Below are 56697 nucleotides of genomic sequence, written 5' to 3' on the forward strand. Positions count from 1 at the left end.
ACACGCTGCCTTCGGGTACATCACGCCCCGCGAGACACGCCAGCGGCTCTCCAGAACGACCAAGCACTCGCAGCGTAGAAGAAGAGTGTCCAGGATCACGGGGAAACTTCACTCGGCGCGTCCATGTCCTTGGCGTCACCGCCCACCCGACCGGCACATGGGTCACCCAACTCGCCCGCAATCTGCTCATGGGCCTCGAGGACAGAGCCGGGCGCTTCCGGTTCCTCATCCGTGACCGAGACAGTAAGTTTACCGCCGCATTCGATGCCGTCTTGGCTGACAACGGCACAGCCGTCGTCCTGACTCCGCCGCAAAGTCCCCGGTCAAACGCGTTCGCCGAACGATGGATACGCACAGTCCGTACCGAGTGCACCGACCGACTCCTGATCACCGGTGAACGGCACCTGCGTACTGTCCTCAACCAGTACGCCGAGCATTACAACTCGGGGCGGACCGCAGCCTCGGCCTGCGTGCCCCTGACGACGACCCGAACGTCATTCCTCTTCCGGCTGCCATGGTCAGGCGCCGCCAGGTACTCGGCGGGCTGCTCAACGAGTACCGCACCACGTCACCCCGGTTGCCTCATCATCCGCAGGGAAAGCCCAGCTCAGCAGCCTGATCGGAATATTGACACCCTTCACGGGGCAGGTGGTGGTCCTCGATACGACGCCGTTGCTGGTCAAGGTGCTGGCGATGGCGGCGCCTCACCTGGCCCTGCCCGTCCCATTCTCCGAGGCCAGCGGTTCACCTGTCGCCCAGCAGACCGTCGTGGAGACCCTCCAGGAAGAAGGCGGTATAGCCACCGGTGCCGTCCTGGCCGAACATGCGGCAGCCATGTCCGGTTCAGGCTGCGTCGGGGACACCCGGAGTGTTGCAGGACAGCACACTGCTTGAGCGGGATGCGTCTCATGTTGATGGCGGCGACGGCTGCCATGCCGTCGCGGAACGCCTGCGCGGTGTCGGACGGTTGGACGGTAGTGGTCTGCGTGGTGGCGGTCATGACCGGGCCGGCTTCGTGAGGCGCGGGTCGAGGCCGTACTGCTCGTGGGCGCCGAGGTTCTCGCGCAGGGTAGGGCCTTCGTAGTCGTCGTGGAACAGGCTCCGTTCCTGCAGGATCGGGACGACCTGGTCGACGAAGGCATCGAAGCCGTCGTGGTAACCGTCGACGGCGATCGAGAAGCCGTCGCATGCCCCTGCCTCGAACCACTGCTGCATGTGGTCGGCCACGTCGGCGGCGGTGCCGGCGACCACCGGGTGGTAGTCGATGACGCCGTGGGCGAGTACATCACGCAGGATCCAGCCTTCCCGGGCCACTTCAAGGGCGCGGGCGGACCGCGGGTCGTGCGGGCTGGGTATGGCGTCGGCGAGCTGGTCCGCGGTCAGTGGCTTGTCGAGTTGGCCGGGGCCGAGCGGGAGGCCGATCATGGCGCCGAGGTAGCGAACGCGTTGGTTCAGGTCGACGACCTCGTCCAGGAAGCGGCGCCGTTCCAGGGCGGCCTGGCGGGAGGGAGCGATGGTCGGCATGAAGCCGACGAGCATTTTCACCTCGTCCGGGTCGCGTCCGGCGCGCTTGGCGGCGTCCCGTAGGGCCTGGCGTTGGGCCCGGGCGTCCTCGATGGTGTACGGGTTGGCGTAGACGCCGCTGGCGTAACGGCCCGCGAGTTCCAGGCCGTAACTGCCGCCGCCTGCCTGGAAGATGACCGGCTGGCCCTGCTCGGACGGGGGGATGGGCAGCGGGCCGCGGGAGGCGGCGTGCTTGCCCTGCAGGTTGACCGGCTGGATCTTGTCCATGTCGGCGAACCGCTTGCCGTCGACGTCGAGAAGCCAGGCGTCTTTCTCCCAGCTGCCCCACAGCCCCTGCACGATCTGTATGACCTCGTGGGCACGCTCGTACTTCTCCGCGCGCGGCGGGATCGTCGCGCCGAAGTTCGCCGCGGCGGCGGGGTCGGAGGTGGTCACCGCGTTCCAGCCGGCCCGGCCGTGGCTGATCACGTCCAGGGCCTTGAACTGGCGAGCGAGATTGTAGGGCTCGGTGAACGTGGTGGAGGCGGTGGTGACCAGGCCGATCCGCTCGGTTTCGCGCGCGAGGACGGTAAGGATCAGCAGCGGGTCGATCATGTGGTGCGGGGCATGGTGGTCGAGGTCGACGTCCAGGACCGGGGTGTCCGCGATGAACAGCAGCTGGATCTTGCCGCGCTCGGCAGCCTGCGCGTAACGCACGAACTGGTCCATGTCCGTGTAGCTGTTCAGGTTCGCACCCGGCAGCCGCCAGGCCCCGGGTGCGGCTCCGTATCCGCCGCTGAACTGCATGCCCAGGACCATCTGTCGGCTTGTCACGGTTACTTCTCCAGACCAGGCAATGGGAAACGGAGATACCCTCCGCTTACCTTCCCGAGAATACGGAGGCATCCTCCGAATTGTCAAAAGTGTGCGGGGCTGGGTCCGGGCCGGCCGAGTGACGGCCCGGACCCAGGCGCCGCATGGTTCTTGCGGGCGGAGGAACTACGGCATGTCGAGGACTCCCGGGGTGTCATGCAAGACCACGCTCCGCTGCAGCGGAACCCGCTCCGTGCGGAGCGTGTTCACCGGTGCCACCGGGTCAGCCATGCCGAAGGAGATGCCGAACAGCAGCTTGAGCTCCGCGGGGACACCCAGGAACTCGCGGACGGTGTCGGCGTAGACGCCGAGCACGGTCTGCGGGATGCCGGCCAGTCCCCGGGCCGCCAGCGAGAGCAGGAAGTTCTGCGCGTACATGCCGATGTCGCCGGCTGTCCGCACCCCGTCGCCGAGCGCCGGCATGAACAGGAAAGCGGCATGGGGGGCGCCGTAGAACTCCAAGTTCTCGCGGACCGCAGCCCTCCTGCCGTGCCGGTCCGAGCGCTCGACGCCCCGGGACCGGTAGACGCTCGCGCCCAGGGCTTTCGACCGCTCCAGGTAGATGCCCTCGCCGTAGCCATCGGTGAAATCCGGGGAGGTCCGTCCCTCCTCCTCTGCCCGGAGCAGCTCTTTGCCCAGGGCCTCCCGCGCCGCACCCGAGACGACGTGCACCGTCCATGGCTGGGTATTGCTGTTCGAGGGGGCCGTCTGTGCGTCTTCCAGCACGCCGCGGATGTCCGAAGGGGACAGGGCGGTGGGCAGGAATCGCCGGGGGGAGCGCCGGGAGCGTGCGATGTCGGTGAAGGGTGATGCGGTGCCGGGCAAGGCGGTTCCTCTCCATGGCGCGCAGTCGCCGCCCGGCGCAGTACAGCAGGCCACGCAAGGAGGCAGCCGGCGTAAGGCCCGGGTGCGGACGCACCCTCGCGGGTACCGGCAGGCTTGCGGATGCTCTCAGGCAGCGGTGTGCTGGGACTGCAGGCCGCAGCGCGGGGGACTGTGCGCTCTTCGTGTTCGTCTTGTTTGTTCGTTGCGTGCCGACGCTGCCGCCCTCGTGCCGTTGCGTGCACGAGAGCCCTGTCGGGTGACTTAGCGGTGGGCGGCGCGGTTCATCTCGACGATGTCGTCCAGGGTGGCCGTGGCCGGGCGGGTGGCGAGGCGTTCCGGCAAGCTGTCGCGGATGCGGGCGTCCTTGACGCGGTCGGCCGCGGCCAGGGCCGCCGGCAGCTCGTCGAGGGTCAACTCGGTGCAGTAGGCGGGGCTGTTCGGCTGCTGACGCCAGGAGTCGGCCAGCGGGCCAGCGTCGTAGGGGTCGAAGCCGGTGTCGTCCACAAGCTGCATCGCCACACGCCGCGCCTCCTCGGAGTCGCCGGCGACCGGAATGGCGAGGCGGCCGGGCGTTCCGGCTGGCACGCCCCGGGTCCGCTGGGTTTCGGCCAGGGCCGCGTTCCACGCCTTGACCACGGGGCGCCCCAACTGCTGCGCGTTCCACACGCTCTCGACCTCGCCATTGTCCACGGCCTCGATCTGCCCGCTCAGGAACGGATAGTAGTTCGAGGTGTCGATGACGACCGTGTCGGCGGGGACCGAGGCGAACAGACCGGCCAGCTCCCCCGCCACCCCGAAGGGGATGGCCAGGACGATGACGTCCCGGTCCTGGACGGCGTCGGCGAGGTCCGTGGCGCGGGCCCCGGATTCCAGCACCTCCGCCCGGACGGCCTCGGGGCCGCGGGCGTCGGCCACCTGGACGTCGTGACCGGCCGTGCTGAGCTTGGCGGCGAGGTTCCCGCCGATGGCGCCAGCGCCTATGACAGTAATTTTCATGATTTGTCCTTTGAGAGGTTGCACTGCCCCTGAGGGCAGCACGATGTGATGGCTGGGTGGTGGTGCCACCTGGTGTTGCGGGGCCGGGGCGGGGGCCTGACCGTCTACGCCTGGGTGTCCCGCTCGCGGTAGCCGCTCGCGATGAGTGTGCGCAGCCGGTCGAGTGACTCCTTCTCGGTGCCAGTGCCCTTGATCCAGGCAACGGAACAGGCCGCGAGGAACAGGTCGTGCCCGCGCACCGACGCGCGCACGCGCCCCGCGAGGTGCGCGGCTCGCACGTACTGATCGGTGGCGGAGATGAGGATGTCGCAGGGAATCGTCAGCGGATTGTCCGGCTCCTGCGCCCTGGCCGCGGCCATGAGCGGGTCCGGCAGCCCGCTGAAGGCGCTGAAGTAGTCCTCCATCGCCCGCAGCCACTGCTCCAGCGCCTCGGCGGGGTCGTCGAGCTGCTCGATGTCCGCCTGACGGGCCACCAGTTCCTGGGAGCGTGTCTGCAGCACAGCCGCCAGCAGCGCCTCCCGGGTGGGGAAGTGCCGGTACAGGGTGCCGGGCCCGACACCCGCCTCCTTGGCCACCGCCTCCAGGGAGGTGCCGACCCCGTGCTGCTGGAAGTGACGCTGCGCGGTCTCCAGGAGGGCGGCGCGGTTGCGCTGGACGTCCGCGCGGGGCTTGCGCCCCCGCAGTTCACCGGCGCTCATGCGCCCTCCTGCCTGTCCTGATCCTGCGGCCACATCAAAACGGATGCAGCCTCCGTATGCATTCGAGAGTAAAACGGAGGCGGCATCCGGTCAAATCGGCGGCCCGACCACGGAGCGCGGACAGCACAGGGGCCGCCCTGTCTGGCCGCAGTGCGCGGAGCAAGAGCCGTGCGGAGCCGGGTGGGCGCAGTGCCGCACATCCGGTCCCGACGACTTTCGACGTCCTGGACCGTGACCTGCTTGTTCGGCCACTCCTGAGCCGAGCCCCGACCCGTCTCCCGGCCCAGGATGTCAAGAGGTGAGCTGCTGGTGCCCTATGACGGAGAGCAGTTCGAGCTTGCTGTGGCTCTCCGTGCCGGGGCGAGTGGTCAGCACCACCAGGGTCTGGGCACGGTTCTCGGTGAACAGGACCTGAGCGTCGACATCGATGCGGCCGAGTTCGGGATGAAGGATGGTCTTGCAGTCGTCGTAGCTCTGTGCGACCTCCTGAAGTTCCCACATGCGGACGAACTCGGGGCTGTGTTCCTGGAGGTCGGCGAGGATCCGGGCGGCTCGGGGGGTGTCGCTGCCGGCTGTCAGCGCGGCCCGCAAGCGAGCCGCCTGGGCACGGCCGTGGCGTTCGTGGGTCTCCTCGGGAACCATCAAACGTTCGGCCGGGTCCATGAACCAGCGGTAGTAGCCGCTGCGGGCCAGACCGGTGTGACGGGTCTGGTCGCCAAGCAGCGCCACGGCCAAGGGGTTCATCGCGAGAGTGTCGAACAGATCGGTCTGCACCATGGCCGGGGAGTCGTCCAGGCGGTCCAGGACCCGCATCAGCGGCGGGCTGACATGTTCGGAGCGATGGAAGCGGGCCGGAGCGTTGTGGCCGATGAGGACGAAGAGATGATCGCGCTCGTCCAGGGACAGCCGCAGCGCCCGGGCCAGCGCCGTGGTGATCTGGACGGAAGGCTGCGGAGCACGCTGCTGTTCCAGCCGGGCGTAGTAGTCGGTGGACATGCCGGCGAGCTGCGCGACCTCCTCGCGGCGCAGTCCCTGGGTACGCCTGCGCGGCCCCTCGACCAGTCCGACGTCGCGGGGCCGCAGCGTCTCACGCCGGTGGCGCAGAAATTCCGCCAGTTCCTTCTTGTCCATGCCCCCATCCTCGCCGTATCCAGGCCGCCTATCCAGAGACCGCCAATCCATGGCTGAGCACTCCTCTCCCACCCGCGCCAAGCCGCCCATGAGTGAGGCCGATGACGAGGCCGCTCGCGGCAGGAAGACCCGATGGGCCCTTGACCTGCATAACCCGCTGGGAAATGCGCTGGCCGACGCTTTGGGAGCGGCCCCGGGCAAGGACGGAGCCGGGGCGCATCCCGTGCGACGAGCGTGGCGACGCCGAAGACGCTTCCTCACCGTTCCGCGTACGCCACTACAGGTCGGTCAGCTGCTGGCGATCATGGCGAGGACATCGTCGTAGGAGCCGGTGGCCACCGCGTCGCGGATGAACCTCGCGCGCTCGACAACAATCTCCTTCGCGTCGGGCTTCTCTCGCAGCAGGTCGAGCGCCTGGGTGAGGAAGTCGTCCAACGGCATGGCGTGGTCGTTGTCCTCCTGGCCCAGCAGGGTCGTGCGCACCCCCGGCGGGACCATCTCGATCACCTGGACACCGGCGTCAGCACCAGCGAGCTGGATGCGCAGGCTCTCGGAGAAGGAGTGCAGCGCGGCCTTGGTCGCGCTGTAGGTCGGTGTGCTCGCATACGGTACGAACGCCAGCGCGGACGTGACGTTCATGACGACCGCGTCGTCCTTGCCCGCGAGCAGGGGCAAGAAGGCGTACGTCATCCGGATTGTGCCGAGCAGATTGGTCGCGACGTGATCCTCGGCGACCGTGAGTTCGGCCGGGTCGAGGATGTTCTCGCGCAGCATGATGCCCGCGTTGTTGACCAGGACGTTCAGATCCGGGTGGCTCGCCGCCACGGTCTCACGGGCCCGGGCGATCGAGTCGGGGTCCGCGACATCGAGGACGAGCCGGTTGATGCCCGGGTGCTCGGCCGTGATCTCGTCGAGGAGTTCCTTGCGCCGGCCGGCGACGACCACCTTGTTGCCGGCCTCGTGCAGGCGCAGGGCCAGGCCGAGCCCGATGCCCGAGGTTCCGCCGGTGATCAGGATCGTGTTGCCGGTCATCTTCATGGGGGTCTTGCTCCTTCGGTACGGCGGGCCGGTGAGCGCCCGCAGCCTCGACCGTAGGGGCGCCCGCGCACGGGCGGGAGAGGACGGTTCATCCATGGATCGGCGGTCTCTGCCTGGTGGAGTGGACCCATCCAGCGGATCCGGTGTCGCTTCGGCGTCGCGTCATCCGAGGTTGGCCCTGGACGTGCCCACACTGACTTCCCCTTCTGACACCGGGAACTGAAAAGTCCAGCCGCTCTGGGGCCCAAGCCCGTCGGACGGCCGCACACGCCACATCCGCCAGGCCGATCCTGGTCGGACGTCGGTACGTCGCATTGCCTGCTCAAGTGACATAGCGGAGGGCTTCGCACCATGTCTGACCAGCGGGCGCCTTCGGGGATGTGGGGTGCCTGGTCAGAGACGATCCGCAAGGTGCGCCCCTTCCCCTGCTTTACCTCGGCGCTGAGACCTGGTCCCTGGGCGAAGCAGCCATGGAAGGAGGCTCGGATGTGCCCTGCATTGGGCCCAGGCACTCCGTCGAGAATCTCAGGGAAGGCGGCTGGCGAGGCGAGGGCGGTGACTGGACCGCCCGGCGCCTCCATCGTGGCCGTCAGCTGAAAGACCGCGTCACCTGCCGCGGGGCTTCGAGCCGGATGGTCATCGAAAAGGAGACGCTGGGCGTGCTCACGGGAAGGACCCTCGGGCCCTCATCTGTGCTGGCGCACGGCGGCCTGGAGGATGCCGCCGGTGGGTGAGATATATGCCGTCGAGGTGTGACTGCGCTCGACGGGCACGGCTACTTGCCCGCGCCGACCTTGGCGGTGTCCAACTCGCCCTGCGGCGGCGTGGTGGTGCGGGAATGCAGGACCTTGCGGGCCTGTTCGGTGTCGAAGTCGTTCTCCCACTTGCCGATCACGATGGTGGCGACGGCGTTGCCGAGGACGTTGATGAAGACGCGGCCCTCGTTGAGCATGCGGTCGATGCCGACGATCAGGGAGAGGGCGGCGAGCGGGATGTGGCCGACCGCGGTGACGGTGCTGGCGAGGACGATGAACGCGCCGCCCGCGATTCCGGCGGTGCCCTTGCTGGTGAGCATCATGACGCCCACCATGATCAGCTGCTGCTGCCAGGAAAGGTCGATGCCCATGGCCTGGGCCAGGAAGAGGGAGGCCATCGTGAGGTAGACCGCGGAGCCGTCCAGGTTGAAGGAGAACCCGGAGGGGATGACGATGCCGACCACGGGCCGGCCGATGCCGAGGATCTCCAGTTTGCGTACCAGCTGGGGCAGGACGGCCTCGCTGGAACAGGTGCTCAGGGCGACGAGCAGTTCGGCCTTGAGGAAGCGCATCAGGCCGAACAGGCTCAGGCGGCAGGCCCGCATGATGGCGCCGAGGACGACCAGGACGTAGACGACGCAGGTCGCGGTGAACAGGATGATGAGGTAGCCGAGCTGTTTGAGGCTCTCGGCGCCGTAGGTGGCGACCACGGTTGCCAGGGCGCCGAAGGTGCCCAAGGGCGCGAGCCGCATCACCCAGCCCACGATGCGGAAGACGACGTCCGACAGCGCCTTGATGCCGCGGGTCAGTGGTGCCCCTTCTTCGCCGGCCATGTTCAGGGCCACACCGAAGACGATCGAGACCATCAGCGCGGCCAGGATCGCATCACCAGTGATCGCGCCCAGCAGGGAGGCAGGGATGAGGGAGGAGACGAAGCCGGTGAAGGTGGCGTGCTCAGTGGCGTTCTTGGGCACGTCGTCGGCGTTCAGTGACGAGGGGTCGACGTGCAGGCCGGAGCCGGGCTGGAAGATGTTGGCGACGACCAGCCCGATCAGCATGGACACCAGGGACAGCACCAGGAAGTAGCCGATCGCCTTCACACCGATCCGGCCCGCCTTGCGCAGGTTGTCCATGGAGGCGATGCCGGTGGTGACCACGCAGAAGACGACCGGGATCACGATCATCTTGACCAGCGCGATGAACCAGTCGTTGAGCGGCTTCAGGTCCTCACCCAGCCCGGGCGCGAGGATGCCGACGGCGATGCCGAGGACGGCGGCCAGTACGACCTGGAACCACAGCTCCCGTATGAGACGGCTCAGCCGTGACCGCTGCGGGCGGCCGGCGGTGGTGGTGCTTGTCATCGTTGGTGCTCCCTTGCACGACGATCGTGTGTAGCCCTGTCCCGTGGGGGGTCGCGAGGGACGCGACGCGGCTCGCGCTCCCCCGATCTCGTGTGTGGCGCCCCTATCCGGCCCTATCCGGCGGCGCCGGCCGACGGCGCCCGCCCGGTGGCGGGCGCGTCCGCGGTGGGGTGGCGGTCAGCTGTGCAGGGCGCGCAGCACCTTGTGGAAGGCGGCCTTGCTCTCGAAGCCGATGCCGGGGGTGTCGGTCAGGCCGACGCGGCTCTTCTCGACGACGGCGTCGTCGGCGAAGCCTCCGGTGGGCTGGAACTCGCCCGGGTAGGACTCGTTGCCGCCGAGCTTGAGGGCGGCTGCGATGTGCAGGGAGAACTGGTGCCCGCCGTGCGGGATGCAGCGCCTCGATGACCAGCCGTGCTGGCGGAGCATGTCCTGGATGCGCAGGTACTCCACCAGACCGTAGGAGAGCGCGGGGTCGACCTGGATGGTGTCGCGGTCGGGGCGCAGGCCGCCGTAGCGGATCAGGTTGCGGGCGTCTTGGAGGGAGAAGAGGTTCTCGCCTGTCGCGATGGAGCCGGTGTAGTGCTCGGCGACGGTGGCGTTGAGGTGGTAGTCGAGCGGGTCTCCGATCTCCTCGTACCAGAACAGCCCGTAGGGCTCGATGGCCCGCCCGTACTCCAGGGCCGTGTTGAGGTCGAAGCGGCCGTTGACGTCGACGGCCAGCCGGGAGCCGTCGCCGTCCAGGACGTCGATGACGGCCTCGATACGGCGCAGGTCCTCTACCAGGTCGGCGCCGCCGATCTTCATCTTGACGACGTCGTAGCCCAGGTCGAGGAAGCCGCGCATCTCGTCCTGAAGGTCGGTGAGGGTCTTGCCTGGGGCGTAGTAGCCGCCGGCGGCGTAGACGAAGACGGAGTCGTCGGGCTGCCCGTCGCCGTAGCGCTCGGACAGATACCGGTACAGCGGCTTGCCCTCGATCTTGGAGGCCAGGTCGAACAGGGCCATGTCCACCACACCGACCGCGACCGAGCGCTCGCCGTGCCCGCCGGGCTTCTCGTTGTTCATCATCACGTCCCACGCCTTGGCGTGGTCCAGGCCGCCCTGCGCGTCGAGCAGGCTGTCGGGCTCGGCCTCGAGGAGGCGGGGCAGGATTCGGCGGCGCAGGATCTCTCCGGCGCTGTAGCGGCCGTTGGAGTTGAAGCCGTAGCCGACCACGGGTTTGCCGTCGACGATGACGTCGCTCTCGATCGCCACGATCGAACAGTCCATGGAGCTGAAGTCGATCCAGGCGTTGCGGATGGAGGAGCTGATCGGAACGACGCCCTCGTAGACGTTGGTGATCTTCACCGAGAAACCTCTCTAATATCTTATAAGATACGACGCCTGTTAGACTGAGCTGGTCCGCTGCGGGATGTCAAGGGGTGGGGAACCTCCGGAAGGGAACGGTCAGGGGACTATGGCAGGGCAGAACCTGTTCTTCAGCAAGAGCGACCTCGCCTACGCAGAACTCCGCGATCGGATCCTCTCCGGCACTCTCCCTGCCGGGTCACGGCTGGCCCAGTACGACCTCGCCGAGTCCCTCAACATGAGCATCACGCCCCTGCGCGAGGCCATCCGCCGCCTCAGCAGCGAGGGACTCGTCACCGTCGAGACCCACCGCGACGTCCGGGTCTCCGTCATGAACTCGAACGAAGCCCGCCAGCTCTTCGAGGTACGTCTGTCCCTGGACCCGACCGCCGCCGAACTTGCCGCCCAGCGACGGACCGACGACGACATCGCCACCATGCAGGCCGCCGTCAACAAGCTCCTCCCCGTCACCCGCCAATGGGGGGAGGAGGCACTCACGGCCCACCGCGCCTTCCACCAGGCGCTGTACCGGGCCTCCCACAACGACGTACTCATCCGTCTCCTGGACGACCTGTGGGACAAATCCGATCGCTACCGGCGCCTCGGCCTCGAACTCCCTCCCGGTGACGAACCACGTACCAGGGACCTACAGGAACACCTCCAACTTGTCTCCCTGATCGTGGACGGCCGTGCCGCCGAAGCCGCCCAGCTGATGCGAGGCCACATCACCCACAGCCTCACCGCCACCGCCATCAGCGCCCTCGAAGACCGCGAGGGCATTCGCGTGACGTGACGCGCGGCGACCGCCCAGTCGTGATGCGTAGAGGTCGGACTGATGAAAATGCGTGGGCTGGATCGTTTCCTGGCGCCTGGGTGACCGACAGCTCCAACCCTGTGGGTGCCGGAAAGCATGTCACCCGGGTTGGCCTGCTGGTTCGAGTTTGCCAGAGCTCGGGTGGCTGCAGGCTGTTCTGGGGCAACATGCGGGGCGTGGTGATACGGCTGATCTACCTGCTCGCCTGTCAGACGTTCCGGTGGCTTGTCCTCCTGGCCCGCTCGAGTGCGGCGAAAGATGTCGAGATCTTGATGCTCCGGCATCAGCTCGCCATCGTGCAGCGCAACCGGCTTCGGCCTCGGTTCTCCTGGAGCGACAGGGCTGTCATGGCAGCTCTGCTCCGGATCGTGAGCAAGGAACGGCGTACCCAGGTGGCCTTGCTGGTCACTCCGCGATCGGTTCTGCGCTGGCACGCACGGCTCATCGCTTGGAAATGGACCTACCCCTCCCGTCGTCCTGGGCGACCACCGAAACCAGAGGCGCTGCGGCAATTGGTCGTGCGTTTGGCGCGGGAGAACCCCGGATGGGGATACCGCCGCATCCAAGGAGAACTCCTCGGCCTGGGACGCAAAGTCGCCGCCTCGACCGTCTGGTCGATCCTGAAGGAGGCCGGGATCGACCTGTCGCCGCAGCGCACGGACCGCTCCTGGGCTACCTTCCTCAAGGCCCAGGCCTCCGCGATCGTGGCCACCGACCTCTTCCACATCGACACCGCCTACTTGCGGCGCTGGTTCGTGCTGTTCTTCATCGACCACGGCACCCGGCGGGTACACATCGCCGGCATCACCCGACACCCGACCGGCCAGTGGATCACTCAGCAGGCACGCAACTACCTTATGGACCTCGGCGACCGCGCGGGGTCGATCAGGTTCCTCATCCGGGACCGCGGCGCGTACTTCACCGACAGCTTCGACGCCGTCTTCCAAGCGGTCGGCGTGCGGGTCATCCCGACACTGCCCCAGGCGCCCCGGATGAACTCAATCGCAGAACGCTGGATCGGATCATGTCGCCGCGAGGCCACCGACCGCATCCTGATCACCGGACAGCGACATCTCCGCCTCGTCGTCAATGAGTACGCGGAGCACTACAACAGACACCGGCCACACCGATCCCTCGGCCAACGGCCACCAGACCCACTGATCACATTTGAAACGCGGCCAGCCAGCGCCTCCACATCGGTCTCCCGGAGTGATCGACTTGGTGGCCTCATCCGCGAATACAAGCAGGTCGCATAGGTTGACAGCGTTTCCGGCACCCACAGGGCTTCACGGACGCCGATGGTCATGCCTGACCAGCTCGCCTGAACGCCCAGGACCGGCACTAGTTGACGCGTCAATCACCGGCATATAACGTAGCTGACGCGTCAACCAAATGGTTTGGGGTCGCCGGCCCGGCCATCCCGTATCTGCCTCACTGCGGGGCATCGAGATGTCGGTGCACTGCCGAAGACCCGCGGACGCAAAGTTCCAGAAGGGGAATCTCGTGAGTACTGAGAACAAGGCCGGACTCGGCGCGCTGTTGACGCCCGAGGAGAGCGTGCTCGCCCTCATCGACCACCAGCCGTTCCAGGTCGCCAACCTGCACAGCCACGAACCGACGATGGCCATCAACAACGCCGTCGGGCTCGCCAAGGCCGCCAAGGTGTTCGAAGTTCCGACCATTCTGACAACCGTCCTGGAGGAGCGCGGCGGCCTTCTTCTCCAGGGGTTACAGGACGTGTTCCCGGAGCAGAAGCCGATCAACAGGACCTTCATCAACACTTGGCAGGACGAGCGTGTTGTGGACGCCATCAAGGCGACAGGACGCAAGAAGCTGATCATTGCAGGCCTCTGGACGGAGGTCTGTGTGGCCATGCCGGCGATACAGGCGGCGGGCGAGGGCTTCGAGGTCTTCGTCGTCACCGACGCGTCGGGCGGTGTCTCGAAGGAGTCCCACGACATGGCGGTGCAGCGCATGATCCAGGCGGGCGTGACCCCGATCACCTGGATCGCCGTGCTGGGCGAGTGGCAGCGCGACTGGGCCCGCGAGAAAACCGTGCAGGGTGCCGCCGAGGTCCTGGCGCAGCACGGCGGTGCCAGCGGTGTGGCCTTCGCCTGGGAGATGCAGCTCCTGGCCACGCCCACCGGAAACGAGGCCTGACATCGCCGCCGCCCCGGCACCGATTCGTATCGGGTACTGCCTGTCGTTAACCGGTTCCCTCGCGGACAACGGCCGGTCGGCCCGTCTGGCCCATGAAATCTGGCGTCAGGACGTCAACAGCCGGGGCGGCCTTCTCGGCCGCCCTGTGGAGTTCGTCCGGTACGACGACGAAGGGAATGCCGACAACGTTCCCAGGATCTACGAGCGACTGATCGACGAGCACGACGTGGATCTCGTCATCGGTGGATACGGCACCACGGATTCTGGATGAAAGCGCAGCTAGTCCTGCGCCCTTTCAGTCCTGGTGTGGGCGGAGAGGGAGGAAGCCCTCATTGTTGGCGGCCCCGCGCACCAGGACGTCCCTTCGGGCCGACGCAGGGCTGACCTCTCGTGATCCAGACAGTCGCGTCCCCCGCCTGGTCAGTCCGGCTGCTTCTCCATGTGGTCCAGGACGCGGTTGGAGAGCCGGCCGAGTGTGCTGAGCTGGTTCGGGGTCAGGGCATCGATGAAGAGGCGGCGCACGTGCTCGACGTGCTGGGGCGCGGCCTCTTCGATCGCCTTGTAGCCGGCCGGGGTGGCGACGATGAATGCTCCGCGTCCGTCGTCGGGGCATTCCTCCCTGGCCACGAGCCCGCGTTTCGCCATCCGTGTGACCTGGTGGGACATTCGGCTCTTCTCCCACTCCACGAGTTTGGCCAGATCCAAGAAGCGCATCCGCCCGCCGCCTCTTTCAGTGAGGCTGACGAGCACGATGTAGTCGGAGGCGGACATTCCGGAGTCGGCCTGGACGCGGCGGGACAGCCGTCCGATGAGCGTCTCCTGCATGCGGATGAAGCTGTCCCAGGCGGCCTTCTCTTCCTCGTTGAGCCAGCGTGGCGGTGCGTCCATGGGGGGTAGCCTAACAAAATCGTTGACAGCTCATCTACTCGCGGTGGCGGCGATGGTGTGGTCGCCCCGGACGACGGGAGGGGTAGGTCCACTTCCAGGCGATGAGTCGTGCGTGCCAGCGCAGGACTGACCGCGGAGAGGCCAGCAAGGCCACCTGGATACGCCGCCGTTTGCTCACGAGCCGCAGCAGGGCTCCCATGACGGCTCTGTCGCTCCAGGAGAATCGGGGCCGTGGCTGGGTTCGTCGCACGATGGCGAGCTGATGGCGGAGCATCAAGATCTCTATGTCTTTCGAGGGGCCCGAGCGGGCGAGCAGCGCAAGCCATCGGAACGTCTGGCAGGCGAGCAGATAGATCAGCCGTATCACCACGACCGGCATGCTGCCTCAGAACGGCTTGCGGTCCCTGAGGTCTGGCACAACTGAACCAACAGGTCGGTCAGGGTGAGACAATTCCCGGCACTCACAAGGCGCGGACCAGATGGGCCCGGCATCCTTCCGAGGCAGCCGGGGTCCCCGGCTGTGTGATGCGGCTGCCTCTGGGGTTCGGGGAAAGATCGCCGGGTGGGCGTCACCGCTTGTTCTGTCACGTCTACGGCCGTAAGCGACGTGCCATACGTCACCGAGTTTGTGCGGGTGTGACGTGTGGGGGGCGTGGGGCGCAGTTGGAGTGAGGCGGCTGGTTATCGGCGAGTCGGATCCGCAGGTTCTCCGTGTCTGTGGATCTCTTTCTCCGGTACGGGCGGAGAGCCCTGCCCGTACCAGAGTTCGCGCCGGTCCCGGACCGCAGTTGTGGTCCGGTCGCCTCACGCAAGAGATCACTGACGAAGGAAGCGTGCTTCATGAGCTACAACGCCCAGATCGAGACCCGCGAGATATCCGATGCCGACCTGGACGGCGTTGCCGCCGGCGCGGCCGGTCTGGCACTGCAGGGCGGTTACCCGGGTCACCTGGAGGGCATCGGCGGCGCCGAGCTGGCCGGCCACAGCGTCACCGTGGACGGTGCGGCGAACCTGCAGAGCGGCCAGGCGAGCCTCAACGTCAACGCCGTCTGATCAGCCGTAACGGCTGAGCATCCTCGATGCCTGAACCCCCTCGGCCGCACTGTCGCCGAGGGGGTTTCGTCCTACGCAGACCCCCGCGGGTGTGACTCGATCGCTGTGTAGGACAACGTCGGCGAGGTCCCCAGATCTGGGCCGGGGGGACATCGGGCAAGGAACACCACCACTGCGTGGTGGTCGACGAGCGGGGCGGACCGGGCGGCGTCTTGGGTGGGGAAGCCGCCGCGGCGGATGGTGGTGCGGTGGTGGTCGGGGGAGGGAAGGTCGACGGCGAAGGTCCAGCTGCTCCCGTGGTCACTGTCGGTGGTCAGTCGCAGGCAGTGGGTTCCGGGCTGGTGGCGGTGTGTGTCGCGGCAGCCGCAGCGGCGGTAGACGCGTCCACGGTCGGCGGAGAAGCGCATGGTGATCGCCTCCTGCGAGTGGTGCGAGGTGCCGACACCCCCCAGTCTCCGCCCAGGGATACACCGTGCGACCACCTCATGCCCTACAGGGGGCTGACCTGGAGATTCCCCTTGTCGTGGCGACAAGTGCGGTAGCGCGGCAGTTGGTGCGTGCGCGGATGATCAACGTTAATAGTGTGCCAAGCATGCTATCGGTGGGGACTGAATCAGGCTGACGACAGCTTCCTCGGGCGGATTCCGGAAGCGGCCAGGGTCGCCCGCTGCCCGTATGGTCGCGCGCACGCGCGCATGTGACACTCTGGCCGCATGACGTGGAACGGTGATGAGTACCAGTCCCGGTTCGACCGCATCGCCGCCGAAGGAGGGGACATCCACGGTGAGGCCGCGCTGGTCCGTTCCTTCCAGCCCACCACGGTCCTGGATGCGGGTTGCGGTACCGGGCGGGTGGCCATCGAGCTGGCTCGTCACGGGATCGACGTGGCGGGTGTGGACACCGATGAGTCGATGCTCGCCACTGCCCGGCGGCTGGCCCCGGAGATCCGCTGGTACTTGCAGGATCTGATCAACCTCGACCTGGGGTTGTCATTCGATGTTGTGGTGCTGGCGGGCAATGTCCCTCTGTTCACGCCACCGGGGACGGAACCGGCTCTGGTGGCTGGGGCGGCGGCTCATGTGCGTCCGGCTGGGCGTCTCGTCGCGGGTTTCGCCCTGGACCGCGGTTACACCCTGGACGACTACGACGCGCACTGCCGTGCGGTGGGGCTCACCATTGAAGCCAGGTACGCGACGTGGGCTCGCGACCCTTACACCGACGGGAAGTATGCCGTTTCCGTGCATAGCAAGCCCTGATGCCTTGTGCGTTGGGAAGCTCGTCGTTCCTGGCCAGGCGGCCTATCGGTACTGGTTGATCACGCCGCCGGGTATTCGGGTGCGTAGAACCCGGTGAGCGGACGGGGCGGCCATGGACGTCGGGTGCTCCTGGAGGAGGGGAGGGAGCTGTCCGCGAGCATGGTGTGCGCGATGCCTGGCGGTCCCGGCAGTACGTCGAGCTCGGCACGTTGCTCGAATGCCACGAGGTGATGAGCGGCCAGGAGGCGCTGACCTCGTGGCTGCGGAGGCATCCCGAGGACCTCCGGCTGCTGATGCGGGGCGCCCTGCGCTTCGCGCCCGCCGACGGGGCCCGGTCGTCCTGCGGAGACCGCTCTGCGCGCCATCGGCTACGGTTTCGACACCGAGGCGCGGGACTTCCTTGTCGACTGCTGCCGGTCCTCCCGCCACATCTGCCGGCGGCGGACTGCGATGCGTGTGCTCGGCGAGACCTGGGGCGGCGATCCCGCGGCGATGGCCGCGCTCCTGGAAAGCGCGGAACGCGGTTCGGACCCCGAGCTCCGGGTGGCCGCCCTCCGGTGGCTGACCGAGATCGCCCAGCGGGTTCCGGCGACGCGCACCAGTTCAGCGCCGGTGGTCCCGCCCGGTGCGTAGGCGAGGTAGTAGGCGATCTCCTCCGGGCGGGCCAGGCTGCGTCGGGCCAGTACCCATCGTTGACGGGTGGGCTGATCACCGTCGAAGTCGTCGATGGCGGGCAGCTGGGCGGCGGCCCAGTCATAGACGCGTGGCCCGTTCGCGCCGTTGCCGCAGGAATGGCGCTCCCAGACTTCTTCGGGTGCCCGGGCGATGGCGAAGTCAATGCGTCCCAGGGCGTGTACGTGCTGGGACTTCGGCACGGCCAGGACGTAGCCGACGCCGGCTTCCTCCAGCATGCGGCGGAAGCGCCGTTCCTGACCGTAGGCGGAATCCGCGGTCACCCAGGCGATCGGCAGCGGGGAGGCCAGGGCGCGGGCGACCATCGCCTTGGCCAGTTCGCCCTTGGTGGCGAACCCCCGCTCGTCGGGGACCTTCGCCGCCCGGCAGCGGCCCGGGTCGGATGTGCAGGACTTCGGCAGATACAGTTCCCGGTCCACCAGGGCCCGGCCCTTGGGTGAGGCATAGGCGGCGAAGACGCCTATCTGGCAGTTCTCGGTGCGTCCGGCGGTGCCGGAACACTGCCGCTGGACGGTCCGTCGGAGGTGCTGTTCCACCCATTCGTCTACGGCTCCCCGCACCCGCGTCCCGCGTCCGGGACGTTCCTCGGCCTTCGTGGCTGGCACGGCCGCGGCCACCTGCTGCGGGCCCTGATGGAAGGTGTGGTCCTCAATCACCGCTGGCACGTCGACGCGCTCTGCTCGAAGCTGCCGGTCACCGGGGCGGCGGCCCGGCTGACCGGCGGCGCCGCACACAGCGCGGTGTGGAGCCAGATGTTCGCCGACGCCCTACGGCGGCCGGTCGTGGTGACCGACGTGCAGGAGAGCGCCGCCCGGGGAGCGGAGCTGCTCGCCGCCACCGCCGTCGGACTGCTCGACGACGTGACGGACCCGCGTGCCACCCCCGCCGCGCTCAGGCGCCACGAACCCCGCCCCGACCGGGTCGCCGTGCTCGACGAGGCGTATGCGGTGTACCGGGAGGCGCTGGAGGCTCTCGGACCGATCTGGGCCCGTCTGGACGCGCCCGAGGCTCCGGAGTGAGCGCCGGACGAGCCGGCGACATGAGGGATCGACGGGCATCCAGGCACGGTCACTGCCGCTACACGGGTGTCGTCACGCCGTCGTAGTGGTACGGCGGCTGGGCGCCGGCGCGGGTGCAGGTGTCGGCCGCGATCTCCACGGCGTACGACAGCAGCCGGGCAAGCTCGCCGGCGCCAAGGTGGTCGACGCCCTCGCGGCTGAGTCGGCCGGTGCGGTGCAGATGGGCGAGCACTCCGGCGGTGAAGGCGTCGCCCGCTCCGACCGTGTCGACGACCTGGACCGCCGGGGCCGGCACATGGACGTGGGCGTCGCGGCCGGCGGCCCAGGCGCCCCGGGAGCCGAACGTGATCAGGACGAGTCCCGCCCCGGAGGCGAGCCAGCGTTCGGCCACCGCCTCGTACGGCTCACCGGGGTGGAGCCAGGCCAGGTCCTCGTCGCTCGCCTTCACCACGTCGGCGAGCGCCACCCACTCGGCGAACCGCCGGAGATAGGCGGCGCGGTCGGTGACCAGGCCCGGCCGCACGTTCGGGTCGAGGGACACCAGCCGCCGGCCCGCCTCCCGGCGAATCAGTCCGTCGGGCGTGGAGGCCAGGGGTTCGAGCAGCAGGCCCAGCGACCCGAGGTGCAGAGCCGTCCCCGCGGACAGCGCGCCGCCGTCCGGGAGAGCGGCGAGGTGTTCAGGGCGCAGGCCACGGTCGGCGGTGCCGTTCGCGTGGAAGGAGTAGGCGGCCGACCCGTCCTTGTGCAGATGCACGGCGGCGAGAGTAGTGGGGTCGGACGCAGGCAGCGCATGGGTGAGCCGGGTGCCGGAGGCCGCGAGGTGCGCGCATAGGAGATCGCCGAAGTGGTCGTCGGAGAGGCGCGCGAGCAGTGCCGTGGGGACTCGGAGTCGGCCGAGACCGGCGGCGACGTTGAGGCACGAGCCGCCCGGGCGTGGCTGGAACGCCGCGGCACCGTCGGCCGTGCGGGCGGGGGTGAGGTCCACCAGCGCGTCTCCGGCGACGACGACGGCAGGCTGGTCTGCGGGTTCCGGTCTGGCGCTCATGTGGGTTCCTCGGGGAACGGCGGCGGCAAGGTCGAGGGCTGGGGCTGGGGCTGTTCGGTGGAGTTCCGCCCCCCACCCAGAGACCGCTTGACGATAAATCTGAAGAGATTTTCTCGCAAGATGTGTTAACAATGGCGCGACCTCCTGCTAATAATTCGGCCATCGAAACGCGCCCGACTCCCCGCGGACGCATCTCCGCCCCTGCTCGACCCGCCGCGCCTCCGTCGAGGTCCCGGCGAACCCGTACGAGAGGTCCCCCGTCACATGGCATCGACCAGATATGCCCTCATAGCCGGCGCCGCCGCCACCGCCCTGCTCGCCACCGCCTGTTCCGGAGCCGGAGCGGGCGGGTCCTCGGGCGGAGGGAAGAGCATCAACGTCCTGATGGTCGGCAACCCGCAGATGGAGGACATCGCGAAGCTGACCAAGGACAACTTCACCAAGAACACCGGGATCAAGGTCAACTTCACGATCGTTCCCGAGAACGAGCTGCGCGACAAAGTCACCCAGGACATCGCCACCCAGGCCGGCCAGTACGACGTCGCCACCATCGGCGCCTACGAGGTGCCCATCTGGGAGAAGAACGGCTGGCTGCACGACCTGGGCTCCTACGCCGACAAGGACAAGAGCTTCGACAAGGCCGACCTGCTCAAGCCGACGGTCCAGTCGCTCACCGGCTCGGACGGCAAGCTCTACGCCCTGCCCTTCTACGGCGAGTCCTCGATGCTCATGTACAACAAGGCCGTCATGAAGGCGAAGGGCATCACGGTGCCCGAACGGCCGACCTGGCAGCAGATCGCCGACATCGCGGCCAAGGTCGACGGGGCCGAGCCCGGCATGAAGGGCATCTGCCTGCGCGGTCTGGCCGGCTGGGGGGAACTGGGTGCGCCGCTGACATCCATGGTCAACACCTTCGGCGGCACCTGGTTCACCAAGGACTGGAAGGCGCAGGTCAACAGCGGCGGCTTCAAGCAGGCCACGAAGTTCTACGTCGACCTGGTCCGCGAGCACGGTGAGGCCGGCGCCCCGCAGGCCGGGTTCACCGAGTGCCTGAACGCGCTGAGCCAGAAGAAGGTCGCCATGTGGTACGACGCGACCAGCGCGGCCGGGTCGCTGGAGGACCCCGCCTCCAGCAAGATCGCCGGCAACGTCGGCTACGCCTACGCACCGACCGTCAAGACGGACAGCAGCGGCTGGCTGTGGGCCTGGTCGTGGGCCATGCCCAAGACCACGAAGAACGCCGACGCCGCCTCGAAGTTCATGCTGTGGGCCTCCAGCAAGAAGTACGAGAACCTCGTCGGCGAGAAGCTCGGCTGGGCGCGTGTCCCGGCCGGCAAGCGGGCCAGCACGTACGAGATCCCTCAGTACAAGAAGGCCGCCGCCTCCTTCGGTGACATCACCCTGAAGTCCATCGAGGGAGCCGACCCGGCCAACCCGGGCGTCCAGCCCAGGCCGACGGTGGGCATCCAGTACGTGGCCATCCCCGAGTTCCAGGACCTGGGCACCAAGGTGACCCAGGAGATCTCCGCAGCGATCGCCGGCAAGACCAGCGTGGACAAGGCGCTCAACGACGGCCAGAAGCTGGCCGAGGACGTCGCCAAGACCTACCAGAAGTGACCTTCAGCGTCCGGTCGACCCCTGTTGTCGGCCGGGCGCCGCTTCCCCGACCCCGGCCTTCACCGGCAGAGGAACCATTCATGACCACGCTCACCGCACCCCCCAAGACACCACCCCCACCCGTCCGTACCCGGAAGTCCTCGGGCGCGGCGGCCAAGTGGAAGCGCCGCATCCCGCTGCTTCCCGCGCTGATCTTCACCATCGTCGTCACGCAGCTGCCCTTCGTGGCCACGTTGATCATCTCCACGTTCCAGTGGAACATCCTCAAGCCGGGCGAGAGGCACTTCGTCGGCCTGTCCAACTTCTCGTTCGCCTTCACCGACGAGCGGCTGCGCACGGCCGTGCTCAACACCGTCGTGCTCACCGCGTCGGTGGTGATCATCAGTGTGATCCTCGGACTCGGCCTGGCGATGCTCCTCGACCGCCGCTTCGCCGGCCGTGGGCTGGCGCGCACCTTGCTCATCGCCCCGTTTCTGGTGATGCCGGTCGCGGCGGCGCTGCTGTGGAAGCACGCCATCTACAACCCCGACTACGGACTGCTCAACGGCACCCTCAACGCCGTCTACAGGTTCTTCGGAGCGGACAACGGCCCCACGGTCGACTGGATCTCCTCCTACCCGATGCCCGCCGTCGTGGTGTCGCTGGTCTGGCAGTGGACCCCGTTCATGATGCTGATCCTCCTGGCCGGCCTGCAGGCGCAGCCCGGTGACGTCCTGGAGGCGGCCCGCATGGACGGCGCCTCCGCGCTGCAGACCTTCCGCCACATCACGCTGCCGCATCTGCGCCAGTACATCGAACTGGGCGTCCTGCTCGGCACGATCTACGTCGTGCAGACCTTCGACGCGGTCTTCACCATCACCCAGGGCGGCCCCGGTTCCCAGACCACCAACCTGCCCTACGAGATCTACCTGACCATGTTCCGCAAGTACGAGTACGGCGAGGCAGCCGCCGCCGGTGTCGTCGTCGTCCTCGGCGCGTTCGTCATCGCGACCTTCGCGCTGCGCACCATCGCGTCGCTGTTCCGCGAGGAGACATCCCGATGACCCATGCAGCATTCGCCGCGCCCGGGGCGAGGCTCACAAAGCTCTTCCGCCGCAAGGAGGACCGGGGCGGTGAGCCCCGGCTCTCTCCCCTGTGGACCTTCGTCGCCTGGCTCGCCACCCTGGCGTTCTTCGCGCCGGTGGCCTGGATGGTGCTCACCTCCTTCCACCAGGAGGCCGACGCGGCCACCAATCCGCCCACCCCGTTCGCCGCCGTCACCTTCGACCAGTACAAACTCCTGTTCAGCCGGAACATCAGCCCCTTCCTCCTCAACTCGGCCATGGCCAGCATTCTTTCCACGATCCTGGTCCTCGCCCTGGCGGTGCCGGCGGCCTACGCGCTGTCCATCAAGCCGGTCGAGAAGTGGACCGACGTGATGTTCTTCTTCCTGTCCACCAAGTTCCTCCCCGCCATCGCCGCCCTGCTGCCGGTGTACCTGATCGTCAAGGACGCCGGGATGCTGGACAACGTGTGGACGCTGGTCATCCTCTACACCGCCATGAACCTGCCGATCGCGGTATGGATGATGCGCTCCTTCCTCGCCGAGGTCCCCAAGGAGATCCTGGAGGCGGCCGAGGTCGACGGCGCGGGCCTGCTCACCGTGCTGTGGCGGGTCGTCGCGCCGGTTGCCATGCCCGGACTCGCCGCCACCTCGCTGATCTGCTTCATCTTCAGCTGGAACGAGTTCATGTTCGCCGTGAACCTCACCGCCACGCAGGCGTCCACCGCGCCGGTCTTCCTGGTCGGCTTCATCACCAACGAGGGCCTGTTCCTGGCGAGGCTGTGCGCGGCGGCCACCTTGGTGTCGCTGCCGGTCCTCATCGCCGGATTCGCCGCCCAGGACAAGCTGGTCCGCGGCCTGTCCCTGGGAGCGGTGAAGTGAGGGCGGCCGTCATCACCCAGCCTGGCAGCGTCGAACTCGCCACCGTCGAGGACCCGGCTCCCGGCCCGCGCGAGGTCGTCGTCGAGGTCGCGGCCACCGGGCTGTGCGGCACCGACCTGCACATCCTCCAGGGGGAGTTTGCCCCGCAGCTGCCCATCATCCCCGGCCACGAGTTCGCCGGCGAGGTCGTGGCCCTCGGTGGCGAGGTCACCGAACTCGCGCTCGGCGACCAGGTCGCCGTGGACCCGTCGCTTTACTGCTTCGAGTGCCACTACTGCCGCCTCGGCCACAACAACCTCTGCGAACGCTGGCCCGCCATCGGCGTCACCCACCCGGGCGCCGCCGCCGAGTACGCCGCCCGTCGCCAACTGCGTACGACTGCCCGACCACGTGGACGCCCAGGACGCGGCCCTGATCGAGCCGCTGTCCTGCGCGGTGCGCGGCTACGACGTCCTGCGCAGCCGCCTCGCCTCCCGCGTGCCGCCAAAGCCACCCGTGGCCAGGCGTTCGGCGTTGATGTCGACGACGTCGACGCTCGCGGCGCCTGTCATCGACCCGCGCGTCTTCATCAGTGACCGCCTTCCCCTGGCGGCGTTCTCGGACGCAGTCGCCCCGCTTCCAGGCAGGCATCGGCCGCAGGATCCAGATCCAGTGTGAACGCCCGAACCGAACGGAACCCCCACATGACCGAGCAGATCCGCCGCGTTCTCGTCCGCTCCCTCGACGACATCACCCTCGAGGAGGTGCCCGCCCCCGTCCCCGGGGACGACGAACTCCTGGTGCGTACCACCGTCGTCGGCGTGTGCGGCTCCGACACCCATGCGGCGGCCGGCCACCACCCCTTCATCGACCTGCCCTACCGCCCCGGCCACGAGGCGGTCGGTGTAGTCGCCGCGACAGGGAAGGGAGCCGAGGACTTCGCGCCCGGAGACCGGGTGATCATCGAGCCCAACCTGTACTGCGGCCGGTGCCCCCAGTGCCGCTCCGGCCGCTACAACATCTGCCAGGAGTTGAAGGTGTTCGGCTGCCAGACGCCCGGCGCCATGGCCGACCTGTTCACCATCGCGGCCGACCGCGTCCACCGCGTTCCCGACGGCATGACCGACATCGAGGCCGTCCTCGTCGAACCCCTGGCCACCCCGGTGCACGCCGTGGCGAAGGCAGGTGACCTCACCGGACGCACGGTCGTCGTGATCGGAGCCGGGCCGATTGGTCTGCTCGTCCTCGCTGCCGCCCGGCACGCCGGCGCCGCGAGGATCGCCGTCACCGACCTGCTGCCGGGCAAGAGGGACCGCGCCCTGCGTCTGGGAGCCGACACGGCCCTGCCCGCCGACGCCACCGACCTCGCCGACCAGGCCCATGCGGCGCTCGGCGGACCGGCCGACGTGGTCTTCGACTGCGTGGCGCGCGAACAGTCCATCGCCCAGGCCACCGACCTGGTCACCAAGGGCGGCACGATCATCGTCGTCGGCGTCGGCGCCGCCGGCACCACCCCGGTCCGCCTCGACCTGGTCCAGGACCGGGAGATCCGCATCGAGGGCACGCTGATGTACACCGGCGACGACTACCGCACCGGGATGTCCCTGATCTCGTCCGGCGCCGTCGACACCGCCGAGATCGTCACCGCCACCTACCCGCTTCAGGACGCCGCCAAGGCTTTCGCCGCATCCGTCGACCCCGAGCAGGTCAAGGTACTGGTCACGGTGGACGGACCGTAGCCCACGTTGTACGCAGCAGCAGCCGCCGCACGAACGGCCCGAGGCCCGCGAGCCGGACGGACCCCGCCCCGCACCGGCCCGTGTGGGAAACTGCGACACCGGAGCGACCGGGAAGGAGGGGCGCCGTGACCGCCCGTACGCGACTGTCACAGGCGGCCGTCGAGGAGCGGCGCCAAGCCGTGCTGCGGTACGTCGCCGACCATGGCGAGACCCGCATCGACGACCTGGCCCGGCACTTCGGCGTCAGTCTGATGACGATGCACCGGGACCTGGACGACCTCACCGGGCGGCATCTGCTGCGCAAGGAGCGCGGGCGGGCCGTCGCGTTCCCCGCCCTCACCATGGAGACCGCCACCCGCTTCCGCGAGAACAGCGCCCTCGCGGCCAAAAGCGCGCTCTGCGCGGCCGTCACCGGCCGGATCAGACCCGGCAGCACCGTGCTCATGGAGGACTCGACCACCCTGTTCCCCCTGGTCCCGGCGCTGGCGGAGGTGGATCAACTGCACGTCGTCACCAACTCGGTCGGCCTGGCACAGCGGCTCGGGTCCGCCGCCCCCGTGGTGGCCGTCACCCTGCTGGGCGGCCACTACCGCGGCGACTTCAACTCCTGCACCGGCCCTACCGTCACCCGGTCCCTGTCCCGGATCCGGGCCGACCTCGCCCTGATGTCCGCCACCGCCGTCCTGGAAGGACGCCTCTTCCACCCCCTGAACGACTACGTCGAGGTGAAGCTGGCCATGCTTGCCTCCGCCGATCAGGCGCTGCTCCTGGTGGACCACTCGAAGTTCGGCAAGACCGCCACGTATGCGTACGGCACTGTGGCCGACTACCACACCGTCATCACCGACACCGCCACCCCCGACGCGGAACTCGCGGCGATACGCGACCTCGGAGTCCCCGTCGAGATGGTCGAACCCTAAGAACCTTCCCTGTGACCCGCACCCTGTTCGAAACCCCGAGCGCCTACCGCCCCAGCGACGTCGAGAGGGCGGCGCCGGTGCCCCCGGTCCAGGTCGTCCTGTTCGACTTCAGCAACACCGTCTTCCAGATGATCGACCTGGAGACGTGGCTGCGCCGGGTCGGCTCCGCCGCCGGCCGCCTTGCTGTGCTGGACGAGCCCGGCGCGGTGGCCAAAATCTCCGAGCAGTTGCGCGCCGCCTTCCGGCTGCCCTCCGTCGTAGCCCTCCAGGAAGGCCGTGATCTCTCTTCCGCACGGCACCGCCGCGCCATGTGGGGATGGTGGGAGCGGGTGGACTTCCTGCGCGGCGCGGAGGAGGCGGCCTACCGGGAGCTCACCGCTCCGGACGCCTGGGTTCCCTATCCCGACACCGAACCGGTCCTGCGTGCCCTGCACCAGCGCGGACTGCGCGTCGGCATCGTCAGCGACTTCGCCTGGGACCTGCGCACCCACCTCGTCCAGTACGGTCTGGACGCCTTGATCGACACCTGCGTGATCTCCTACGAGCAGGGCCGGGAGAAGCCCGACCCGCAGCTGTTTCTCAAAGCCTGCGCCGACCTCGGCGCGGACCCCCGCGCCACCCTGATGGTCGGCGACAACCCGGTCCGCGACGGCGGCGCGGCCGCCTGCGGTCTGCGCACCTACATCCTGCCGGCGGAACACCGCACGGGAGAGCGCGGCCTGATGGACGTGCAGCGGCTCGTGATCTGACCGTGGAACCTGCCTGTCGCGCGGAGCCGGGCTTCGGGCAGCCGCGTGGTCGCGGGATGTCAGCCTCGCACCCGCCTGACAGCCCCTTCCAGCCGCCTTCATGGCGGCGGCCCGTCGCGGTCAGCTGAGGGGGGAGGAGGCCGGCAGGTTCTGGTCGGCGGCCCAGGAGGCCAGGATGCGCAGCCGTTCGTGGGTGGGGGAGCCGGGCTCGGCGGTCCAGACGGTGAGGTGCTGGTCGGGGTCGGTGTTGGCGGTGAGGGTGTCCCAGTCCAGGACGAGTTCGCCGACGACCGGATGGTTGAGGGTCTTCGTGCCCACGGTGCGGGCGGCGACGTGGTGATCGCCCCACCATCGGGCGAACTGCTTGTCGCGCATGGACAGTTCACCGACCAGCTCGATCAGGCGCGGGTCTTCGGGATACTTCGCGGCCTCCATGCGCAGTTGGGCGACGGCGATATGCGCGGAGCTCTCCCAGTCGGCGTACAGGGTGCGCATGGCGGGGTCCGTGAAGATGATCCGCGGGTAGTTGCGGTGCTTTTCCGCGAGGCGGGAGAAGTCGGTGACCAGGGCGGCGGCCAGCGCGTTCCAGGCAAGAATGTCCCCGCGCCTGCCCTGCACGATGGCCGGAGTGGCGGTGAGGTCGTCCAGGACCCGCTGCAACTGTGGCTGGACCTTCTGCCGGCCGCGGCGCCGGGTGCGGGTGGTGGTCTTTCCGGCGAGCTGGAAGAGGTAGCCCCGCTCGTCGTCGTCCAGATGGAGCACCCGGGCGAGGACATCCAGCACGGGCGCCGACGCCTGCATACGGCCCTGTTCCAGACGCGTGTAGTAGTCGGTGCTGATATTGGCCAGCTGAGCGACCTCCTCGCGGCGCAGCCCCTCCACCCGGCGGGGCCTGTCGGTCTCGGGCAGACCGACCGTGCGGGGGCTCAGCTCCGAGCGGCGCTTCTTGAGGAATTCTCCCAGCTCATTGAGGGGAACGTTGGCGGTCATGCTTCCCAGCATGACACCCATTGCACCTGCGTAAGGGGGGAGGATTTCCTCCCCGGATGTGTCCCTCCCGGGATACTTCTCTCCGCTTTTCGCGCCTGGGCTCGGGTGTGAGGCTCGACCGTGAGCAGTCGCATTCCTCACCACGGCTGCGGTCCACAGACCCCCGCACTGAAGGAAGCACTCCATGCGCGGAGCAGTCATCCACGCCCCCGGCGACGTGCGCTTCGAGAACCTCGACGACCCGAAGATCATCGAGCCGACCGACGCGGTGATCCGTACGGTCGCCACCTGTGTGTGCGGCTCGGACCTGTGGCCGTATCGCGGTCTCGAGCCGGTCGGCGACCCGCACCCGGTGGGGCACGAGTACGTCGGCATCGTCGAGGAGGTGGGCAGCGAGGTCGCGGGCGTCGCGCCGGGCCACTTCGTGGTCGGTTCCTTCGCCACCTCGGACAACACCTGCGTGAACTGCCTGAACGGCTGGCAGTCCTCCTGTCTGAACCGCGAGTTCATGAGCACCTGCCAGGCCGAGTACGTGCGCGTCCCCAACGCCCACGGCACCCTGGTCGCCACGGACGAGCACCCGGACGCCGAGATGGTGCCCAGCCTGCTCGCCGTGTCCGATGTGATGGGCACCGGCTGGTACGCCGCCCTCGCCGCCGAGGTGAAGCCCCGCTCGACGGCCGTAGTGGTCGGTGACGGTGCGGTCGGCCTGTGCGGTGTCATCGCCGCGAAGGAACTGGGTGCGGAGCGGATCATCGCGATGTCCCGGCACGCGTCCCGCCAGAAGCTCGCCCTGGAGTTCGGCGCCACCGACATCGTGGCCGAGCGCGGCGACGAAGGCATCGCCCGCGTCAAGGACCTCACCGGCGGCATCGGCGCCGACAGCGTGCTGGAGTGCGTCGGCACCGCGGATTCGATGCGACAGGCCCTGCACTCCACCCGGCCCGGCGGCAACGTCGGCTTCGTCGGCGTCCCGCACGAGGTGGCCATCGACGGCGAGGAACTGTTCTTCTCCCACGTCGGCCTGCGCGGCGGCCCCGCCCCCGTGCGGCGCTACCTGCCCGACCTGATCGACCGCGTGCTGACCGGCCGCATCGACCCGGGCAAGGTCTTCGACCTCAGCCTGTCCCTGGACCAGGTCGCCGAGGGGTACCGGGCGATGGACGAACGCCGCGCCGTCAAGGCCCTGCTCAAGCCCTGAGCGCGGGCGCGTCCGCACCCGGGGCCGCACCGAGGCGGTGCGGCCACAGGGCCGGCAACCACCTCCGCCCACACAAGGACTGACCATGACGACCTTCGCCCTCGTCGGCGCCGGCCCCGGTCTCGGGCTGGCCACCGCCCGCCGCTTCGGGACCGCCGGCCACGCCGTCGCCCTCATCGCCCGCGACGCGGAGAAGCTGGACGGCCTGACGGCCGACCTCGCCCGTGACGGCATCCAGGCGCGCGGCTACCCGGCCGACGTCCTCGACATCGAGTCCCTGAACGCGACTCTGTACACAGCCGCGGCCGACCTGGGGCCCATCGAGATCCTCCAGTACAGCCCCGTTCCTCAGGCCCACTTCATGAAGCCGGTACTCGACACCAGCGCCGACGACCTCGACGCCCCGCTTGCCTTCTCCGCCAAGGGCCCCGTCACCGCGGTGAACGCCGTCCTGCCCGGCATGCGCGAACTCGGCCGCGGCACCCTGCTGTTCGTCAACGGCTCCAGCGCCGTACGTTCCAACCCGAAGGTCGCCGGCACCTCGATCGCCTTCGCCGCCGAGAGCGCCTACGCCCGCATGCTCCACGACGCGCTCGCCCCGGAGAACATCCACGCCGCCCAACTGATCATCCCCGGAGCCATCCGGCCCGACGCCGAGCACAGCAGTCCCGACGCCCTGGCCCAGCGCCTGTACGACATCCACACCGAGCGGGACGGCTTCCGCCACTACTCCGAGCCTCTGCCCGACTAGCCACAGGACGACCCCGTGAATCCCGCCCCCTTTCGCGCTCTCGCCCGCGTAGCCCCAGCCGCCGCCCTGCTGCTGGTCATGACCGCCTGCACCGACGATTCCCCGCCCTCCTCCGCCTCCTCCTCCGAGCCCGCGTCGCCGCAGGCTTCGACGGCCCCGGCAGCTCCCACACCGACCGGCAGGACAACCGCGATGAACATCCGGCTCACCCTCGACGGCCACCACATCGCCGCCACGCTGAACGACAGCCCCACAGCCCGCGACTTCGCCGCCGAGCTCCCCCTGACCCTCTCCCTGCGCGATCTCAACCAGGCCGAGAAGATCGCCGATCTGCCCCGGAAGCTGCCCACCTCCGGCGCCCCGGAAGGCGCCGACCCCGAGGTCGGCGACCTGGCGTACTACGCCCCCTGGAACCAGCTCGCCACCTACTACCGCGACGCCCCCTACGCGACCGGCCTGGTCATCCTCGGGCACATGGCCGGCGGCGGCGCCGAGCGGCTCGCCACCGCCGACGAGATCACCATCGAAGCCGCGCACTGACCCGCCCCACCGCTCGCCCGTGCACGAAGGGGGGGAGGAGTTCCTCCCCTTTTCGTCCGGTTCGCTGCATGGAACCGTCGAAGATGTGGCCGCGCCGTCCACTGTCCGCCGCGACGGCTTCAGCCGCCACCATGATCCCGTTTCCACGTAAGGAGAGACCACACGTATGCCTTCCGCGTCCGGGACGACCCCCGGCAAGCTTCCCTTCGTCGTCTGGGTGCTCGCCGCCGGCACGTTCCTGATGGGGACCACCGAGTTCGTCGTCGCCGGCCTGCTGCCGGAGCTGGCCGGTGATCTCGGAGTCGGCGTCTCCCGCGCCGGCCTGCTGATCACCGCCTTCGCCATCGGCATGATCATCGGTGCGCCGGCCATGGCCATGGCGACCCTGCGCCTTCCCCAGCGCCAGACGCTGATCCTGGCCCTGTCCGTGTTCTGCCTCGGACACCTCGTCGCCGCCCTCAGCACGTCCTTCACGATCGTCCTCGCCGCCCGCGTCGTCACGGCCCTGGCCACCGGAGCGTTCTGGTCCGTCGGCTTCGTCGTCGCCACCACCGCCGCAGGCCCGCACCACGCCACCCGCGCCACGGGCGTCATGATCGGCGGCCTGACCCTGGCCAACGTCGTCGGCGTGCCGATCGGCTCGTTCGCCGGCCAGTTCACCGGCTGGCGCGGCCCCTTCTGGGCCCTGGCCGTCCTCTCCGGGCTCGCCGCCGTGTTCATCGGCCGCTTCATCCCGGCCCGGGAGCAGCGCGTCGAGGTGTCCCTCCGGGCCGAGGTCCGGGCTCTGCGTCAGGGCCGGCTGTGGCTGGCGCTCGGCGCCGCGATGCTGATCATGGGCGGCGTCCTGGCGACGTACACCTATGTCACGCCGCTGCTGACCGACCGCGCGGGCGTCCCCGCAGGCGCCGTACCGCTCGTCCTCATCGCCTTCGGTGTCGGCGCCCTGGGCGGCACCACCACGGGCGGCCACCTGGGCGACCGACGTCCGATGGCCACCACCATCACGGCCGCCGCGGCTACGGCTCTGGTCCTGTTCCTGATGATCCCGCTGTCCGGCAATCCGGTGACAGCGACCCTCCTGGTCTTCCTCATGGGCCTGACCGGCTTCACGGTCAACCCGGTCGTCACCGCCCTCGCCATGCGCTTCGCGGGCGATGCCCCCACTCTTACCTCGGCGCTGACCACGTCCGCCTTCAACACCGGCATCGCCGCCGGTTCGGCTGTCGCCGGTACGGCCCTGGACTCCTCCCTCGGCCTGACCGGCCCGCCCCTGGTCGGCACCGTCATCGCCGCCCTGACGCTGCTGCCCCTGATCGCCCTCGCCGTTCACGGCCCGTCCCACAAGGGCCGGATCGTGGCCCGGAGCAGCGCTCCCGCGCAACGGCGACACGACGAACCCGCGCAGGTGCCGTCGCAGCACTGACTCAAGCCTGGATCCGCGTACTGGCGACGACGTACCAGCAAGCGAGAGGACTCCGCACATGACTGTGAGCAGTACGGGCTTCACCGGGAAGGTGGCCTTCGTGACCGGAGCCGGCTCCGGCGTCGGCCGCGTGACTGCCGACGCCTTCGCCCGTGCAGGCGCCCGCGTCGCCCTCGCCGACCTGTCCGCGGACGGTGCTCTGGCTCTGCTCGGACGCCGCCTCTTCGCCACCGGCCACGCCATGGTCGTCGACGGCGGCCAAGCCGTCTGACGGCGTCGCGGCAAGGCGTCGTGCCGCCGCAGTTCATCCAGGCACCCCGGACACCAGCCGCGCCGCCACATCTCTCCACCTGAAGGGACAACACCCCGTGAATCCCACCTACGACTTCAACGGCCACGTCGCCCTCGTCACCGGGGCCGGCGCCGGTATGGGGCGGGCGACCGCCCGCGCGTTCGCCCGGTCCGGAGCCGCCGTCGCCCTCACCGACATCGACGCAGCGGCCCTGAACGCTGCTGCGAAGGAACTCACCGACGCCGGCCACAAGGTCCTCGCCCTCACCTGCGACGTCAGCGACGAGGACCAGGTCGCCGCCGCCGTCGACCGCACGGTCGAGACCTTCGGCCGCCTCGACATGGCCTACAACAACGCCGGCATCCAGATCCCGCCCAGCGACGCCGCCGACGAGCCCGCCGAACGATTCGACCGCGTCAACGCCATCAACCTGCGCGGCGTCTGGGCTTGCATGAAGCACGAGCTGCGGCACATGCGTGCACAGGGCAGCGGCGCGATCGTCAACTGCTCCTCCCTGGGTGGCCTGGTCGGCCTTCCCGGCCGCGCCTCCTACCACGCCTCCAAGCACGGCGTGATCGGCCTGACGAGCAGCGCGGCACTCGAATACGCCCCCCGAGGCATCCGCATCAACGCCGTCTGCCCCGGCACCATCGACACCCCCATGGTCAGCGACATGATCGCCAAGGGAGAGCTCGACCGTGCCGAGGCCGAGGCCAACCAGCCCATCAACCGGCTCGGCACCGCCGAGGAGATCGCCCAGGCGGTCCTGTGGCTGTGCAGCCCCGGAGCGAGTTTCGTCGTCGGTGTCGCCCTCCCCGTGGACGGTGGCTACGTCGCCCGCTGAAGACAGCCCACGCAGGAAAGAGAGCTGAGAGGCACCATGGAATTCATCAAGCAGCAGCCCAGCAGCAAGGCCCCGGCGGACTGATTCACCGGCGACGTGTGGTGGGACGTCATCGTGGCAGGCCAGGAGCCGTCGAGGATGCGCGCCAACCTGGTCCGCTTCTCCCCGGGCGCCCGCACCAACTGGCACTCCCACGCCCTGGGCCAGACCCTGCACGTCGTTTCCGGCATCGCCCTGATCGGCACCCGGGACGGCACCGTCTTCGAGGCCCACCCCGGCGAGACCGTCGCCTGCCCGCCGGACGAGGAACACTGGCACGGCGCCGCCCCCGACCGCTTCATGGAGCACATCGCCCTGTGGGAAGGCACAGGCGACGGCACTCCCGAGACCACCTGGGCCGAGCCGGTCACCGACCAGCACTACAACGGCCGCCGCACCCGCGACCAGTAGCCCCGGCCCATCCAGCACGCATCCAGGGCTCCCTCAGGACGTCACGGCGTCCCGGGGAGGGCCGCCTGCCTTACCCCGCGCGCACGTGCCCCCGATGACGCCGGTCAGTCGCTCCTGATGGAGCTTCAAGGGGGGAGGAAAGTCTCCCTGCCACGAGCGTTGCCGGTGGTGCAAGACTCCCCAGGCGACCAGTAGCCGCTGCCAGAGCGCGCGGTTGCCGGCTTTCCCGCGGTGACGACGATCCACTCTCCCCTCCCGCTGATGTGTACGGCCGATCCGTCCGCGATACGAAGGCGTATGTATGTCCACTGAACTCCCCGAACCTTCCGCCCCACCACCCACCGGAGCCGGCGAGTCCGCCCTGGCGCCGACTCGGCGCACGTTCATCGCCACCAGCACAGCGGTCGGTGGTGCCGTCGTCGCGGGGGGCGTGATCGGAGGCACGTTCCTCGCCGACCCGGAGGAAGCGACGGCCGCCGAGAGGCCGCCGTCCAGCCGTGTCTCCCTGACGGTCAACGGCACCCGTCATACCGTGACGGTCGACAACCGCACCTCACTGCTGGACCTGCTCCGCGAGCACCTCGGACTCACGGGCTCCAAGAAGGGCTGCAACGCCGGGGCCTGCGGGGCGTGCACGGTCCTGGTCGGCGGGCAGCGGCACAACGCCTGCCTGACGCTCGCGGTGCGTCTGGAAGGAGCCGACGTCACCACGATCGAGGGCCTGGCCGAGGGTGATCAACTGCACCCGCTGCAGCAGGCGTTCATCGACCAGGACGCCTTCCAGTGCGGCTATTGCACCCCCGGACAGATTCTCTCCGGCGTCGGCTGCATCCAGGAGGGCCACACCGGCTCGCCGGAGGAGATCCGGGAGTGGATGAGCGGAAACATCTGCCGCTGCGGCTGCTACGTCAAGATCGTGCGCGCGGTGGAGCAGACCGCGGGCCGGAAGTGAGGATCGGCCGCCATGCATCCCTTCTCCTACACCCGCGTCTCCGACACCCGCGAAGCCCTCGACGCCGGTCGCCGCGGCGGGCGTTACATCGCCGGGGGCACCACCCTGGTCGACCTCATGCGTGAGACCGTCGAACGCCCCGAGACCCTCGTCGACATCACCGGACTGCCGCTGGGCGAGATCACCGTCACCGAACGCGGGGGCTTGCGCATCGGCGCCCTGGTGACCATGTCCGAGGCCGCCGCCCACGCCAAGGTGCGCACCCTGTATCCCGTCGTCTCCGAGGCGCTGGAGCTGAGCGCGTCGGCCCAGCTGCGGAACATGGCGACCATCGGCGGCAACATCATGCAGCGCACCCGCTGCACGTACTTCCGGGACGTCACTGCCGACTGCAACAAGCGCGAGCCCGGCTCCGGCTGCGCCGCGCTGCACGGCGTCAACCGCACGCACGCCATCCTCGGGACCTCCGACGCCTGTGTGGCCACGCACCCGTCCGACGCCGCCGTGGCCTTCGCCGCCTTGGAGGCCCGCGTTCACCTAGTGGGCCCGGACGGGACACGCCAAGTCCCCTTCGCCGACTTCCTGTTGCGGCCCGCCAACACCCCGCAACGCGAACAGGCCCTGCGTGAAGGTGAGTTGATAACGGGGGTGGAGATCCCCGCTCTCCCGCGCCCGCTCAGGTCCGGCTATCTGAAGGTGCGTGACCGGCAGTCGTACGAGTTCGCCCTGACATCGGCGGCCGTCGCACTGCACGTACGCGGTGGGGTGATCCGCGGGGCCAGGGTCGCCGCCGGGGGCGTGGGCACGGTGCCCTGGAAGCTGCCCGCCGTCGAACAGCACCTTGTCGGTGAACGCCCCTCGGGGGCTCTCTGGTCGGCCGCTGCCGCGAAGGCGGCGGACGGGGCCCGTCCCCTGCAGCACAACCGCTTCAAGGTCGAGCTGCTCAAGCGCACTGTCGAACGCCAGCTGCGCGTCGTAGGAGGTACCAAGTGAGCCCCCAGCCGCAGGCAGCCGTGGGTGCGCCGCTGTCCCGGGTGGACGGCCGGCTCAAGGTCACGGGCAAGGCGCTGTACGCCGCCGAGCACGAGGTGGAGGGGTCCGTTCACGCCGTCATCGTCGACGCAGCCATCGGCCGTGGTCGCATCACGTCGATCGACAGCGCCGCCGCCGAAGCCCTTCCGGGCGTCCTGAAGGTGCTCCACCACCGCAACGCGCCGAAGCTGCCGTACCGCGACAACTCCGGGTCGAACAATCCGCCCGGCCGGCGACTCCGCGTCTTCCAGGACGACCGCGTCCGCTTCCACGGCCAGCCCGTCGCCGTCGTGGTCGCCACCACGCTGGAGGCCGCGCAGCACGGCGCGAGCCTGGTCAAGGTCGGCTACGACGCCGAACAGTCCTCGACCGACCTCACCGAGGCCGAGCCGGACGAGCCGACCCGTTACGCGCGCGGCGACGCCGAAGCGGCCCTGCGCGCGGCGGCCGTACGGCTGGACCTGTCGTACCGCACGGCGCGCAACCACCACAACCCGATGGAGCCGCACGCCACCATCGCTCGCTGGGACGGCGACAAGCTCACCGTGTGGGACAAGACCCAGTGGGTGGTGGGCACGCAGACCGAACTCGCCGCGGTGTTCGGCCTGGAGACGGACGCGGTGCGCGTCATCTCACCGTTCGTCGGCGGCGGTTTCGGCTCGGCGCTGCGCTGCTGGCCGCACGTGGTCGTCGCCGCGCTGGCCGCCCGCGAGACGAAGCGCCCGGTCAAGCTGGTCCTCAGCCGCAAGCAGATGTACCTCGGTACCGGTTTCCGGCCCTCGTACGAGTACCACCTGCGCCTCGGCAGTGCCCGGCGCGGCCGGCTTTCCGCCGCGGTGCACGAGCTGGACGCCGAGACGTCGTCGTACGAGACGTTCACCGAGTCCATCCTGGCGGCCGGACAGATGCTCTACAGCATGCCCAACGTGACCCAGAGGTACCGGACGGTGCCGCTGGATCTGCCCACGCCGCTGTACATGCGAGGCCCCGGCTTCCAGACGGCCTCCTTCGTCATCGAGTCGGCCATGGACGAACTCGCCCACAAGCTCGGCGTCGACCCGATCGAGCTGCGCCGGCGCAACGAGCCGAACGAGGACGAGTCGTCCGGGCTGCCGTTCTCCACGCGTCGGCTGCGCGAGTGCTATGCGGTCGGCGCGCGCGAGTTCGGCTGGGATCGCCGCAACCCCAGGCCCCGCGCTACGCGTGAGGGGGACTGGCTGATCGGCAGGGGCATGGCCGCCGGCGTCTACGACACCGCGCGCATGCCGGCCCAGGCCCGGGTCCGCCTGGACGCCGACGGCACCGCGCTGGTCGAGGCGGCTGCCACCGACATGGGCCCGGGTACGTACACCTCCCAGACCCAGGTCGCCGCCGACGCGCTCGGGTTGACCGTGCGCGCGGTGACCTTCCGGCTGGGGGACTCTCTTTATCCGCCGACCCCACCGCACGGCGGCTCGATGACCATGGCGAGCGTCGGCTCCGCCACCCTCGACGCCTGCAACAAGGTCCGCCGTCAGGCGATCGGACTGGCCGTCGGGGACCGCGAGTCGCCGCTGTACGGGGTGGCGGCCGACGATGTCGTGGTACGCAACGGCCGACTGCACGTGAAGAACGATCCCGCGCGCGGGGAGGCCTACCGGCGGCTGCTGGCCCGCAATGACCGCACCCACCTGGAAGCGGACGGCTCATTCGCCCCGCCCTCGGGCCCCGAACGTCACTCCTTCTACGGCTACAACGCCACCTTCGCCGAGGTGGCCGTCGACGCGACCCTGGGCCTGGTGCGGGTACGGCGCGTACTCGGCGTGTACGACGCGGGCCGCATCATCAGCCCCAAACTGGCCGACAGCCAGGCCCTCGGCGGCATGGTCGGCGGTATCGGCACGGCCCTGCTGGAGCACACGCTCACCGACCACCGCGACGGACGCATCGTCAACGCCAACCTCGCCGATTACCTCGTCCCCGTCAACGCCGACATACCCGACCTCAAGGCGATCTACCTGGACGGCGAGGACCGCGAGGCCGACCCGCTCGGAGTCAAGGGTCTCGGCGAGCTCGTGATGATCGGGGTGGCGCCCGCCATCGCCAATGCGGTCTTCAACGCCACCGGCCGCCGCGTCCGCGAACTGCCCATCACCGCAGAGGCGTTGCTCTGATCCATGCCATCGGGCCGACGGTGCGCACACCGCTCGTCCAGCAGCCTGCCCCGTCCTGCTGCCGGACTTCAGAGGGCCGCCGCCGCGTGACGTTCCCCCGGCGTCGGGGCGGCGGCCCGCTCACCTGCCGATCCTGGTCCTGCCATGGAGAACTGCCATGCTGAACATCGCGGACAGACTGCACCGCTGGTGCCGCGAGGCACGCCCCTTCGCCCTGGCCACCGTCGTCGGCGTGCACGGCAGCGCCCCTCTGCCGGCCGGCACGTCGGTCGCGGTGGACGGGGACGGCAACGCCGTCGGCAGCATCTCCGGCGGCTGCGTCGAGGGAGCGGTCTACGAGATGTGCCGACAAGTGCTCCGTGACCGGGGCACTCCGCGGCGGGCCTGGTTCGGCTACTCCGACGACGACGCCTTCGCCGCCGGTCTGACCTGCGGCGGCGAACTCGACGTCTTCGTCCAGCGCATCGATCCCGCAGCCCAGCCGCACCTGTCCACAGCCTTCTCCGCGATCGCTCAAGGGCGACCGGTCGCCGTGGCACAGGTCGTGGACGGCCCGGAGCGCCTCCTCGGCTCCACGCTGAGCGTGCTCGGCGGCGGCCGTGTCGCCTACGGGCGCGTGGACGGCGGCCCGGCGGACCGGGCTGTGGCCGACCGGGCCAGGGCCATGCTGCGGGCGGGCCGCACCGTCCGCATCGACATCGGCGGGCAGGCAGACGAATGCGCCGAACGGTTGTCCGTCCTCGTTCATGTCCGTGCGTCCCCGCCGCGCCTGCTGGTCTTCGGTGCCGTCGACTTCGCCGCGGCCCTCAGTCAGGCCGGCCGCTTCCTGGGCTACCACGTCACCGTCTGCGACGCCCGCCCCGTCTTCGCCACTCCCGCCCGCTTCCCGCACGCGGACGAAGTGGTGGTCGACTGGCCCCACCGCTACCTGGAACGCACCGAGGTGGACGAGCGTACCGCCGTATGTGTCCTCACCCACGACGCCAAGTTCGACCTTCCCCTGCTGCGCCTGGCACTCGACCTGCCCGTCGCCTATGTCGGGGCCATGGGCTCCCGGCGCACCCACGACGAGCGCATACGCCGCCTGCGCGAGCAGGGCGTCACGGAGAACCAGTTTGCCCGGCTGCGTTCCCCCATCGGCCTCGATCTTGGAGCCTTCACACCCGAGGAGACGGCCGTCTCCATCACCGCGGAGATCATCGCCCAGGCCAACCACGGCACGGGCCGGCCACTGACCCAGATCACCGGCCCGATCCACCGGTCGTCGGAGTTGGCGAGCTACCGGTAGGCCGGCCTCACGCCGGCCGGTCAGCCCGAAAGCCCACAGGCGTGCCTGCCGAGCCAACGGGCCGTGCCGGGGCAGTTGGTCGTGGCAGCCTGTTCCGTCCCGGAGAGGAGGGATGTGCTGTGCGTCATGGCGCTCATTTGACGCTCTGGGCTCCCGCAGGCCGGCTCCCAGAGGACTCCCACGGCTAACGGACACCTGTTCGGTTTTACTCGACGTAGGGCAGCGCGGCGGGGGCCGGGGCTGTGCGCTGGAGGCTGGCCTTGTTCCTCCGCGGCACATGGGCGCGGCACACTGCTGCGACAGCCGCCGGTCGAGCGCGGCGGCCAGTGCGGGTGCCGGTGGGCCCGAGAAGGCCGCGGCGACCTGATGGTGCCCGCCGGCCCCGTCGCCCTCGGAGCAGAGGTGGAACGTCGCGTTGCGCACCTCCGCGCCGGTGTCATGGCATGCGGCCCGCAGGGCGCGGAGCGCGACGGCCTCGGTCAGTCTCTCCCCGGCCGCGGACCGGACGACGTCGCGCCTGGCGTACTCGATGCGCGGGGTGCGGCCCACATGACCCACCACCGTGACCACGTCCGTGATGGCGCACCGGTACAGCCCGCCGACGTGGCTGATCACCAGGTGGTAGTCGCGCCCCTCCTGCACCTCGGCGGCGCGCAGCGTCTCACTGTCGGCGGTGACGGGCCCTTCGGCGGGGACGAACTCGTACACACAGCCGGGCAGATAGAGCGGCGCGCCGTGCGGGTGCCCGTCGACCGGCACCGTGGCCGGTCCTTCGCAGGATGCGACCGGTGCGGGGAAGAGCCGCACGCCCGGCCAGTACGTCTCCCGCACCCGGGGGAGGTACGACCGCGCGAGGCCGCTGTTCCACACGAACACGGCGGTCAGGTGCGGCCACAGATGGGAGGGGTGGACCGTGCCGAACGTCTTCGCGTACCCCTCGATTTGCTCGGCGCGCTCCGGGTTCGCTGCCGTGTGCCGGTGGCCGCCGAGGGTGCCAGCCCGGATGTCGTCCACCAACTGTGGCCACATCTGGCTTAGTTGATACGGCAGCCCGGCGACCATCGTGGGATTCACGCCGATCACCACGCGGATGTCCTGTTCGGCGGCCAGGCGCAGCTTGTAGTAGCTAGGCCAGTTCGGCGAGGAGCTGGTCGCCGGACCAGTCGACGTGCTCCTCCTGGAGGTCGTCGAGGTCCACGAGGCCCTCGCGTACGTTGTGCCGGGCTTCGGCGACCGTCACGGCCAGGCTGCGGTCGAAGGGGCAGTCACCGACGGACAGTTCGTGCAGGGCGCGGGCGAGCTCGGCCATCGCCTCGAAGACGGCGAAGCGCTGGTGCTCCGGCCACTCCTCGGCGGCCGATACGCCGGTGATGGCCTCGGTGACGAGGAAGACCGAGGTGTCGTCGCCGCCGCGCTCGACGATGCGCGGGACCGGGATGCCGTGGCGGGCGAGCCATGCGAGCCGGTCCGCCTCACCGACCAGGTCGAATGCGGAATTCTCCGGTTCGCGCGGAGCGATTTTTACATAAAGCTCGGCCTGCTGTCCGGCGAGGCGATAGACGGAGGCTCCTGAGTCCCCTTCGTTTACGGCGGCCCATTCATGGTACTGGTATTTCCGGCGCAACATGGTGTACATGGCCGGAACCATGGCAGAGGCCGCGCGGCTTCTCCGGGCATATTGACGCTCCCTGAACAGTTTCGGACACGGGCAGTTTGGGGTCACTGAGGTCCGCCCGCGGGGGTGGGCGTAGCATCGGCCGATTCGCCGAAGTCCCGTACGCATGGGGAGAGATAAGCGTTGGCTGGGTGCGTCCCCGAAGTGAGCTCGCAGCTCCTGTAAACCGGCAGCGATCGTGTCGAGGGCTGCGGGAGCAAGGATTTCTGGCGCTGGCGAGAACATCGCGCGTTCCCAGACGCGGCACCGGTCAGCAGGCCATGAGCGAGAGGCGTGGCAAGGATCACGCTGGCCCCGTGCCCGAACAGGCTCTCGCCTTCGAGCTGGATGGCGGGCGTGAGGCCGTCCAAACGGGGCCAGACAACGTTCGGCTTGATCAGACGGAAGAGATAGAGGAACCGCTGGGCGCAGGCGGTCCGTTCCTCAGGCGCGACCCAATAGTGAGTGTAGGGGCCCCGCATCCCGATGGCCTTGAGCATCTGGTCGATCGCGGTGCCCAGGTATCGGTTCTGCGGTCCGAAGTCCCAGCAATCCAGGACGCAGAGGTCCAGCTCCTCCACGTGGAGGTTCTCCTGCGTCTGCTGGAACTGGTGGTGAATGTGCCGACCGGCGTACGCATGCGGTGCCGAGCCGCGGATTCGCCCGGCCTTGGTCCGTCTCTGACTCAGTGCCCTGTGACAGTCCGATGGCTCCGCAGTTGCGCCGAGAGGATGGGCGAAGAGCCCTCGGCCGCGATGGCGTCGCGTGTGGTCGAGAGCGGTCATCGACGAGGGCCTGCCGGAAGGGTGAGTATGGCGATGACGATCTTTCCGTTCTCGGTCTCCTCGACCGACCAGGCACTGGCGAGGCTGTCCATGATGAACAGGCCGCGCCCGCTTGCAGCCGCCGTCCCTTCGTCAACCGATGAGTTCGAAGGCCGGACAGGGACGGCGGTGATGCCGGCCCCGCGGTAAACGACGCCCAACGCCGCACCGAACTCGTGGATCCCAACCCTTATGAGGACCGCACCGCTGCTGTGCTGGATGGCGTTGGCGATGAGTTCGCTGGCCACTAGCATGGCGTCGAAGAGCTGATCCTCCGCCTTGCCGTCCAGGATGTCGGCCAGGACGGTACGGGCGGCGCGCTGCGGAGCATCGAGTCCGCCGAGGACCACATCACGGTGGATCAACAGGTCTCCGAGGCTCCGGTCGTGCACCAGTTGTCGGGGGCATCCTCGTCTCCTCTCATCGGGAGGGGAGCTACGCGGTGACTTTGTCCGTGGCCGCGGTGTCGTCGTCGAAGGTCATCTCCGGTGCGGGCCGGCGGAAGCCCTTGGTCAGGACGGCCAGGTAGACGCCGCCGATCGCCAGCCAGACGCCGCCGATCTGGAGTGCGACGTGACCGAGCTTTGTGAGCAGGTAGAGGGAAACGCCGGCGCCGATGGCCGGCATCACCAGGTACGAGAAGAGGTTGGGGGCGCGGCCGTGTCTGCGCTCTTGGACCAGGTGGGCGATCACGCAGATGTTCACCAGGGTGAAGCCGAGGAAGGCGCCGAAGTTGATGAATGAGGTGGCTGTGGTCAGGTCGAGTTTCATGGCGATGACACCTGCGGCCGCGGTCAGCAGCAGGTTCGGCACGGGCGTGCCGGTCTTCTTCGACAGTTTGCCGAAGACGGCCTTGGGCAGTGCGCCGTCGCGTCCCATGACGTACATGAGGCGGGCGGCGGAGGCTTGCAGGGCGATGCAGGAGGCGATGGATCCGGCGATGGTGACGAAGTTGATGATCTCGGCGTACGTCTCGCCGCCGACCTGGACCTTCAGGTGGTAGGCGGCCGCGTCGACGTCGGCGAACTTCGCGCCGGGGTGGACCAGTTGCATCACGAAGGACAGCACGATGAAGATCGCTCCGGCGGCGATGACGCAGCCGATGATGCCGCGGCCGATCGTCCTCGCCCCGCCTCTGACCTCCTCACCGAGCGTGGAGACGGCGTCGAAGCCGAGGAAGGAGTACGCGGCGATGGCGGCGGCCGCAGTGACCGCGCCGATCGAAGTACCGGAGTTCCACAGGGCGTCCGTGGCGGGGGCGGAGGAGCCGTGCTTGCCGAGGAAGACGACACACAGGGTGGCGAAGAGGACCAGCGACCCCAGAGCGATGAACATCAGGACCTTGTTGACGCGGTCCGCGAGCTTCATGCCGAAGACGTTGATGGCGGTGGTGATGCCCACCGAGACGATCAGCCAGACCCACTTGGGTATCTCAGGGAACTGGGCGTTGAAGTAGATCGCCGTGATCAGCCAGCCGACCATCGGGATGAAGAAGTAGTCGAGCAGCATCGCCCAGCCGGACAGGAAACCGATGCGGCTGTCGAGCATCGTGCGGGCGTAGGTGTAGACCGATCCCGCGCCGGGCACGGCGCGCGCCATCTTCGCGTAACTCAGCCCGGTGAGCAGCATCGCGAGGGTGGCGATGGCGAACGCGGTCGGGGCCGCGCCGCCGCTGGTGGCGGCGACCACGCCGAAGATCGTGACGACGATGCCGGGGGAGATGTAGGCCAGGCCGAACAGGACGACGGAGAGGAGGCTCAGGTCGCCCTTCAGTCTCATGGTGTTCCCTGTGGTCTCGCTGTTCATCGTGGTGGCTCCTCGGTGGTGTGGGCGGGGTTCCAGGTGGCGGGGTCGATGCGGCCCCCGTAGAGCGGGAGCTCGAGGGCTGGGTCGCCGGGGCGGAACTGGTCCCAGACCCGGTTGAGACCGGCGGTGCCGTAGCGGCGGACGTTGCTGACCTCGTCGAGGTCGATCACGTCGGTGAGGGTGGAGTCGCCGGCATCGACGGTTTCGGCGCGCACCGTGCCCTGTGGATCGATGACGAGGCTGCGGCCGATCCCGGATGGGGCAGCGGAATTGACGCTGGCGACGAAGACCTGATTGGTGATGGCGTTGGCGCGGTTGAGGACGACTTCCTGCGCGCGGTCGCTCGTCGACGTGCGGACCACGTTGACGATCAGCTCTGCGCCCATCCAGGCCAGATGGCGGGAGATCTCCGGGAACCAGGTGTCGTAGCAGATGGACAGTCCGATGCGGCCGACCCCGGCGAGGTCGACGACCTCGAACCGGTTGCCGGGTGTGGTCGTCTCGTACGGGCGCCACGGGCAGATCTTGCGGTACGCGGCGAGGCGCTCACCCTGTGGTGAATAGACCGGTGTCGTGTTGTGGACGCGGTCGCCGGTGCCTCGTTCGTAGAGGCTGCCGGGTACCAGCCAGATGCCCAGATCCCCCGCGAGCTCGGCGAAGGCGGCATCGCGTTTGCCGTCGAGCGGCTCGGCCCCCTTCTCCGGGGCGGCGGGGACGCCGGGGGCGATCTCGCCGAGGTGCAGTTCGGGGTAGACGACGAGGGCGCCGGGTGCGCGCAGTCTCACGCGCCGCTCCACGTCGGTGGCAAAGCCTGCGAGGTCGTCGGCCGGGCGGCCGGGCGCCTGGGCGAGGATCAGGGGCAGGGGGCGGGCCATGCGGGAACCAGCCAATCGAAAGGATTATGGTACGAGGAGAATTCGACGGAAATTCGGGCGCCGATAACCGAAAATTCCGGTGGGACAAGAATGCAGCCAGTCAGTCATAGCTTCAAATACTTGGTAGGGTTGATTATCATGCCTTTGAGGCATGAAGGTGTCATGCCTCCTCCGTCTCCCGAGGGGCCACCGCCATGGAAATCCGAGTGCTGCGCTACTTCCTGACCATCGTGGAGACCGGTTCCGTCACCAAGGCTGCCGAGGTGGTCCGCATCGCCCAGCCCTCGCTGTCGCGCCAGCTGCGCGGCCTGGAAGGGGCCTTGGGGATGACGCTCTTCGACCGCGGCGGCAAGCAGATGGTCCTGACGGCGGCCGGCCGGCGCTTCCTTCCCTTGGCCCGCGACCTGGTCGCCCGCGCGGATGCCGCCGAGGCCGCAGTCGGTGCGCTGGCTGCCGGTTGTGCCATGCGGATCACCGTGGCGGCGCCGCCCACCACCATCACCGACGTGATCGCGCCGTTCCTGGCCACTTGGGGGCCGGAGGATCCGCTCGTCACCGTGCAGGCGGAGAGTCCGGCACGTGCGTACCAGGCCCTTGCGAGGGGCGCCGATGTAGCCATCTCCTCGGCACCTTCGAGGCGCCGTTTCGCCGGGCTCCCGGTGGCCCGCCTGCCGCTGTGGGCCTACGTCCGTGCCGACCATGCCTGGGCGGACCGGGACCGCGTCACCATCAGGGAACTTGCCGCGGAGCCCCTCATCGTCCTCACCCCGGCGCACGGCACCCGCCGCATCCTGGACCATGCCGTGCAGGATGCGGACGTCTCGTACGACATCGTGCTCGAATGCGACACCCCGCACGTCGCACAGGCCATGGCGGCTTCGGGCCATGGTGTCGCGGTGGTCTCCGACGATCCCCGCTTCGACCTGCACCCGCTGCTGATCCTCGACAGCACGGGCGAACCGCTGCAGATCCACCTGCACGCGGCGTGGGACGCCGGCCACTATGCGCTGCGCAGCATCGAGGCATTCGCGGCCGGGTTGTCACGCTTTTGTGTCGAGCGGTACGGGCCACAGGTCGCCGCCCGCCCGTGAACTGCAGCGACGACTGCAGACCACGGCCCTCACCAGGACGCGAGGCTTGACCGCACGCCGACCCGACGGCCGACAGGCCAAGGAGAACCGGAGGTATGCCTGGCAGGCCTGACCCGACCGGGCAGGCATGGGACGGTGGCCCGGGCAGGCATGGGACAGTGGCCCCGGTGCGCCCCACCATGCGGCGATATCCCGCATCAGCTGCCGGTCCGAGACGACTGGCGCAGCAGCTCACGGCCCGCGGCATGTGCCTGTCATGACGTGGCGACGGCGACCGCGGCGTGAGCGCTCACGACACGGCTGACGGGCGGCGCCTGGCCCCCGACCGCTGTCCTTTTGGTGCCCGCCGGGTGCACTCGTCTCACCGTACCGGCAGGTAACGGCCAGATTGCGGGTTTCATCGATAACGATCTCGGTGCACACCTTGCGTCACGGCTCGTTACCTCTAGCTTCCGTGCATGGCATTTCTCTCAAGCCGCCACAGACGGGCACGTCTGGTCCTGGAGCTCGACGACGCTGCCCTCAGCCGACTGCTGAAGTCCCTCCAGGCGACGACAAATACGGGCACGATCGCGACGACGGACCCGTACATGGCCCAGATATCCCGTCTCCTGGACCAGGGCCGGGCCGACTGGGACCGCCGCACCCACCAGCTCTCCGTACTGGCGTACCGCCTGTCCGCATCGCACGGGCCCCGTGCCTGGGCCACTCGTGAGCCGCGCAACGCGAGCGCGCTCGTCCTCTCCGCATGGGCGCAGCTCGAACGCGGACGCTCCCGAGGGCGTCTGGAGGACGCGGCCGGCATCGCCGACAGCTGTCTGCGCGCCGCCGAACTGGCGCCGGAGGACCCCACTCCCTGGGTAGTCCTGTTGGGCCTGTCACGGCTGGAGCGCCGCAGTCAGCCGGAGGTGTTCGGCGTGTGGAACGAGGTACTGACCCGCGACCGCTGGAACCGCGAGGCGTACCTCAGCATGCTGCGCTATCTGGGGGCCGGAGGAGATGGATCGCGCATCCAGGTACTGGACTTCGTCGACGCGGTCCGCGCCCGCACACCCGCGGACGCGCCCTGCGCGGCCACCGAGCTCACCGCCCAGGTTCTGCAGTACCACTCCGTCCTCGCCCTGCGCGGAGTCGAGGCGCTGATGGCACGCAACCACTGGTCCCACGCTGCGGCCGCCCAGGCCCTCGACCGTGCGGCACACTCCTGGGCCCGGCCCGGGTTCTTCCACCACGCGGCGGCCCTCGCCGACCTGAACCTGCTGGCCTACGCGCTGGTGGCCGCCGAGCGGCGCGGCGAGGCCCGTCCGGTCTTCGAGGCGATCAACGGTACGGTCACGGCCTGGCCCTGGAACGTCGGAGGCGACTCAGTGTCCGAGTTCGAGAAGGCGCGGATCAGGAGCGGGACCGGCGTGTGAATTGCGGGGACCCCACCCCACCCCTCGGCAGGCGGGCGGACAGCTCTTGACGGCAGAGAAACGTGGGAGGGGGCCCGGCAGATGCCGGGCCCCCTCCCATGAGTCGCCAGTGGGGGACGTCAACCGCGGGTGACCTTCCCCGGCCTTGGGGGTCCTTCTGACCATGGGTGACGTCGAACGTGACGTCACGGTGCCGCTGGCCGTCCTGCGTCCTTCCATCTCGCTGGGGGTGCCGGCAGGAGTTGAGCAGCGGGATCTTCCGTTGCTGGGAGACACCCGGCGCCGTTCTCCCCCGCATCGGCCGTTACTGCGGTGTTGCCATGCTGTGGCACGACCCGACCAAGGTCGGCAACTACAACGAGGGCATCCGCATCCCCGAGCCCGTGTACCAGCGTCTCGACGCCCGCCGAACCAAGACACTCCAGCTCTTCGAGAAGCCGGCTCCGATCCCGATGAGATCTTCAGCAACATGACGCTGCTGACGCACGCAATCGATGTCGAGGGTGCTGGTGCACGAGCTGCGGGCGTACTTCGTGCAGCGCTACGGGGCCGGCGCGGCCCCCGCCCCGGACGCCCGGAAGCGGGAGCGCCTGTGACGGCGGGGGCCGTGCCGGCGGCCCAGCAGGTACGCGAGCGGGTGCTCAGCTGGTGCTCAGCGACGCGTCGTCGATGACGAACGACGTCTGGAGCGAGGAGTCCTCCGTCCCGCCGCGGTGTCGATGTGCAGGTAGAAGGCCAGGTGGGCGTGGGTGCCGTCGGCCGGGATCGTCACCGTCTGCGCGAGCGTGTCGGTGTGCGTGGTGCCGAAGCCGTCGATCCAGGCGAACCATTTGCCGCTGTGCGGCACTTCCCCCGCTTGTTGGACACGACCTTGTCGTCCGCCGTCCACGGCGACGCCGTCCCGGTCCCGAAGCCGCCGTTGCCGAGCAGCTGGCCGGCCGTGCACGTCCCCCCGCCCTCGTCGCCTCCGCCGGTGGCGGGCAGCTTGTACGCCTGCGCGGCCGCCGTCGACCAGCCGAACTCGTTGTTGTCGCTGAAGTAGTAGTAGGTGGCGCCGTTGGGCAGCATCGCCGCGGTGATGCCGCCGAAGCCGGACATGAACGGCACGTACACCGGGCTGGTGAACACCGGGTTGTCCCCCGAGGTGAACTGCCGGGCCCACAGGCCGTACCTGTAGTGGTAGGTCTTGCCGGTCGTGTCGGCGGGCGTGGTGATGCCGCGGTTCGCCGGGTTTTGCTGCATCGCGTCGGCGAGCATCGTCGGGTCGAGCATCTGCACGCCGCCGATCTTCCCGCCGTCGGCGTTCAGGAACCGGCTGACCTTGGCGATGTCGTCCTGCGTGTAGAACAGGCCGTACCCGCCGAACGGCTGCCCGGTGGCGCTGTTGCCGGTGCGCTCGGTGGTGAGCACGTTCGGGCTCAGGTGCAGCGGGACCAGCACCTGGTCGCGGATCCAGCGGTAGATGTCGCTGCCGGCGCCGGCCTTGGACACCAGGTAGTTCTGCATCGCCCGGGCCAGCACGAAGGTGTCGGAGGAGTGGTAGACCCACTTCGTGCCGGGCGCGGCGGAGTGCGGGAAGGCCAGCGCGGCGGTCATCTTCGGCCCGTACGCCTCGGCGTCGAAGAACGCCGTCATGCCGCTGCCGGACTCGTCGGACTCGAAGGCGCTGGAGGAGTAGTTGCCGGTGGCCATATTCGCGGTGTCCTGGAACGTGACGCCGGTCCAGGCGGAGGTGTCCGCCTCGCTGACCCAGTCGCGGATCAGCTGCGACGGCACGGACGAACCGTAGACCTGCGTCAGCCGCATCAGCACGATGCCCGCGAACGTCGTCTTGGCCAGCGAGTACGACGGCAGCACCATCTGGTTGCAGTACGGGTACGCGCCCTGCCGGGTTTTACACGCGCCAACGTAGTTCACTCCGCCGTAGGACACGCCGTACGTACTCAGTGCCGAGGCGGTGATGCCGCTGCCGAACGCGCTGGTGTCGATGCCGGCGTTCGGGTAGTCGGTGCTCAGCGCGCTGATCGGCTTGGTCGGGATGCGGTTGGCGACCTCGGCGGCGTACGCGTTCTTCAGGTTGGTGTCACCGGTCACGGTGTGCCGGGAGTAGGTCGCGTCGACCTGGCCCCACATGTCGAACTGGAAGTACTCGCACGTCTCGTGCGTGATCTGGTAGCGGACCTGGGAAATCTTGCTGTCGTCGAAGAGGAAGGTCAGCAGGCCGTTGTGCACACAGTTGGCGTTGCGCTCGACCAGTGCGAAGGGCAGCGAGACGCGGGTGCGGCCGCCGTCGCCGTTCTCGTTCCAGGCGCGGCCGCCCCCGACGATCAGGTTCCAGTACGCGCTCCCGGTGATCTGCAGGCCGCGGACGGCAGGGATGACGTGGCTGCCGTTCTGCACGAGGTCGATGCTCACCGGCGGCAGGTGCTTGAGCGCGGCGGTGGCCGCGTAGCGGTAGGTGTCCTTGACGGTGCTGAAGCCGCGTGCGGTGGCCACGCCGTTGAGCGTCAGGGTGCCCTCGAAGGTGTGCGTCGGGGCGGCGGCCGCCGCGGGCAGCGCGAAGGCGTCGTTGGTGACGGTGCCGGTGGCCGCGCCACTGGTCAGGTCGGCAGCGGTCAGCACCGACCTGGTCACGGCACCGCTGCCGGTGAGCGGATCACCGGGTACGGCGGACGCGGGTCTCGCCGCCAGCGGTGAGAACGGCACGAGGGCCAGGGCCAGCACGAGGACGGTCAACACGGCCCAGCCGGGCCGGGCGTACAAGAGGGACACGGTGAACTCCTCGGAAACGCGAAGGGATGGTGCCCGCATTCTGGGGACGCGCGGTGCTGCCGTCGAAGACCAATCGGGGTTCGACGGCATGCCTCGAAGGCATCAGCGGGGGTCAGAGGACGGCCGGGCCGGCGGCCACCGGGGATCAGAGGTCATGGGGTGCGCAACCGCCGCTGGTGGACAGCCAGCAGCCGGGCGAGGAACTCGGCGGTGTGGCGCGGGACGTCGAGCGTGGCAACACCGGCGCCGTACGCCCACCAGGCGTCATCGGCCGTGACACCCCAGCACTCCGCGGAGAGGCGCAGAACACGCAGCAGCGTCGTGATGGAGGCACCGTCGCCAGCCTGCAGGACGGCGGGCGTCAGATCGTCGTCCCAGAGGACAGTGGCGTCCCGGTCGCCGCGGGTGAGGTCGGGGGCGGAGACGCGACGTGGAGGTTGCGCGGGTTCCTGGCGCGTGTGTCCGCCCCGTCCCGACTGCATCACACCTACCCAGAAATACCTTTCCGGACGCGTTCGCCCGATGCGGCCCCTGGCAATGCGTCGAACAAGCCGATTGGGCCCGGCCGAGGTCTCGGCCGGGCCCAATCCGGGGGTGTGTTCGGTGTCAGGTCACCATCGGTACCAGCGGTCGCGGCCGCCACCTGCGTTGGTGGAGCGCATCACGAAGCCGAGCAGCCACACCACCAGGACGATCAGCACCACCCACCAAAGGATCTTGAGGGCGAAGCCGGCGCCGAAAAGGAGGAGCGCGATAAGCAGGACAAGCAAAAGGGGAACCATAATTATCGACCTACTGGCTCCGGTTGCCCTGCATTGCTGTGCACATTCCTCGACAGCGCCTTTGTTTGTGGCGGGAAAGCCGGGGTACGAGCCGGGCTACCGCAGCCGTGCTTGAGTTTCCGGTAGTCGTGCTTCAAGGTCTCCGGGGTCACCGGCCGTCCGGCAGTGCCGTCGGCAACGCCAGCGACGGCATTGACGACCCGATGGCCGGTGGTGGACGGCGACCTGCATGCCGGTCTCGGCCCCACTGGCGACCAGTTCGTCCAGGACTTCCTGGACCCGGTGCCGGAGGGCCATCGGAGCTCACCGCGCAGCACGCCGTGGCCGGTGTCGGCGTCGAAGGGCACCGACGCGTGCTCGTGAACGATCGTCCAGGTGCCGCCCTGCCGACGGAGGCAGCTCGTCGCGCGCACCCATATGCCGACCTCGGTGCCGTCCCGCATCGTGCCGCTGATCCGGACCGGGAAGTGGCGGAAGGCGAGATCGGCTCCTGTGGAAATTTCCGGGTCGCGGATCTCATGCCCGATTCCCATGCGGTACGACGCGATCCATCTCTCCAACCGGCCGGCCGGGTCCTCGCCGGGGCGGACGAACGGGCCGACCGCGTCGCACAGCACGAGGTCGTCGTCGTAGCCGGCGGCCGAACGCCCCGGTGCGGGTTTCCAGCAGGTCCCGGATCTGCCGGTCGCCGGCCGCCGTCATCGCTGGGCCATCTGACGGCCAAGGGCGTCCGGCCGGTCGCCAGTACCCTGCTCGCGCCACTCGGGCTGTTACCGGGAGGGGTGAGTGCCCCGTTTGGCGGTGTCCGCGGCGTGCCGGGCGGCGATGTAGCCGAAGGTCATGGCGGGTCCGATGTTGATGCCGCCGGAGGGGTAGTGGCCGCCCATCACGTTGGCCTGGTCGCAGCCGACGGCGTAGAGGTTGGGGATGGCCTCGCCGTTCGCATTGAGCACGCGCGCGTGGGCATCGGTCTTCAGGCCCGCGAAGGTGCCGAAGCTCCCGGGGAGCACCTTGATCGCGTAAAAGGGGCCCTGGTCCAGGGGAGCCAGTGAGGGATTTGGGCCGTGGGCGTAGTCCCCCGAACTGCGGTTGAACGGGGTGGTCCCGCGGTGGAAGACGGGGTCCTCTCCAGCGCGGGCGTGCCGGTTGAACTCCTCGACGGTGCGACGCAGTTGGACCGGGTCGATGCCGCAGGCCTGCGCGAGTTCTTCCACAGTGCGCCCCCGCTTCATGTAGCCGTTGCGCAGATAGGGCCAGGATGGGATCGGGAATGGCTTGGCCATGCCGAAGGGGTATCGGCGTTGGAATCGGTGGTCACAGATGAGCCAGGAGAAGATTTCCTCTCCGGGCGGGGTCGCGTCGATCATGGCGGTGACGTAGTCGTAGTAGCCGTTGGCCTCGTTGACGAAGCGCCGGCCGTCGCGCATCACTGCGATCAGGCCGGGCTTTCCGCGATCGACGATGTGGGGGAACGTGCCGGTGCGGCCGTTCGGCAGCCGGATCAGGGAGACCGGGCACCAAGCGGCGGGGGAGGCGCCAGAAGCGTCGAGGACGCCACCCGCCTCCTCGGCAAGGCGGATGCCGTCACCGGTGGTCGCTGCGGGGGCGAGCGCCTGATGGTTCATGCCGGTGCCTTTGGGGAAGAGGTCGCGGCGTCGCTCCCCGTCGTGGGGGAAGCCGCCGGTCGCCAGGACGGTTCCGCGGCGGGCGCGGATGGCGACCTCGCCCTGGGGGGTGGAGACCACGGCGCCGTGTACGTCGGTTCCCTCGGTGAGCAGGCGTGTGGCAGGGGCGTTCACGTAGAGCTTCACGCCCAGGTCGTCGGCGGACTTCGCCAACCGGGCAATGAGAGCGGGCCCGTTGACCAACTGTGTTCCGCGTCGGTGTGTGACCAGGTCCAGGACGTGGAAGGCGACGCGCCAGGCGGCGTGGAGGAAGCCCTTGAGTGAAGTGGTGGCGTGCAGGAAGTGCTGCAGATCGGACCCGGCCATGATGCCCATGCCAAGGAAGGAGGTCTCGTACATCTGCGGCCGTAGTTTGCGGCGCAGGGACCTGCTCAGGCGGCGGGCGTTGATCGGCTTGGGACCCACCTGGCGGCCGCCGGTGCTCGCGCCGGGCTGCCCTGCCTGGATGTCGGCGATCTTGGCTCCGTTGACGAACCGCAGGCTGGTGCGATTATGGAAGAAACCGACCATGTGGGGGGCGGCCTCGAGGAAGGCGTTCACCCTCGCCTCGTCGAAGTCCTCGCCCAGCACGTTCTTCAGATAGGTACGTGGCTGGTCGATGTCCTCGGTCAAGCCACCGGCCTGGGCGAGGGGGTGGCGCGGGGTCCACATCCAGCCGCCGGACCAGGCGGTGGCGCCGCCACAGACCGGGTCCTTCTCGACCACGACCACGTTCAGACCGTGCCAGGCAGCGGTCACCGCGGCCGAAAGGCCGCCGGCGCCCGACCCGATCACCAGCAGATCGCAGTCCAGTTGCCTTGCTGCTCCTTCCTGGTGACTTGCGTGGGTCATGGCATTCGCGCTCATTGCGTACTCTCCTACCCGCCGGGGTGTTTCCTCGGCGTATTGCTTGCTCGTCTTGCCTACGACGTCGGCCCGAAGCGGGCGGCGGTGCCGACAGCGGCCGGCGTGTCAGAGCTGCCGCCGGCCACGCGGACATCACCGTGCCGGTGGGGTCATGCGGGTGTCTGTCCTCGGTTTTTCGAACCTGCCGAGGTCCATCGGTAGGCGAACAGGCCGGTGACCAAGGCACTGAGGGCGAGGCCACTGAGGAGCAGCGCTACACCGAGCCAGTCACCGTCGTGCCCGGCGAGAGCGGTGGCGGCCAGGGGGATGAAACCGCCGACCGCCCCGGCCAGGGCGTAGCCGAATCCGGCGCCGCTGTAGCGTACGGAGATGTCGAACATGCCGGTGAACCAGGTCTGTTGCACCGCGGTCGAGATGTTGTGGCCCAAGTTGATCAAGGCGAAGAAGGCCAGCGTCATCAGCGCCAGCGAACCCGAGCGCAGGGCGAGGAAGAAGGGGATCGCAGCCGCGGTGGCGCAGAGCGGGCCGGCGATGTAGAACCAGCGGACGCCCACCCGGTCGGCAAGCTTGCCGTAGGCCGGGGTGAGGAGCGAGGCGAGAACCAGCGCGATCATCGACGCGGTCAGCACGGTGCTCGTCGGGTGTTCGGTGTAGTTCTCGACGTAGACGAGGGAGAAGGTGAAGGCGATGTAGAAGCAGCCCTGGTCGACGAGGCGCATGCCGACCACCGCGAGGATCTGCAGCGGAGAGGTCTTCAGCGCGACCCACAGCGGTGCCTTGGTCCGCTGTCGCTGCTCTTTGAGTTCGGTGAATTCGGTGGACTCCGCCACGCCCGTGCGGATGAGCAGGCCGATAGCGGCGAAGGCGAGGCTGATCAGGAAGGGGATCCGCCATCCCCAGGCCTCGAACTGGGGCTGCGTGGTCAGGGCCTGCATCAGTGAGAAAATGGCCGTGCCGAGCAGCAGACCGATGAATGAACCGACCTGGACGCCGCTGGCCAGGAAGTTCTTCTTCCCCTGCGGTGCGCTCTCCACGGCCATCAGCGCGGCGCCACCCCACTCGCCGCCGACCGCGATGCCCTGCACGGCTCGTAGCAGCACCAGACAGACGGGGGCTGCTACGCCGATCACCGAGTATGTGGGCAGCGCACCGATCGCGGCACTGGCCAGCCCCATGATCAGCACGGTCAGGAATAGCATCTGCCGACGTCCGACGCGGTCACCGAAGTGACCGAAGATGGCGCCGCCCAGGGGCCGGAAGACGAAGCCGACGGCGAAGGAGCCCATCGAGGCGAGAAGGCCGACGAACTGGTCGTGCGACGGGAAGTACTGCGGGCCGAAGACCGTCGCGGCGGCGATGCCGTAGAGGAAGAAGTCGTACCAGTCGATCACGGCACCGGCCATGCTGGCGGCCGCCCGGCGCCGGGACGAGGCGCCGGGAGAGGGGGCGTGCGGCCTGGGCATGGAGGCGGTCACTGCCGTCTCCACGGGCCATGCGTGAGAGTCGCTGCTGTGGCGCATCGTTGCTCCAAACCTGGGCGGCCATCGATCACTGCGCGGGCCGTGGGGGAGTCGAGGTCCTGCTGCGGCAGGAAGTCATTGACACAGAATGACTACGTATTCATTCTGGGTCGGGTCAGCGTAGGAACGTCTTCTGCGCCGCGTCAATACCCACACGCGATTGGTGGTTCAACTACGTGAACGTCACGTTCGGACTCGCTCACCTGTCGGCCTTGCATCTGGCACCGCCCGCACTGGTCACGGCGGCAGCTGAGGCAGGGTTCGCCTCGGTCGGAGTGCGGGTCTTCCCCGCCACCGCAGGGGAGACCCGCTACCCGCTCTCGCCAGGCACGCCGATGACGGCCGAGACAGTCAGGCGGTGCCGCGCCACCGGAGTCTCTGTCCTGGACGTCGAGGTCTTCACGCTCGACGGGGCCCGCGGACCCGCGGACTGGATGCCCGCACTGGAGACGGGGGCGGAGCTCGGCGCGCGCATCCTGAACGTCATCGGCGGAGATCCTGATCGATCTCGGCTGCGGGAGTCGCTGGCTGCGTTGGTGGCAGACGCGTCTCCCTTCGGCATACGTCCCTGCCTCGAACCGATCTCCTACCAGTACCTCGACACGGTCACCGACGCCGCGGGACTGGCTGAGGAGACCGCGGCGGGAATCATGCTCGATGCCCTGCACTTCGTGCGGGCGGGCGGCTCTATCGCCGACCTCGAAGCGCTGCCCGCCGGCATCGTCGAGGTCATCCAGCTCTGCGACGGCCCGTCCGCGGTCCCGGATCTGCCCACGCCGACGGAACTACCGCTGGGGCAGAGCCTTGACGGCTCACCGCGCCAGATCGAATCCCGCTCACACCGCCTGGCGCCGGGAGCCGGCGCGTTCCCATTGGCCGAGATCCTTTGCGCCCTGCCGGGTGTGCCGATCAGCGTCGAGGTTCCCGACGTCGCCAAGGCCGCCCGCGAGGGGACGAGCGCCCATCTCGCGGCACTGCACCTGGCCACCACCACACTGCTGACCTCCACCGACACCGCAGGAGTCCGCTGATGACCGACCTCGTCGACACCACCCCGACCACCACCGGCCACTGGCCGGGCCGATACCGCGACCAGGTCATCCTGGTCACCGGAGCCGCAGGAGGACTCGCCGCACCCACCTGCCGGCGCCTTGCGCGGGAGGGCGCCACGGTGATCTGCACCGATGTGACAGCCGGCGGCGACGGCTCCTCTCCCGAGGCATGCCTGAGCCTGGACGTCACCGACCCGGAGGCCTGGTCCCGCGTTGTCACCGACATCTTGAACGCACACGGTCGGCTCGACGGCGCGCTGTTCGCCCACGGGGCGCAAGGGCCCGAAACACCCATCGACCAGACACCGCGGGATGGCTGGCAGCGCACCCTCGCCATTAACCTCGACGGATGCCTGCACGGCCTCGCTGCGGCTCTGCCACCCATGCGCGAACGCGGCTACGGACGCGTGACCATCCTGTCCTCGATCGCCGGACGGGAAGGCAACCCGCACCAAGCCGCCTACTCCGCGTCGAAGGCGGCGGTCATCTCCCTGGTCAAGACCGCGGCCAAGGAGTACGCCCGCGACGGTGTCACCGTCAACGCCGTCGCGCCCTCGATGATGCGGACCCGGATGCTGGACGACCTCAGCGCCGAACGCAACGCCGCACTGCTCGCCCGGGTGCCGATGGGGCGGGTCGGCACACCCGAGGAATTCGCCGCGCTCGCAACCTGGCTACTCTCATCCGAGGCTAGCTACACCACAGGGCAGACCCTCGACCTCAGCGGCGGCCGCAACACTGCATGATTCCTGCTCGCTCACGCCGGTGCGGCGGTCGTGCCGCGCTCGACCAGCCGCACCGGGAAGACCGTCTGGGAAACCTTGCTGTCCGCCCGATCATCGAGCCGGTCGATCAGCACGTCCACCGCCTTCGCCGCCATCTCCGTGAACGGCTGATGCACCGTGGTGAGGTTGATCATCGACCAGCGAGCCGGCTCCGAGTCGTCGAATCCGACCACGGACAGCTCCTCGGGAACGCGGATGCCCAGCTGGGATGCCGCGTCCAGCACCGCGAACGCGAAAGAGTCCGTCGAGCAGAAGACCGCAGTCGGCCGCGGCTCCATCGCCAACAACGAGCGGGCCATCTCCATACCGCTCGCGTGACTGATCGATCCCCGCCGCACCCACTCGTCAGGCAGGTCCAGGCCTCGCGCCCTGAGCGCGTCGCGCATGCCGTCCTCACGGTCACGGCCATTGCTCACGGTGCGCCGGACCGACACCAGCGCGATCCTGCGGTGTCCGAGTCCGACCAGGTGATCCGCGACCAGTTCGCCGCCCGCACGGTCGTCGCTCATGACCATGTCCGCCCGGAGCCCGGAGACACCGCGGCTCAGCAGCACCATCGGCGTCTCACGGGCCGCGACTCGGGCCACCGTCGGTGAGTCGTCCGTGGCCGACATGAAGATCAGCCCGTCGACGATCGTCTCGTTCAGGACATCTACGGCGTCCACGTCCTGGGCTTCTTCGGGATCACGGATCAGAGCCATGCGGTAGCCGCGGGCCGCTGACCGCTCCTGCATCGCCGCGATCGCGGGCGGGTACAGGGGACTCCTGAAGTCGGCCACGACGACGCCGAGAGCCTTCGCCCGACGGGTGACCAGCATCCGGGCGGCGAGATCCGGGCGATACCCCAACGCCTGCGCCGCCTCCACAACCCGCTGACGAGTCTTCTCGGTCACCGAGGGATGGCCGCGCAGCGCCCGCGACACCGTGGCTTGCGAGAGCCCCAGATGTCGCGCCAGATCGACACTCGTCACCATGCCCAGAGAATACGTGAACTGCCCTGCAGGGCCCCGCCACGGAGCATAGCTGCAGACCGGCTCGGACCAGGTGGGCAGGGAACGTCGGCCGGCGACCGGCTTCATAACGGTGGTGAGCATGCGCAGCAGGTAGCCGGGATCCCATACGGCCGCTCCGCCTGGACCACCTCAGCATTGCCGCGACCGCCTTGTCGCCGCGGGTTCGACGAGGGCGTGGTAGCCGCGCAGCACCCCGGTGGGCTCAATCTCCTGGCACCGGGACAGGCTCCCGGACACTCGGCAGGTGTCTCGTCTGAGGGACCAGCAACGGGGCAACCTGG

At 69.0% G+C, this 56697-nt stretch carries 53 protein-coding genes and 4 pseudogenes; 32 read left to right on the top strand and 25 right to left on the bottom strand.

The window, feature by feature from the left end:
- Window positions 1-188: 188 nt before the first annotated feature.
- Window positions 189-392 (top strand): annotated as a pseudogene (locus ACFZCY_RS41245) (integrase); the annotation flags it as partial.
- 235 nt (window positions 393-627) lie between these two features.
- Window positions 628-894 carry a hypothetical protein gene (locus tag ACFZCY_RS41250; protein ID WP_391186027.1) on the top strand — a complete coding sequence of 89 codons (267 nt, stop codon included), beginning with the start codon at window positions 628-630 and terminating at the stop codon, window positions 892-894.
- 102 nt (window positions 895-996) lie between these two features.
- On the opposite strand, the gene ACFZCY_RS41255 is transcribed toward ACFZCY_RS41250, so the two are convergent.
- The 8 genes from ACFZCY_RS41255 to ACFZCY_RS41290 form a co-directional block, all read right to left on the bottom strand.
- Window positions 997-2337 carry an NtaA/DmoA family FMN-dependent monooxygenase gene (locus ACFZCY_RS41255; RefSeq protein ID WP_391185846.1) on the bottom strand — a complete coding sequence of 447 codons (1341 nt, stop codon included), beginning with the start codon at window positions 2335-2337 and terminating at the stop codon, window positions 997-999.
- Between the two features lie 165 nt (window positions 2338-2502).
- Entirely contained in the window at window positions 2503-3201 is a 699-nt protein-coding gene (locus ACFZCY_RS41260) for a nitroreductase family protein (RefSeq protein WP_391185850.1), read from the bottom strand.
- 261 nt (window positions 3202-3462) lie between these two features.
- The gene (locus tag ACFZCY_RS41265; RefSeq protein WP_391185853.1) at window positions 3463-4197 is read right to left on the bottom strand and encodes an NAD(P)-binding domain-containing protein; all 735 of its coding nucleotides are present in this window, start codon (window positions 4195-4197) and stop codon (window positions 3463-3465) included.
- A gap of 104 nt (window positions 4198-4301) precedes the next feature.
- Complete coding sequence (locus ACFZCY_RS41270; protein ID WP_391185856.1) at window positions 4302-4895, bottom strand: TetR family transcriptional regulator; 594 nt, start codon at window positions 4893-4895, stop codon at window positions 4302-4304.
- Between the two features lie 291 nt (window positions 4896-5186).
- Window positions 5187-6026 (bottom strand): helix-turn-helix domain-containing protein, encoded by an 840-nt coding sequence (locus ACFZCY_RS41275; RefSeq protein WP_391185858.1) that lies wholly within the window; start codon window positions 6024-6026, stop codon window positions 5187-5189.
- A gap of 288 nt (window positions 6027-6314) precedes the next feature.
- On the bottom strand, window positions 6315-7064 hold the full coding sequence (locus ACFZCY_RS41280) for an SDR family NAD(P)-dependent oxidoreductase (protein WP_391185860.1): 750 nt from the start codon (window positions 7062-7064) through the stop codon (window positions 6315-6317).
- Between the two features lie 775 nt (window positions 7065-7839).
- Window positions 7840-9180, bottom strand: coding sequence for a cation:dicarboxylate symporter family transporter (locus ACFZCY_RS41285; RefSeq protein WP_391185863.1), 1341 nt, complete (start codon window positions 9178-9180; stop codon window positions 7840-7842).
- 177 nt (window positions 9181-9357) lie between these two features.
- The gene (locus ACFZCY_RS41290; RefSeq protein WP_391185865.1) at window positions 9358-10524 is read right to left on the bottom strand and encodes an enolase C-terminal domain-like protein; all 1167 of its coding nucleotides are present in this window, start codon (window positions 10522-10524) and stop codon (window positions 9358-9360) included.
- 109 nt (window positions 10525-10633) lie between these two features.
- Here ACFZCY_RS41290 and ACFZCY_RS41295 point away from each other — a divergent pair, with 109 nt between their 5' ends.
- The 4 genes from ACFZCY_RS41295 to ACFZCY_RS41310 all read left to right on the top strand — a co-directional run bounded on the left by ACFZCY_RS41295 (window position 10634) and on the right by ACFZCY_RS41310 (window position 13769).
- On the top strand, window positions 10634-11317 hold the full coding sequence (locus tag ACFZCY_RS41295) for an FCD domain-containing protein (RefSeq protein ID WP_391185868.1): 684 nt from the start codon (window positions 10634-10636) through the stop codon (window positions 11315-11317).
- An 80-nt stretch (window positions 11318-11397) separates the two neighbouring features.
- On the top strand, window positions 11398-12594 hold the full coding sequence (locus ACFZCY_RS41300) for an integrase core domain-containing protein (RefSeq protein ID WP_391185870.1): 1197 nt from the start codon (window positions 11398-11400) through the stop codon (window positions 12592-12594).
- A 247-nt stretch (window positions 12595-12841) separates the two neighbouring features.
- Window positions 12842-13498, top strand: a complete 657-nt coding sequence (locus ACFZCY_RS41305) for an isochorismatase family protein (protein WP_391185873.1) — start codon at window positions 12842-12844, stop codon at window positions 13496-13498.
- Window positions 13440-13769: an ABC transporter substrate-binding protein gene (locus tag ACFZCY_RS41310; protein WP_391185876.1), complete on the top strand. Its 330-nt coding sequence runs from the start codon at window positions 13440-13442 to the stop codon at window positions 13767-13769. Before ACFZCY_RS41305 ends, ACFZCY_RS41310 begins: the two co-directional genes overlap by 59 nt.
- A gap of 149 nt (window positions 13770-13918) precedes the next feature.
- Here the strand turns inward: ACFZCY_RS41310 and ACFZCY_RS41315 are convergent, their stop codons facing one another.
- A complete protein-coding gene (locus ACFZCY_RS41315; RefSeq protein WP_391185879.1) occupies window positions 13919-14386 on the bottom strand; it encodes a MarR family transcriptional regulator in 468 nt (155 codons plus the stop codon).
- Between the two features lie 840 nt (window positions 14387-15226).
- Between ACFZCY_RS41315 and ACFZCY_RS41320 the strand changes: the two genes are divergently transcribed.
- Window positions 15227-15439, top strand: a complete 213-nt coding sequence (locus ACFZCY_RS41320) for a type A2 lantipeptide (RefSeq protein ID WP_391185882.1) — start codon at window positions 15227-15229, stop codon at window positions 15437-15439.
- A 713-nt stretch (window positions 15440-16152) separates the two neighbouring features.
- Entirely contained in the window at window positions 16153-16695 is a 543-nt protein-coding gene (locus ACFZCY_RS41325; protein WP_391185885.1) for a methyltransferase domain-containing protein, read from the top strand.
- 368 nt (window positions 16696-17063) lie between these two features.
- On the opposite strand, the gene ACFZCY_RS41330 is transcribed toward ACFZCY_RS41325, so the two are convergent.
- Window positions 17064-17924 carry an IS701 family transposase gene (locus ACFZCY_RS41330; RefSeq protein WP_391185888.1) on the bottom strand — a complete coding sequence of 287 codons (861 nt, stop codon included), beginning with the start codon at window positions 17922-17924 and terminating at the stop codon, window positions 17064-17066.
- Between ACFZCY_RS41330 and ACFZCY_RS41335 the strand changes: the two genes are divergently transcribed.
- Window positions 17913-18407 carry an FGGY-family carbohydrate kinase gene (locus ACFZCY_RS41335; RefSeq protein WP_391185891.1) on the top strand — a complete coding sequence of 165 codons (495 nt, stop codon included), beginning with the start codon at window positions 17913-17915 and terminating at the stop codon, window positions 18405-18407. The two genes, ACFZCY_RS41330 and ACFZCY_RS41335, sit on opposite strands and share 12 nt — an antisense overlap.
- A 58-nt stretch (window positions 18408-18465) precedes the next feature.
- Here ACFZCY_RS41335 and ACFZCY_RS41340 read toward each other — a convergent pair whose 3' ends face one another.
- On the bottom strand, window positions 18466-19452 hold the full coding sequence (locus ACFZCY_RS41340) for a PfkB family carbohydrate kinase (protein WP_391185894.1): 987 nt from the start codon (window positions 19450-19452) through the stop codon (window positions 18466-18468).
- Window positions 19453-19716: 264 nt separating this feature from the next.
- Between ACFZCY_RS41340 and ACFZCY_RS41345 the strand changes: the two genes are divergently transcribed.
- The 7 genes and pseudogenes from ACFZCY_RS41345 (at window position 19717) to ACFZCY_RS41375 (ending at window position 26380) form a co-directional block, all read left to right on the top strand.
- On the top strand, window positions 19717-21069 hold the full coding sequence (locus ACFZCY_RS41345) for an extracellular solute-binding protein (protein ID WP_391185897.1): 1353 nt from the start codon (window positions 19717-19719) through the stop codon (window positions 21067-21069).
- A gap of 80 nt (window positions 21070-21149) precedes the next feature.
- Window positions 21150-22112 (top strand): ABC transporter permease subunit, encoded by a 963-nt coding sequence (locus tag ACFZCY_RS41350; protein ID WP_391185900.1) that lies wholly within the window; start codon window positions 21150-21152, stop codon window positions 22110-22112.
- Window positions 22109-22993: an ABC transporter permease subunit gene (locus ACFZCY_RS41355; protein ID WP_391185903.1), complete on the top strand. Its 885-nt coding sequence runs from the start codon at window positions 22109-22111 to the stop codon at window positions 22991-22993. The genes ACFZCY_RS41350 and ACFZCY_RS41355 overlap by 4 nt, the downstream gene beginning before the upstream one ends.
- Window positions 22990-23473: pseudogene (locus tag ACFZCY_RS41360) on the top strand (alcohol dehydrogenase catalytic domain-containing protein); the annotation flags it as partial. The gene ACFZCY_RS41355 and the pseudogene ACFZCY_RS41360, both read left to right, overlap by 4 nt.
- Window positions 23474-23676: 203 nt before the next feature.
- The gene (locus ACFZCY_RS41365; RefSeq protein WP_391185905.1) at window positions 23677-24711 is read left to right on the top strand and encodes an alcohol dehydrogenase catalytic domain-containing protein; all 1035 of its coding nucleotides are present in this window, start codon (window positions 23677-23679) and stop codon (window positions 24709-24711) included.
- A gap of 125 nt (window positions 24712-24836) precedes the next feature.
- Window positions 24837-25631: a DeoR family transcriptional regulator gene (locus ACFZCY_RS41370; protein WP_391185908.1), complete on the top strand. Its 795-nt coding sequence runs from the start codon at window positions 24837-24839 to the stop codon at window positions 25629-25631.
- A gap of 11 nt (window positions 25632-25642) precedes the next feature.
- On the top strand, window positions 25643-26380 hold the full coding sequence (locus ACFZCY_RS41375) for an HAD-IA family hydrolase (RefSeq protein WP_391185911.1): 738 nt from the start codon (window positions 25643-25645) through the stop codon (window positions 26378-26380).
- A gap of 120 nt (window positions 26381-26500) precedes the next feature.
- On the opposite strand, the gene ACFZCY_RS41380 is transcribed toward ACFZCY_RS41375, so the two are convergent.
- On the bottom strand, window positions 26501-27382 hold the full coding sequence (locus ACFZCY_RS41380) for a helix-turn-helix domain-containing protein (RefSeq protein ID WP_391185914.1): 882 nt from the start codon (window positions 27380-27382) through the stop codon (window positions 26501-26503).
- Between the two features lie 172 nt (window positions 27383-27554).
- Here ACFZCY_RS41380 and ACFZCY_RS41385 point away from each other — a divergent pair, with 172 nt between their 5' ends.
- The 11 genes from ACFZCY_RS41385 to ACFZCY_RS41435 all read left to right on the top strand — a co-directional run bounded on the left by ACFZCY_RS41385 (window position 27555) and on the right by ACFZCY_RS41435 (window position 38296).
- On the top strand, window positions 27555-28571 hold the full coding sequence (locus tag ACFZCY_RS41385) for a zinc-binding dehydrogenase (RefSeq protein ID WP_391185917.1): 1017 nt from the start codon (window positions 27555-27557) through the stop codon (window positions 28569-28571).
- An 85-nt stretch (window positions 28572-28656) separates the two neighbouring features.
- A complete protein-coding gene (locus ACFZCY_RS41390; protein WP_391185920.1) occupies window positions 28657-29322 on the top strand; it encodes an SDR family NAD(P)-dependent oxidoreductase in 666 nt (221 codons plus the stop codon).
- Between the two features lie 15 nt (window positions 29323-29337).
- The gene (locus tag ACFZCY_RS41395) at window positions 29338-29862 is read left to right on the top strand and encodes a cyclophilin-like fold protein (protein WP_391185923.1); all 525 of its coding nucleotides are present in this window, start codon (window positions 29338-29340) and stop codon (window positions 29860-29862) included.
- Between the two features lie 166 nt (window positions 29863-30028).
- A complete protein-coding gene (locus tag ACFZCY_RS41400; RefSeq protein WP_391185926.1) occupies window positions 30029-31285 on the top strand; it encodes an MFS transporter in 1257 nt (418 codons plus the stop codon).
- 58 nt (window positions 31286-31343) lie between these two features.
- Window positions 31344-31556: an SDR family NAD(P)-dependent oxidoreductase gene (locus ACFZCY_RS41405; protein ID WP_391185929.1), complete on the top strand. Its 213-nt coding sequence runs from the start codon at window positions 31344-31346 to the stop codon at window positions 31554-31556.
- Window positions 31557-31653: 97 nt separating this feature from the next.
- Window positions 31654-32421 carry a glucose 1-dehydrogenase gene (locus ACFZCY_RS41410; RefSeq protein ID WP_391185932.1) on the top strand — a complete coding sequence of 256 codons (768 nt, stop codon included), beginning with the start codon at window positions 31654-31656 and terminating at the stop codon, window positions 32419-32421.
- A 96-nt stretch (window positions 32422-32517) separates the two neighbouring features.
- The gene (locus ACFZCY_RS41415) at window positions 32518-32871 is read left to right on the top strand and encodes a cupin domain-containing protein (RefSeq protein ID WP_391185935.1); all 354 of its coding nucleotides are present in this window, start codon (window positions 32518-32520) and stop codon (window positions 32869-32871) included.
- Between the two features lie 301 nt (window positions 32872-33172).
- A complete protein-coding gene (locus ACFZCY_RS41420; protein ID WP_391185937.1) occupies window positions 33173-33823 on the top strand; it encodes a 2Fe-2S iron-sulfur cluster-binding protein in 651 nt (216 codons plus the stop codon).
- Between the two features lie 12 nt (window positions 33824-33835).
- A complete protein-coding gene (locus tag ACFZCY_RS41425) occupies window positions 33836-34816 on the top strand; it encodes an FAD binding domain-containing protein (protein WP_391185940.1) in 981 nt (326 codons plus the stop codon).
- Window positions 34813-37008 (top strand): molybdopterin cofactor-binding domain-containing protein, encoded by a 2196-nt coding sequence (locus ACFZCY_RS41430; RefSeq protein ID WP_391185943.1) that lies wholly within the window; start codon window positions 34813-34815, stop codon window positions 37006-37008. The genes ACFZCY_RS41425 and ACFZCY_RS41430 overlap by 4 nt, the downstream gene beginning before the upstream one ends.
- Window positions 37009-37165: 157 nt before the next feature.
- A complete protein-coding gene (locus ACFZCY_RS41435; RefSeq protein WP_391185946.1) occupies window positions 37166-38296 on the top strand; it encodes an XdhC family protein in 1131 nt (376 codons plus the stop codon).
- A gap of 354 nt (window positions 38297-38650) precedes the next feature.
- On the opposite strand, the pseudogene ACFZCY_RS41440 reads toward ACFZCY_RS41435, so the two are convergent.
- The 6 genes and pseudogenes from ACFZCY_RS41440 to ACFZCY_RS41465 all read right to left on the bottom strand — a co-directional run.
- Window positions 38651-39412 (bottom strand): annotated as a pseudogene (locus tag ACFZCY_RS41440) (GH3 auxin-responsive promoter family protein); the annotation flags it as partial.
- 16 nt (window positions 39413-39428) lie between these two features.
- Window positions 39429-39932, bottom strand: a pseudogene (locus ACFZCY_RS41445) (phosphotransferase); the annotation flags it as partial.
- Between the two features lie 83 nt (window positions 39933-40015).
- The gene (locus tag ACFZCY_RS41450; RefSeq protein WP_391185949.1) at window positions 40016-40531 is read right to left on the bottom strand and encodes a hypothetical protein; all 516 of its coding nucleotides are present in this window, start codon (window positions 40529-40531) and stop codon (window positions 40016-40018) included.
- A 200-nt stretch (window positions 40532-40731) separates the two neighbouring features.
- Window positions 40732-41166 (bottom strand): ATP-binding protein, encoded by a 435-nt coding sequence (locus ACFZCY_RS41455; protein WP_391185952.1) that lies wholly within the window; start codon window positions 41164-41166, stop codon window positions 40732-40734.
- Window positions 41167-41209: 43 nt separating this feature from the next.
- Window positions 41210-42580, bottom strand: a complete 1371-nt coding sequence (locus ACFZCY_RS41460) for an amino acid permease (RefSeq protein ID WP_391185954.1) — start codon at window positions 42578-42580, stop codon at window positions 41210-41212.
- On the bottom strand, window positions 42577-43455 hold the full coding sequence (locus ACFZCY_RS41465) for a nitrilase-related carbon-nitrogen hydrolase (protein ID WP_391186021.1): 879 nt from the start codon (window positions 43453-43455) through the stop codon (window positions 42577-42579). Before ACFZCY_RS41465 ends, ACFZCY_RS41460 begins: the two co-directional genes overlap by 4 nt.
- A gap of 194 nt (window positions 43456-43649) precedes the next feature.
- On the opposite strand from ACFZCY_RS41465, the gene ACFZCY_RS41470 reads away from it, so the two are divergent.
- The 3 genes from ACFZCY_RS41470 (at window position 43650) to ACFZCY_RS41480 (ending at window position 46434) form a co-directional block, all read left to right on the top strand.
- On the top strand, window positions 43650-44546 hold the full coding sequence (locus ACFZCY_RS41470; RefSeq protein ID WP_391185957.1) for a LysR substrate-binding domain-containing protein: 897 nt from the start codon (window positions 43650-43652) through the stop codon (window positions 44544-44546).
- 458 nt (window positions 44547-45004) lie between these two features.
- Complete coding sequence (locus ACFZCY_RS41475; protein WP_391185960.1) at window positions 45005-45961, top strand: hypothetical protein; 957 nt, start codon at window positions 45005-45007, stop codon at window positions 45959-45961.
- Window positions 45962-46203: 242 nt separating this feature from the next.
- Window positions 46204-46434 (top strand): hypothetical protein, encoded by a 231-nt coding sequence (locus ACFZCY_RS41480; RefSeq protein WP_391185962.1) that lies wholly within the window; start codon window positions 46204-46206, stop codon window positions 46432-46434.
- A gap of 295 nt (window positions 46435-46729) precedes the next feature.
- On the opposite strand, the gene ACFZCY_RS41485 is transcribed toward ACFZCY_RS41480, so the two are convergent.
- The 6 genes from ACFZCY_RS41485 to ACFZCY_RS41510 all read right to left on the bottom strand — a co-directional run bounded on the left by ACFZCY_RS41485 (window position 46730) and on the right by ACFZCY_RS41510 (window position 53533).
- Window positions 46730-48733 carry a hypothetical protein gene (locus tag ACFZCY_RS41485; RefSeq protein WP_391185965.1) on the bottom strand — a complete coding sequence of 668 codons (2004 nt, stop codon included), beginning with the start codon at window positions 48731-48733 and terminating at the stop codon, window positions 46730-46732.
- Window positions 48734-48885: 152 nt separating this feature from the next.
- The gene (locus ACFZCY_RS41490) at window positions 48886-49215 is read right to left on the bottom strand and encodes a hypothetical protein (RefSeq protein WP_391185967.1); all 330 of its coding nucleotides are present in this window, start codon (window positions 49213-49215) and stop codon (window positions 48886-48888) included.
- A 129-nt stretch (window positions 49216-49344) separates the two neighbouring features.
- On the bottom strand, window positions 49345-49515 hold the full coding sequence (locus ACFZCY_RS41495; RefSeq protein WP_391185970.1) for a hydrophobic protein: 171 nt from the start codon (window positions 49513-49515) through the stop codon (window positions 49345-49347).
- Between the two features lie 2 nt (window positions 49516-49517).
- Entirely contained in the window at window positions 49518-50132 is a 615-nt protein-coding gene (locus ACFZCY_RS41500) for a nuclear transport factor 2 family protein (protein WP_391185972.1), read from the bottom strand.
- A gap of 153 nt (window positions 50133-50285) precedes the next feature.
- Window positions 50286-52031, bottom strand: coding sequence for an FAD-dependent oxidoreductase (locus ACFZCY_RS41505; protein WP_391185975.1), 1746 nt, complete (start codon window positions 52029-52031; stop codon window positions 50286-50288).
- 164 nt (window positions 52032-52195) lie between these two features.
- The gene (locus ACFZCY_RS41510; RefSeq protein ID WP_391185977.1) at window positions 52196-53533 is read right to left on the bottom strand and encodes an MFS transporter; all 1338 of its coding nucleotides are present in this window, start codon (window positions 53531-53533) and stop codon (window positions 52196-52198) included.
- A gap of 209 nt (window positions 53534-53742) precedes the next feature.
- Here ACFZCY_RS41510 and ACFZCY_RS41515 point away from each other — a divergent pair, with 209 nt between their 5' ends.
- Both ACFZCY_RS41515 and ACFZCY_RS41520 read left to right on the top strand, forming a co-directional pair.
- Complete coding sequence (locus ACFZCY_RS41515; protein WP_391185980.1) at window positions 53743-54597, top strand: TIM barrel protein; 855 nt, start codon at window positions 53743-53745, stop codon at window positions 54595-54597.
- Window positions 54597-55364, top strand: a complete 768-nt coding sequence (locus ACFZCY_RS41520) for an SDR family oxidoreductase (RefSeq protein ID WP_391185983.1) — start codon at window positions 54597-54599, stop codon at window positions 55362-55364. Before ACFZCY_RS41515 ends, ACFZCY_RS41520 begins: the two co-directional genes overlap by 1 nt.
- A gap of 11 nt (window positions 55365-55375) precedes the next feature.
- Here ACFZCY_RS41520 and ACFZCY_RS41525 read toward each other — a convergent pair whose 3' ends face one another.
- Window positions 55376-56482, bottom strand: a complete 1107-nt coding sequence (locus tag ACFZCY_RS41525) for a substrate-binding domain-containing protein (protein ID WP_391185985.1) — start codon at window positions 56480-56482, stop codon at window positions 55376-55378.
- Window positions 56483-56697: the final 215 nt, after the last annotated feature.

The organism is Streptomyces sp. NPDC007983, from assembly GCF_042958345.1.
GTDB lineage: Bacteria > Actinomycetota > Actinomycetes > Streptomycetales > Streptomycetaceae > Streptomyces.

What these genes read in the sequence shown, in the direction of transcription:
- ACFZCY_RS41460 (WP_391185954.1), bottom strand. Translation starts at nt 42,580, where the DNA reads ATGAACAGCGAGACCACAGGGAACACCATGAGACTGAAGGGCGACCTG.
- ACFZCY_RS41340 (WP_391185894.1), bottom strand. Translation starts at nt 19,452, where the DNA reads ATGAGCGCCAGACCGGAACCCGCAGACCAGCCTGCCGTCGTCGTCGCC.
- ACFZCY_RS41320 (WP_391185882.1), top strand. Translation starts at nt 15,227, where the DNA reads ATGAGCTACAACGCCCAGATCGAGACCCGCGAGATATCCGATGCCGAC.
- ACFZCY_RS41435 (WP_391185946.1), top strand. Translation starts at nt 37,166, where the DNA reads ATGCTGAACATCGCGGACAGACTGCACCGCTGGTGCCGCGAGGCACGC.
- ACFZCY_RS41295 (WP_391185868.1), top strand. Translation starts at nt 10,634, where the DNA reads ATGGCAGGGCAGAACCTGTTCTTCAGCAAGAGCGACCTCGCCTACGCA.
- ACFZCY_RS41380 (WP_391185914.1), bottom strand. Translation starts at nt 27,382, where the DNA reads ATGCTGGGAAGCATGACCGCCAACGTTCCCCTCAATGAGCTGGGAGAA.
- ACFZCY_RS41270 (WP_391185856.1), bottom strand. Translation starts at nt 4,895, where the DNA reads ATGAGCGCCGGTGAACTGCGGGGGCGCAAGCCCCGCGCGGACGTCCAG.
- ACFZCY_RS41470 (WP_391185957.1), top strand. Translation starts at nt 43,650, where the DNA reads ATGGAAATCCGAGTGCTGCGCTACTTCCTGACCATCGTGGAGACCGGT.
- ACFZCY_RS41285 (WP_391185863.1), bottom strand. Translation starts at nt 9,180, where the DNA reads ATGACAAGCACCACCACCGCCGGCCGCCCGCAGCGGTCACGGCTGAGC.
- ACFZCY_RS41405 (WP_391185929.1), top strand. Translation starts at nt 31,344, where the DNA reads ATGACTGTGAGCAGTACGGGCTTCACCGGGAAGGTGGCCTTCGTGACC.
- ACFZCY_RS41495 (WP_391185970.1), bottom strand. Translation starts at nt 49,515, where the DNA reads ATGGTTCCCCTTTTGCTTGTCCTGCTTATCGCGCTCCTCCTTTTCGGC.
- ACFZCY_RS41520 (WP_391185983.1), top strand. Translation starts at nt 54,597, where the DNA reads ATGACCGACCTCGTCGACACCACCCCGACCACCACCGGCCACTGGCCG.
- ACFZCY_RS41505 (WP_391185975.1), bottom strand. Translation starts at nt 52,031, where the DNA reads ATGACCCACGCAAGTCACCAGGAAGGAGCAGCAAGGCAACTGGACTGC.
- ACFZCY_RS41265 (WP_391185853.1), bottom strand. Translation starts at nt 4,197, where the DNA reads ATGAAAATTACTGTCATAGGCGCTGGCGCCATCGGCGGGAACCTCGCC.
- ACFZCY_RS41390 (WP_391185920.1), top strand. Translation starts at nt 28,657, where the DNA reads ATGACGACCTTCGCCCTCGTCGGCGCCGGCCCCGGTCTCGGGCTGGCC.
- ACFZCY_RS41350 (WP_391185900.1), top strand. Translation starts at nt 21,150, where the DNA reads ATGACCACGCTCACCGCACCCCCCAAGACACCACCCCCACCCGTCCGT.
- ACFZCY_RS41365 (WP_391185905.1), top strand. Translation starts at nt 23,677, where the DNA reads ATGACCGAGCAGATCCGCCGCGTTCTCGTCCGCTCCCTCGACGACATC.
- ACFZCY_RS41400 (WP_391185926.1), top strand. Translation starts at nt 30,029, where the DNA reads ATGCCTTCCGCGTCCGGGACGACCCCCGGCAAGCTTCCCTTCGTCGTC.
- ACFZCY_RS41280 (WP_391185860.1), bottom strand. Translation starts at nt 7,064, where the DNA reads ATGAAGATGACCGGCAACACGATCCTGATCACCGGCGGAACCTCGGGC.
- ACFZCY_RS41425 (WP_391185940.1), top strand. Translation starts at nt 33,836, where the DNA reads ATGCATCCCTTCTCCTACACCCGCGTCTCCGACACCCGCGAAGCCCTC.
- ACFZCY_RS41475 (WP_391185960.1), top strand. Translation starts at nt 45,005, where the DNA reads ATGGCATTTCTCTCAAGCCGCCACAGACGGGCACGTCTGGTCCTGGAG.
- ACFZCY_RS41275 (WP_391185858.1), bottom strand. Translation starts at nt 6,026, where the DNA reads ATGGACAAGAAGGAACTGGCGGAATTTCTGCGCCACCGGCGTGAGACG.
- ACFZCY_RS41315 (WP_391185879.1), bottom strand. Translation starts at nt 14,386, where the DNA reads ATGGACGCACCGCCACGCTGGCTCAACGAGGAAGAGAAGGCCGCCTGG.
- ACFZCY_RS41490 (WP_391185967.1), bottom strand. Translation starts at nt 49,215, where the DNA reads ATGCAGTCGGGACGGGGCGGACACACGCGCCAGGAACCCGCGCAACCT.
- ACFZCY_RS41325 (WP_391185885.1), top strand. Translation starts at nt 16,153, where the DNA reads ATGACGTGGAACGGTGATGAGTACCAGTCCCGGTTCGACCGCATCGCC.
- ACFZCY_RS41420 (WP_391185937.1), top strand. Translation starts at nt 33,173, where the DNA reads ATGTCCACTGAACTCCCCGAACCTTCCGCCCCACCACCCACCGGAGCC.
- ACFZCY_RS41525 (WP_391185985.1), bottom strand. Translation starts at nt 56,482, where the DNA reads ATGAAGCCGGTCGCCGGCCGACGTTCCCTGCCCACCTGGTCCGAGCCG.
- ACFZCY_RS41465 (WP_391186021.1), bottom strand. Translation starts at nt 43,455, where the DNA reads ATGGCCCGCCCCCTGCCCCTGATCCTCGCCCAGGCGCCCGGCCGCCCG.
- ACFZCY_RS41355 (WP_391185903.1), top strand. Translation starts at nt 22,109, where the DNA reads ATGACCCATGCAGCATTCGCCGCGCCCGGGGCGAGGCTCACAAAGCTC.
- ACFZCY_RS41385 (WP_391185917.1), top strand. Translation starts at nt 27,555, where the DNA reads ATGCGCGGAGCAGTCATCCACGCCCCCGGCGACGTGCGCTTCGAGAAC.
- ACFZCY_RS41345 (WP_391185897.1), top strand. Translation starts at nt 19,717, where the DNA reads ATGGCATCGACCAGATATGCCCTCATAGCCGGCGCCGCCGCCACCGCC.